The 56,489-nt window shown below is 67.8% G+C and carries 58 protein-coding genes and 1 tRNA gene (2 of these 59 running past the window's edge); 33 read left to right on the forward strand and 26 right to left on the reverse strand.

Annotated features, from left to right (window positions below; all coding sequences use genetic code 11):
• On the forward strand, positions 1–619 hold the 3' end of the coding sequence (locus GE115_RS02640; RefSeq protein WP_153683199.1) for an MBL fold metallo-hydrolase. It extends 1,334 nt beyond the left edge of the window; 619 of the gene's 1,953 nt are visible here — the last part of the coding sequence; its start codon lies off the left edge, out of view; its stop codon occupies positions 617–619.
• 187 nt (positions 620–806) lie between these two features.
• A complete protein-coding gene (locus GE115_RS02645) occupies positions 807–1,598 on the forward strand; it encodes a carbon-nitrogen hydrolase family protein (protein ID WP_216648731.1) in 792 nt (263 codons plus the stop codon).
• Positions 1,599–1,645: 47 nt separating this feature from the next.
• On the opposite strand, the gene GE115_RS19340 is transcribed toward GE115_RS02645, so the two are convergent.
• The gene (locus tag GE115_RS19340; protein WP_376765687.1) at positions 1,646–2,110 is read right to left on the reverse strand and encodes a GIY-YIG nuclease family protein; all 465 of its coding nucleotides are present in this window, start codon (positions 2,108–2,110) and stop codon (positions 1,646–1,648) included.
• Here GE115_RS19340 and GE115_RS02650 point away from each other — a divergent pair.
• Both GE115_RS02650 and GE115_RS02655 read left to right on the forward strand, forming a co-directional pair.
• Positions 2,099–2,236, forward strand: coding sequence for a hypothetical protein (locus GE115_RS02650; RefSeq protein WP_153683201.1), 138 nt, complete (start codon positions 2,099–2,101; stop codon positions 2,234–2,236). The two genes, GE115_RS19340 and GE115_RS02650, sit on opposite strands and share 12 nt — an antisense overlap.
• On the forward strand, positions 2,233–2,466 hold the full coding sequence (locus GE115_RS02655; RefSeq protein WP_153683202.1) for a hypothetical protein: 234 nt from the start codon (positions 2,233–2,235) through the stop codon (positions 2,464–2,466). The genes GE115_RS02650 and GE115_RS02655 overlap by 4 nt, the downstream gene beginning before the upstream one ends.
• A 91-nt stretch (positions 2,467–2,557) precedes the next feature.
• Here the strand turns inward: GE115_RS02655 and GE115_RS02660 are convergent, their stop codons facing one another.
• The 4 genes from GE115_RS02660 to mobF form a co-directional block, all read right to left on the reverse strand.
• Complete coding sequence (locus GE115_RS02660; protein WP_153683203.1) at positions 2,558–3,895, reverse strand: coiled-coil domain-containing protein; 1,338 nt, start codon at positions 3,893–3,895, stop codon at positions 2,558–2,560.
• 5 nt (positions 3,896–3,900) lie between these two features.
• The gene (locus GE115_RS02665) at positions 3,901–4,167 is read right to left on the reverse strand and encodes a hypothetical protein (RefSeq protein WP_153683204.1); all 267 of its coding nucleotides are present in this window, start codon (positions 4,165–4,167) and stop codon (positions 3,901–3,903) included.
• Positions 4,168–4,294: 127 nt separating this feature from the next.
• Positions 4,295–4,678 (reverse strand): sulfate permease, encoded by a 384-nt coding sequence (locus GE115_RS02670; protein ID WP_216648732.1) that lies wholly within the window; start codon positions 4,676–4,678, stop codon positions 4,295–4,297.
• Between the two features lie 117 nt (positions 4,679–4,795).
• Positions 4,796–8,230, reverse strand: a complete 3,435-nt coding sequence (gene mobF / locus GE115_RS02675) for a MobF family relaxase (protein WP_153683370.1) — start codon at positions 8,228–8,230, stop codon at positions 4,796–4,798.
• On the opposite strand from mobF, the gene GE115_RS18470 reads away from it, so the two are divergent.
• From GE115_RS18470 to GE115_RS02695, 5 genes are all read left to right on the forward strand, one after another.
• On the forward strand, positions 8,220–8,384 hold the full coding sequence (locus GE115_RS18470; protein WP_216648737.1) for a hypothetical protein: 165 nt from the start codon (positions 8,220–8,222) through the stop codon (positions 8,382–8,384). The two genes, mobF and GE115_RS18470, sit on opposite strands and share 11 nt — an antisense overlap.
• A gap of 43 nt (positions 8,385–8,427) precedes the next feature.
• Positions 8,428–8,706, forward strand: coding sequence for a hypothetical protein (locus GE115_RS02680; protein WP_153683205.1), 279 nt, complete (start codon positions 8,428–8,430; stop codon positions 8,704–8,706).
• Positions 8,707–8,711: 5 nt separating this feature from the next.
• Positions 8,712–9,029, forward strand: a complete 318-nt coding sequence (locus tag GE115_RS02685) for a hypothetical protein (protein ID WP_153683206.1) — start codon at positions 8,712–8,714, stop codon at positions 9,027–9,029.
• A gap of 406 nt (positions 9,030–9,435) precedes the next feature.
• Positions 9,436–10,746, forward strand: a complete 1,311-nt coding sequence (locus GE115_RS02690) for a hypothetical protein (RefSeq protein WP_153683207.1) — start codon at positions 9,436–9,438, stop codon at positions 10,744–10,746.
• A gap of 237 nt (positions 10,747–10,983) precedes the next feature.
• Complete coding sequence (locus GE115_RS02695; protein ID WP_153683208.1) at positions 10,984–11,790, forward strand: hypothetical protein; 807 nt, start codon at positions 10,984–10,986, stop codon at positions 11,788–11,790.
• 176 nt (positions 11,791–11,966) lie between these two features.
• On the opposite strand, the gene GE115_RS02700 is transcribed toward GE115_RS02695, so the two are convergent.
• Genes GE115_RS02700 through GE115_RS02715 form a run of 4 tightly spaced genes read right to left on the reverse strand, consistent with a single transcriptional unit; the run spans position 11,967 to position 15,048 of the window.
• Complete coding sequence (locus tag GE115_RS02700; protein WP_153683371.1) at positions 11,967–13,100, reverse strand: alpha/beta hydrolase family protein; 1,134 nt, start codon at positions 13,098–13,100, stop codon at positions 11,967–11,969.
• Positions 13,101–13,126: 26 nt separating this feature from the next.
• A complete protein-coding gene (locus GE115_RS02705) occupies positions 13,127–14,110 on the reverse strand; it encodes a DUF6545 domain-containing protein (RefSeq protein ID WP_312854835.1) in 984 nt (327 codons plus the stop codon).
• Positions 14,107–14,568, reverse strand: a complete 462-nt coding sequence (locus GE115_RS02710) for a hypothetical protein (RefSeq protein ID WP_312854836.1) — start codon at positions 14,566–14,568, stop codon at positions 14,107–14,109. The genes GE115_RS02705 and GE115_RS02710 overlap by 4 nt, the downstream gene beginning before the upstream one ends.
• 57 nt (positions 14,569–14,625) lie before the next feature.
• The gene (locus GE115_RS02715; RefSeq protein ID WP_153683209.1) at positions 14,626–15,048 is read right to left on the reverse strand and encodes a hypothetical protein; all 423 of its coding nucleotides are present in this window, start codon (positions 15,046–15,048) and stop codon (positions 14,626–14,628) included.
• Positions 15,049–15,362: 314 nt separating this feature from the next.
• On the opposite strand from GE115_RS02715, the gene GE115_RS02720 reads away from it, so the two are divergent.
• From GE115_RS02720 to GE115_RS02795, 16 genes are all read left to right on the forward strand, one after another.
• On the forward strand, positions 15,363–16,439 hold the full coding sequence (locus GE115_RS02720; protein ID WP_312854837.1) for an ArdC-like ssDNA-binding domain-containing protein: 1,077 nt from the start codon (positions 15,363–15,365) through the stop codon (positions 16,437–16,439).
• Positions 16,436–17,320 carry a bifunctional DNA primase/polymerase gene (locus tag GE115_RS02725; RefSeq protein WP_153683210.1) on the forward strand — a complete coding sequence of 295 codons (885 nt, stop codon included), beginning with the start codon at positions 16,436–16,438 and terminating at the stop codon, positions 17,318–17,320. The genes GE115_RS02720 and GE115_RS02725 overlap by 4 nt, the downstream gene beginning before the upstream one ends.
• Positions 17,308–17,991: a DUF2637 domain-containing protein gene (locus tag GE115_RS02730; protein ID WP_153683211.1), complete on the forward strand. Its 684-nt coding sequence runs from the start codon at positions 17,308–17,310 to the stop codon at positions 17,989–17,991. Before GE115_RS02725 ends, GE115_RS02730 begins: the two co-directional genes overlap by 13 nt.
• A complete protein-coding gene (locus GE115_RS02735) occupies positions 17,984–18,394 on the forward strand; it encodes a hypothetical protein (protein WP_153683212.1) in 411 nt (136 codons plus the stop codon). The genes GE115_RS02730 and GE115_RS02735 overlap by 8 nt, the downstream gene beginning before the upstream one ends.
• 57 nt (positions 18,395–18,451) lie before the next feature.
• Entirely contained in the window at positions 18,452–19,282 is an 831-nt protein-coding gene (locus GE115_RS02740; RefSeq protein ID WP_153683375.1) for a hypothetical protein, read from the forward strand.
• A complete protein-coding gene (locus GE115_RS02745; protein WP_153683213.1) occupies positions 19,279–20,232 on the forward strand; it encodes a ParB N-terminal domain-containing protein in 954 nt (317 codons plus the stop codon). Before GE115_RS02740 ends, GE115_RS02745 begins: the two co-directional genes overlap by 4 nt.
• A gap of 52 nt (positions 20,233–20,284) precedes the next feature.
• Complete coding sequence (locus tag GE115_RS02750) at positions 20,285–20,944, forward strand: hypothetical protein (protein WP_153683214.1); 660 nt, start codon at positions 20,285–20,287, stop codon at positions 20,942–20,944.
• A 7-nt stretch (positions 20,945–20,951) separates the two neighbouring features.
• Positions 20,952–22,118 (forward strand): M23 family metallopeptidase, encoded by a 1,167-nt coding sequence (locus GE115_RS02755; RefSeq protein ID WP_246190467.1) that lies wholly within the window; start codon positions 20,952–20,954, stop codon positions 22,116–22,118.
• Positions 22,118–22,384, forward strand: a complete 267-nt coding sequence (locus GE115_RS02760; RefSeq protein WP_153683215.1) for a DUF6112 family protein — start codon at positions 22,118–22,120, stop codon at positions 22,382–22,384. Before GE115_RS02755 ends, GE115_RS02760 begins: the two co-directional genes overlap by 1 nt.
• Before the next feature lie 189 nt (positions 22,385–22,573).
• Positions 22,574–23,815 (forward strand): type II toxin-antitoxin system death-on-curing family toxin, encoded by a 1,242-nt coding sequence (locus tag GE115_RS02765; protein ID WP_172979642.1) that lies wholly within the window; start codon positions 22,574–22,576, stop codon positions 23,813–23,815.
• Between the two features lie 128 nt (positions 23,816–23,943).
• Positions 23,944–24,213: a DUF6112 family protein gene (locus tag GE115_RS02770; RefSeq protein WP_312854838.1), complete on the forward strand. Its 270-nt coding sequence runs from the start codon at positions 23,944–23,946 to the stop codon at positions 24,211–24,213.
• A 29-nt stretch (positions 24,214–24,242) separates the two neighbouring features.
• Entirely contained in the window at positions 24,243–25,679 is a 1,437-nt protein-coding gene (locus tag GE115_RS02775; RefSeq protein WP_153683218.1) for a conjugal transfer protein TrbL, read from the forward strand.
• 3 nt (positions 25,680–25,682) lie between these two features.
• Entirely contained in the window at positions 25,683–27,146 is a 1,464-nt protein-coding gene (locus GE115_RS02780) for an SCO6880 family protein (protein ID WP_153683219.1), read from the forward strand.
• Between the two features lie 257 nt (positions 27,147–27,403).
• Entirely contained in the window at positions 27,404–27,835 is a 432-nt protein-coding gene (locus GE115_RS02785) for a hypothetical protein (RefSeq protein WP_153683220.1), read from the forward strand.
• Positions 27,832–29,397, forward strand: coding sequence for a putative type IV secretion/conjugal transfer ATPase (locus GE115_RS02790; RefSeq protein ID WP_312854839.1), 1,566 nt, complete (start codon positions 27,832–27,834; stop codon positions 29,395–29,397). The genes GE115_RS02785 and GE115_RS02790 overlap by 4 nt, the downstream gene beginning before the upstream one ends.
• Positions 29,398–29,733: 336 nt before the next feature.
• Positions 29,734–32,817 (forward strand): N-6 DNA methylase, encoded by a 3,084-nt coding sequence (locus tag GE115_RS02795; RefSeq protein ID WP_153683221.1) that lies wholly within the window; start codon positions 29,734–29,736, stop codon positions 32,815–32,817.
• A gap of 92 nt (positions 32,818–32,909) precedes the next feature.
• Here the strand turns inward: GE115_RS02795 and GE115_RS02800 are convergent, their stop codons facing one another.
• Positions 32,910–33,653: a hypothetical protein gene (locus GE115_RS02800; RefSeq protein WP_153683222.1), complete on the reverse strand. Its 744-nt coding sequence runs from the start codon at positions 33,651–33,653 to the stop codon at positions 32,910–32,912.
• 313 nt (positions 33,654–33,966) lie between these two features.
• Here GE115_RS02800 and GE115_RS02805 point away from each other — a divergent pair, with 313 nt between their 5' ends.
• The 5 genes from GE115_RS02805 (at position 33,967) to GE115_RS02825 (ending at position 39,544) form a co-directional block, all read left to right on the forward strand.
• Positions 33,967–34,956, forward strand: coding sequence for a DNA-processing protein DprA (locus tag GE115_RS02805; protein WP_172979644.1), 990 nt, complete (start codon positions 33,967–33,969; stop codon positions 34,954–34,956).
• A 5-nt stretch (positions 34,957–34,961) separates the two neighbouring features.
• Complete coding sequence (locus tag GE115_RS02810) at positions 34,962–36,866, forward strand: type IV secretory system conjugative DNA transfer family protein (RefSeq protein ID WP_153683224.1); 1,905 nt, start codon at positions 34,962–34,964, stop codon at positions 36,864–36,866.
• 68 nt (positions 36,867–36,934) lie between these two features.
• The gene (locus GE115_RS02815) at positions 36,935–37,396 is read left to right on the forward strand and encodes a single-stranded DNA-binding protein (protein ID WP_153683225.1); all 462 of its coding nucleotides are present in this window, start codon (positions 36,935–36,937) and stop codon (positions 37,394–37,396) included.
• A gap of 50 nt (positions 37,397–37,446) precedes the next feature.
• Positions 37,447–37,968: a hypothetical protein gene (locus tag GE115_RS02820; protein WP_153683226.1), complete on the forward strand. Its 522-nt coding sequence runs from the start codon at positions 37,447–37,449 to the stop codon at positions 37,966–37,968.
• Positions 37,969–38,062: 94 nt separating this feature from the next.
• Complete coding sequence (locus GE115_RS02825) at positions 38,063–39,544, forward strand: GmrSD restriction endonuclease domain-containing protein (protein ID WP_216648733.1); 1,482 nt, start codon at positions 38,063–38,065, stop codon at positions 39,542–39,544.
• A 204-nt stretch (positions 39,545–39,748) separates the two neighbouring features.
• Here GE115_RS02825 and GE115_RS02830 read toward each other — a convergent pair whose 3' ends face one another.
• From GE115_RS02830 to GE115_RS02850, 5 genes are all read right to left on the reverse strand, one after another.
• Positions 39,749–40,954 (reverse strand): tyrosine-type recombinase/integrase, encoded by a 1,206-nt coding sequence (locus GE115_RS02830; protein ID WP_153683228.1) that lies wholly within the window; start codon positions 40,952–40,954, stop codon positions 39,749–39,751.
• Complete coding sequence (locus GE115_RS02835; RefSeq protein WP_153683229.1) at positions 40,947–41,147, reverse strand: helix-turn-helix transcriptional regulator; 201 nt, start codon at positions 41,145–41,147, stop codon at positions 40,947–40,949. Before GE115_RS02835 ends, GE115_RS02830 begins: the two co-directional genes overlap by 8 nt.
• A 193-nt stretch (positions 41,148–41,340) precedes the next feature.
• A tRNA-Gln gene (locus GE115_RS02840) sits at positions 41,341–41,415 on the reverse strand.
• 93 nt (positions 41,416–41,508) lie between these two features.
• On the reverse strand, positions 41,509–43,041 hold the full coding sequence (gene gltX, locus GE115_RS02845; protein WP_153683230.1) for a glutamate--tRNA ligase: 1,533 nt from the start codon (positions 43,039–43,041) through the stop codon (positions 41,509–41,511).
• Positions 43,034–44,128 carry a LysR family transcriptional regulator gene (locus GE115_RS02850; protein WP_246190468.1) on the reverse strand — a complete coding sequence of 365 codons (1,095 nt, stop codon included), beginning with the start codon at positions 44,126–44,128 and terminating at the stop codon, positions 43,034–43,036. The genes gltX and GE115_RS02850 overlap by 8 nt, the downstream gene beginning before the upstream one ends.
• Before the next feature lie 57 nt (positions 44,129–44,185).
• On the opposite strand from GE115_RS02850, the gene GE115_RS02855 reads away from it, so the two are divergent.
• Positions 44,186–45,217 (forward strand): aminotransferase class V-fold PLP-dependent enzyme, encoded by a 1,032-nt coding sequence (locus GE115_RS02855; RefSeq protein WP_153683231.1) that lies wholly within the window; start codon positions 44,186–44,188, stop codon positions 45,215–45,217.
• Positions 45,218–45,273: 56 nt separating this feature from the next.
• On the opposite strand, the gene GE115_RS02860 is transcribed toward GE115_RS02855, so the two are convergent.
• The 7 genes from GE115_RS02860 to GE115_RS02890 form a co-directional block, all read right to left on the reverse strand.
• Positions 45,274–46,038, reverse strand: coding sequence for a fumarylacetoacetate hydrolase family protein (locus GE115_RS02860; RefSeq protein WP_153683232.1), 765 nt, complete (start codon positions 46,036–46,038; stop codon positions 45,274–45,276).
• Positions 46,035–47,453 carry a hypothetical protein gene (locus GE115_RS02865; protein WP_153683233.1) on the reverse strand — a complete coding sequence of 473 codons (1,419 nt, stop codon included), beginning with the start codon at positions 47,451–47,453 and terminating at the stop codon, positions 46,035–46,037. The genes GE115_RS02860 and GE115_RS02865 overlap by 4 nt, the downstream gene beginning before the upstream one ends.
• Positions 47,454–47,589: 136 nt before the next feature.
• A complete protein-coding gene (locus GE115_RS19345) occupies positions 47,590–47,706 on the reverse strand; it encodes an Rv2993c-like domain-containing protein (protein ID WP_153683378.1) in 117 nt (38 codons plus the stop codon).
• Between the two features lie 12 nt (positions 47,707–47,718).
• A complete protein-coding gene (locus GE115_RS02875) occupies positions 47,719–48,426 on the reverse strand; it encodes a DNA alkylation repair protein (protein ID WP_153683234.1) in 708 nt (235 codons plus the stop codon).
• Positions 48,423–48,953 carry a GNAT family acetyltransferase gene (locus GE115_RS02880; RefSeq protein ID WP_312854840.1) on the reverse strand — a complete coding sequence of 177 codons (531 nt, stop codon included), beginning with the start codon at positions 48,951–48,953 and terminating at the stop codon, positions 48,423–48,425. The genes GE115_RS02875 and GE115_RS02880 overlap by 4 nt, the downstream gene beginning before the upstream one ends.
• Entirely contained in the window at positions 48,950–50,065 is a 1,116-nt protein-coding gene (locus GE115_RS02885; protein WP_153683235.1) for a branched-chain amino acid aminotransferase, read from the reverse strand. Before GE115_RS02885 ends, GE115_RS02880 begins: the two co-directional genes overlap by 4 nt.
• Positions 50,066–50,110: 45 nt before the next feature.
• Positions 50,111–51,187, reverse strand: a complete 1,077-nt coding sequence (locus GE115_RS02890; RefSeq protein ID WP_153683236.1) for a 3-isopropylmalate dehydrogenase — start codon at positions 51,185–51,187, stop codon at positions 50,111–50,113.
• A 121-nt stretch (positions 51,188–51,308) separates the two neighbouring features.
• On the opposite strand from GE115_RS02890, the gene GE115_RS02895 reads away from it, so the two are divergent.
• Positions 51,309–51,563: a DUF6458 family protein gene (locus GE115_RS02895; RefSeq protein ID WP_153683237.1), complete on the forward strand. Its 255-nt coding sequence runs from the start codon at positions 51,309–51,311 to the stop codon at positions 51,561–51,563.
• A 130-nt stretch (positions 51,564–51,693) separates the two neighbouring features.
• On the opposite strand, the gene GE115_RS02900 is transcribed toward GE115_RS02895, so the two are convergent.
• A complete protein-coding gene (locus tag GE115_RS02900) occupies positions 51,694–53,322 on the reverse strand; it encodes an MFS transporter (RefSeq protein WP_153683238.1) in 1,629 nt (542 codons plus the stop codon).
• A 111-nt stretch (positions 53,323–53,433) separates the two neighbouring features.
• Here GE115_RS02900 and GE115_RS02905 point away from each other — a divergent pair, with 111 nt between their 5' ends.
• Positions 53,434–54,039, forward strand: coding sequence for a TetR/AcrR family transcriptional regulator (locus GE115_RS02905; RefSeq protein ID WP_153683239.1), 606 nt, complete (start codon positions 53,434–53,436; stop codon positions 54,037–54,039).
• A gap of 60 nt (positions 54,040–54,099) precedes the next feature.
• Here GE115_RS02905 and serA read toward each other — a convergent pair whose 3' ends face one another.
• From serA to GE115_RS02920, 3 genes are all read right to left on the reverse strand, one after another.
• Complete coding sequence (serA, locus tag GE115_RS02910) at positions 54,100–55,692, reverse strand: phosphoglycerate dehydrogenase (RefSeq protein WP_312854842.1); 1,593 nt, start codon at positions 55,690–55,692, stop codon at positions 54,100–54,102.
• A gap of 175 nt (positions 55,693–55,867) precedes the next feature.
• Positions 55,868–56,224: a hypothetical protein gene (locus tag GE115_RS02915; RefSeq protein WP_153683240.1), complete on the reverse strand. Its 357-nt coding sequence runs from the start codon at positions 56,222–56,224 to the stop codon at positions 55,868–55,870.
• Positions 56,221–56,489: the 3' portion of a DNA polymerase III subunit gamma/tau gene (locus GE115_RS02920; RefSeq protein WP_153683241.1), read on the reverse strand. The gene runs 235 nt beyond the window's last position; only the last 269 of its 504 coding nucleotides appear in the window; its start codon lies off the right edge, out of view; the stop codon is at positions 56,221–56,223. The genes GE115_RS02915 and GE115_RS02920 overlap by 4 nt, the downstream gene beginning before the upstream one ends.

A 56,489-nucleotide genomic window follows, 5' to 3' on the forward strand; every position in this document is an offset into this window, starting at 1 on the left:
CCTCTTCCGACTCGGCGATTACACCCGAAGCGCCGCACTCTTCCAGCGGATCGCGCCCGGCCTGATCGCCTCGGGGCATTGGGATCCGAGATGGACGGATGCCGCGTACTTCGACTCTCTCGTCCAACTGGGACAGGAAACGGACGCCGTACATCGTGGCCTGCTCCCTCTCGACGACATCTCGATCGGACCCGACGGGCAGACCGCACGAATCGTGCCATACCGGGCGCAGGCGCGGTGCGGGGAAACGCTCAACTTCGCAGTGAGGGTTCGAAATCCTCTGCCGGCCGAAGCAGCTGTTCGCCTGAGTGTTGTCGTGCCGCCGGACTGGCAGTCCTCTGAGCACGAATTCGTGACGCGATTGGCATCCGGCGACGACGTCACCATCGAATTCAGCGTTGTGGCCGCTACCCCTGGCCGTCGGCAGCGGATGGCCGTCGACGTCACGATCGGTGAACTGCTGCTCGGCCAGCATGCTGAGGCCCTTGTCGACGTCGTGGCAGTGGACGCGGATGCCGCCGCCCCAACCGCGGGAGCCGCTCGCACGGATCGCCCCGACGAGGATGGTCCGGCGACGCCGACTGCGCAACAACGCGCATCGCCGCGACGATCTCGATGATCCATGCGAGCCCGAGTAGCAGCGCGCCCCCCGCCCTCGCCGGAGGGTCGCGCGGTTGACGTGGTCCATCGCCACCACGGATGTGCAGGACTATCGGCAAGACGTGTGGATGCGTTCTTGATCTAAGTGACGGCAGTCGCGTTGCACGCCGTCGAGAACATGAGACGGGATTATGACCCTTACAAACGTGCGCGTCGGCATGGCGCAGATGCTCGTCCAACCCGGGCAACGGGACCACAACCTCTCCCGAGCGATCGAAATGATCCGCGGAGCAGCGGCGGCCGGGTGCGACATCGTCGTCCTGCCAGAATGCCTCGACCTGGGATGGACACATGACAGCGCCCGCAGCGAAGCCACTGCTGTGCCGGGAGCTATCACCGACGCTCTTAGCTTCGCCGCCGTCGAAAACGACATCCTGGTCGCTGCAGGGCTGACAGAACGATCAGGCGGACGGATCTACAATGCCGCGGTGCTCATCTCTGCTCAGGGAGAGATTCTGCTGCACCATCGCAAGATCAGTGAGTTGGACTTCGCGAAGAACCTGTACTCGGTGGGCTCATCGCTCGCTGTCGCCGATACATCCATCGGCAGAGTCGGCCTGAACATCTGCGCCGACAACTCCCTTTCTTCACGGGCCCTTGGCCAGACCCTCGGACACATGGGCGCACAGCTCATCGTGTCCCCATGCTCTTGGGCCGTACCGCCTGACCATGACAATGTGGCCGATCCCTACGGTGGCCCGTGGCACGAATCGTACAGTTCCCTGGCCGACGCCTTCGGTCTCGCGATCGTCGGCGTCAGCAATGTGGGGCCGGTCGTCGGCGGAGACTGGAACGGCTGGCGGTGCATCGGCAACTCGCTCGCTATTGGACCCGACGGCAACGTCCTGGTGAAAGGTCCGTACGGCGAACAAGCAGAGGAGCTGCTGATTGCCACCGTACCGCTGGACACGTCGGCGCAACCGAGCTCCCCGGCCTGAGGAGTATCGACTGACACGTCGCCCGCCGTTATTCGGATGCCGTCCGATCAGCAAACCTCGACCCATGCGCGCGCGTCAGTCGCCATGCGCTTCCGTGCGGCAGAGAGGCGAGGATCCTTTCTCGGGTTCTTCGCGACATTGATCGGAGGACACCACTCACGGATCACGAGGGTTTCCACCGAATCGAGGACAATTCGCTCGGAAGGACGCGGCCATGTGGAGAGGGTGAGGTTCCGATTCATCCACTCCGAGAGCCGAACTTCGCCATCCTCCGAGATGCCGAAGTTCGCGAAGTAGCCAGGCTTGGCTCTGTTCCGAGGCTGCGCCATCAGGCCAAGCTGCTCGCGGAGGAGCGCAGCGAATGACCGTCGCACCGTGGCCGAGCCAGTCTTCCCCTCACCGAAATGAGTTCGGACGTTCGCGCAGGTCGCGAAGCGCTTCGGGATTTCCGAGTCGTGTGTGCAGAGCTGGGTCCGCCGGGCGATATCGAGGATGGCGCCGTGCCTGGGCAGACGCGCGTCGAGCTGGACGAGGTCCGTGAGCTGAAGAAGCGGGTGCGGCTGCTCGAACAGAAGAACGAGGTCCTGCGCCGGGCTGCGGCATATCTCTCGCAAGGCGTGCTGCGTTCCTCAAAATGATCTACCCGCTCGTCCGAGCTTGCCGCGACCAGAGCGCCTGTCAGGGTGCCGGTCGCGGTGAGGTGCCGGGTCCTTCGTATCGCGCAGCAGCCGTTCCGTTCTACCGGTGGTTGAAGGACCCGGTGTCGGATCGGTACTGGGAGGAAGCGCAACTGATCAACGCGACCGTCGACACACACGCTGAAGCGCCCGCGTTCGCGTACCGGTTGATCGCCGACGAACTCGGGTGAACGCCGAGCTGCGCAAGGCGAACGAGGTGTTCAAGGCCTCGAGCATGCCTTTCGCGAAGGAGCTCGACGGCCCTTCACGAGATGACCCGGTTCATCGACGAGCACCGGGATCGGTTCGGGGTCGAGCTGTCTGCCGGGTACCGCGCCCACCATAGTATCCGAGCCGATCGCGCCCGCTCATCGCACGCGTCTTCGCCCCCTCTGGCTCAGCGAGCCGCGTGATGGCCTCGCCCAACGCACGGCGAGTTGCTGCCCCATCAAGCAGGTCTGTCGACACTCGCTCGCTCGCTTCCTGCATGGCGATCATCACCACGAGCCGTTCCAAGGCGATCGCCGGCTTGCCGCGCAGCCGCCGTGCTCGGTTCTCCAGCTCCGCATCGGCGAGCAACGCTGCACGATTGCCTTGCACGTTCGTCACTGTTGCGCCCACGATCCAATCGAGCTGTTCGCGCCGCTGGGCCTGGCGCAAGGTCTCCTTTGTGGTGCGCACGGCGGCCGCAACATCCCGACTCGTGAGCAGGTCCACACGGCGCCGTTCCTTGTCGAGCACGATGTCTACGGCTCTCGCCCACATGACATCGTCGACCTGCACGGACGGCAGGCCCATCCGTTGACGCGTGCTGATGTAGGACTCGGCGAACTCGCGCATTCCTGCGTGATAGTTGAGCATGTGCTTGACCAGCGCATTGCAGAATTCCTGTAGCTGTTGGAGGCGCCCGGTGAACGCGGGGTCGGCGAAGAAGGCGTCGGCAGCCCGATCGTTCGCACGTCGCTCGGCTGCGGTCGAAGGGTGCAGGCGCTTCGGCGGAAGACCCGCCCGAGCCAAGGCTCGCTTGAGCCGACGAGCCGCGGCGTTCGCCTCGAGTTCCGCAGCGTACACCGCGGGGTCGGCCCGTCTCTCTCGCTGCAGCTCGGCCCGACGCTCTTGATGTGACGCCGCCCACGCCTGCTGCCGCTGTTTCGTGCCCTCGGGATCGGCATCACGGCGCGCCGTCGCCCGAGCGTTGACCTCATCGCGATGTGCTCGGTAGTACCGGTTGTAGTACTCGCGGACCTTCTCGCTGTTCGCGGCGACCCACTCGCGCTGATAGTCACGGACGCGATCCGGGTGTGCTTCCCGCCACAACCGGGCCCGCTCACGCGCCTTCGCGCGTTGCGCCGCATCGCGACGCTTCCGCGCGGCGGCGCGACGCATCGACTCACGATTGATCTCCCGTGCGCGCTCGAGGTGTTCAGCCCTCCACCGAGCGTTCGACTCCCGAATGCGGTCGCGGTTGGCCTCGATCCATCGCCGCCGCTTCGCGGCGTGCTCCTCCGGATGTTCGAGCCGGTACCGTCGCGCCCACTCCCGCTTCCGTTCGCGAGCCGCTTCAGCCGACGCTACCTCGCGGGTGTCGCGCGCTGCGTCCCCGTCATTCGATCGGCCCATGATCGCTACTCGGTCGTCGGCGGCGAAAGTTCGATGACCAGCGCGAGCAGGTCACCGCGGTACCCGGTCGGGTCGGCGATCGCCTGTCGAATGGCGTCGCGCAACCGCAGCTTGTCGCCGTCGGGCACTCCTGTGACCGGCTCCAAGCAGTACTCGACGTCGTCTTCGATGCGGTAGTCGCCGCCGTCGACACCGACCTCGGGAAGGTAGAAGAGCGCCGCCAGAGCAGTACGGCCGAGGAGATCGTCGAATTGCGGCTGCGCGTTCGTCATGATGGTGGGCCTTCCGGTCGGCGTGGTCGTGCGCGACCAGCATGCCGTGCCCATCAGGTGCGCGCGAGTTGCCAAGCCGACGAGCGTTCAGTGACTCGGCGGCAGGGTTCAGCGGCACGAGGCCAGCTCAGGTCCGTAGCGCAGGCTCCGCGCGCTCGCCGGCGACGTGACCGCGCTCTGCCTCGAGCTCGAGCATCGCCTGGATCCGCCGAGCACGCCGCTCCCGGGCGCGCACCCGCAGCAGCTGCAGGAGCGTTGCGGGCCCGGCGACGAGAAACTTGAACGCATTCCACACGAACAACAGCGCGAGGACGCTGAACCAGCCGCTCTGCTCGCCCATAGCGGCACACACCATCGCGGCGAACGCGTACGGCACCGCGAGCAGCATCGCGGGCACGCCCCATTTGAGTCCGCGGCGGGTGTGCAGGCGGTCCATCAGAATGCTGGTCGGCAGGAACCGCCGAACGGACATCACGGTGCGTAGGCTCAACGCCCAGACGATTGCGAACACGCGGCTGCTCTCCGATCGATCGGCAAGCAGTAGCGGTGACGTGGTGTCCGAGTGCGAACGTCGTCCCGCCGCGACGAGCGGCGGCGTTGGAGAGGTTGCCTTGGCGACAGGTTAGACCTAACGACCGACGGCCGGGCGGCCGGTGCGGACGTTTGGCCTGCGACCGGGCATCCAGCTCGCGGGCTCGGCAGCGAGGCTGCGAGCGCTCGCCATCGCGATGCGAGCCCGGTTGGCGTCCGCATTCTGAGCGTCGGATGCCGGTGGTTCGACGCCGAGCGGACGTCCACCGCGGATGCCGTATCGCTCCCGATACGCCGCGACGGTGCTCGCGTACAGGCGCCATTGCGCGCCAGTCTCGCCGTGGGGCGGCGTCCCGAGCGCGGCGATCCACGGCTCCCGGTGATCGACGGCGCGGTCGACCAGCGCTCGAGCACGCTGCTCGATCAGGTGGGCACGCTCCCCCAGCGCCCGCCGGGACTCGAGATCCATAGCCCCGACCGCCACCGGCAGCATCCCCGCGACGAAGTTCGACGCTCGCCCCGGGCGCGGGCCGCGATCTCCAAACACTACCTGCGCGATGCGGGCGCGCAGCACGGCCGCCACGTCGGCGGCATCCTCGAACCCACGTTGCCCGATCGCCAGCGGAAGCATCCGCGTGATGTCGAGCCCGTTCGCCTCGGCGCGACGCAATTCAGCACCCAGTGGACCGAACGCATCCGATGCGGCTGCGACATCCGTCTGCTCGACCGTCAGCCCGCTCTCCCGCAGGAGCGCGACCCATCGATCGTGCTGGGCGGCCGCGGCGATGGTCTCGTACTCGGCGGCGAGCTGTGCGATCGAGCCCCAGGTCTCGTGCTCGGCGGCGATCGTCTCGTGTGCAGACAGCTCAGCACCGACGTGATGGAGTACACCGATCAGCACCGACCGCGCGCTCGCATCGGCGTCGTCACGAGGACGGATGCCGGTATGCGTGAGATCCGGCCGGTCGAGTGCGACGTACGCCGTGTTCGAGGCGCGGCCCCGGGTCATCGCGACGTAGAGATTCTCGCGGGTCATGCCGCGGCCGACGACGACGTGCGCACTGCCGGTCGTGAGGCCTTGCGCACGATGCGCGGTGACGGCGTAGCCAAGTTCGACGTGATCGGCGACGTATCCAGGCGGCAGCATCACGACCCCTCGCTTGCGTCCGTGGCGACACACTTCGAGACTGCCGTTTCGATGCACGGCGAGCACGGTCCATCGGTCACCGTTGCGCACCCACGAGCGCCCGGTGTGCAGAGTGCGGTCGTTGCGACGCGTGATGATCGTGTCGCCATCGGCGGCGCGGGTGCCGTCGTGCAGCGCGACCTCACGCGATCCGACGACGCGCCCGTCGAGGATGGAGTCATTGCGAGCACGTTCGTTCAGTGCTGCGACCGCCTCATTCGAATCGCTGATGAGTACGCTGGCCCGGCCCGCACGTGCATCCGCTCTCCAGGCGAGATACGCGGCATCCGCCATCGTCTCGGTATCCCCTTCACGCACGCGATCGTGCGCGAAGTAGCTATCGAGGGATGCTGGGTCGCCACGTCGCAATCCGAGGGATGCTGCGCTCTCCCAACCTGCGACGAACCGGTGTACGTCGAGCAACTCCGGTGCATCGGGCCGCGCGTGCACGAGCATCGCGAACGCACCACCCGCGTCGACCGATTGCAGCTGGGCGGCGTCGCCGACGAGCAGCACCTTCGCGCCAGCCGCCGCAGCGAGTACGCTGACCCGGTCGATCGCCAACGTGCCCGCAAGGGATGCCTCGTCGACGATGACGAGCTGGCCGGCGCGGAACGCATCGCCGCTCGCCAGATGCTGGTGCCACCACTTGGCGAGATTCTCGGTGCCGATGCCGAGGTCTTCTGCGAGCACATGCGCCGCTGCTGCCGACGGCGCCAGGCCGATGACGGAGCCGCGGCCGTACTCGTATTCCCACGCGCGACGCAGTGCGCCCATGACCGTGGACTTGCCCGCACCTGCGGGGCCGACGAGCACATCGACCGTTCGTCCGGATGTCGCAACGGCCGTGAGAGCGGCGAGCTGGTCGTCGCTGAGCATGACGCCGCCGGGAAGCCTCCGTCGAGCAACGTCCTGGACGGACGTGATCCTGATGGTCGGTGCCGAGGCATCCGTCGCTCGCCTGAGAAGCCGGTCTTCGGCCGCGAGGAGAGCCTCGGAGGTGAAGATCGCCGAGTGCCTCGGCCGGAACACCGACGTACCGTCGTCCCGACGAAACGCTGCCGGAGTCGATGCCAGTTCGGGCGGCGTAACGCGCAACGACGCACGCTCCGCGGCGTCGACGATGAGCCCGAGCACCGCTTCGCGATCAGCGGGCGTCGCGAATCGGAGATGGGTGGTCTGGCGTGCGGCCTCGGCGGCGAGGTTCCAGTAGCGCCAGGTCGCACGCTTCTCGCCGACCGCGTGCACGACCCGTGCACCGACTCCTGCAATGTGCTCCAACGGCACATCTTCGGCGTGCACGAGCGCAGGCACCGACTGCTGTGATGCACGACGTGCCCACACGGTTGCATCCTCGCGGAGTATCCGAGTGGCACGCTCACGCCAGTCGTGCGTGAGTTCGGCGAGCGAGCGCACGTGCTTCTCGGGGCGGGTAGCGAGAGCGGCCTGCGCACGCAGCTTCATGATCGTCGCCGCACTCGGACGGCGCCCATGTGCGTGCACGAACTCGTCGATGAGCTCATCGGTGGCGGCGTCGATGTGCCGCGCACGAGTGGAGAACTCGACGACGAGGTGCTCGGGCACCGAGGTGATCGCCCACGCCGCGTTGCGGTCACGACCGCGCTCGCGCTGCTCCCAGTTCACCCTGAGCGCACGCGTGAGGGCATCCATGAAGTGTGCCTCATGCAACTCGGATAGCGCGACGACTGCGCCGTGCAACGGGCGCCCGTCGAGGGATCGCCACTTGCCATCGAATGTGGTCTGCACCTTGTTGCTCACAACGACGTGGGTGTGCAGGTGCGGGTCGCCGGCACGCGAATCGAAGTGGTCGTATGCCGTCGCGATCAGCCCGGTGACATCGACTTGTGCGACTGCTCCATCGCCAGCCGCAACTCCGGTGCGCGTCGCAGCGACCTCGCGCTCCATGAACTCCACCACCTGCGCGACCGCGGCGTGATGCGCGCGCGCGATGACCTCCTGTGTGCGTGCGTCGGCCACCCCCCAGAGGACGCTCGCCGATTTCGGCACCGAGAACGTGAAGTCGAACCCCGCAACTGCGCGGCGGTCGGCTGCATACTCGGGGAACGCGCGGCCGAGTGGTTCGCCGGTGACCGGATCCCGGCCGAGCCCGATCAGCAGTTGAAGCTGTGCCTCGGTGACCTCATCACCCGCCGCGACGACCCCACCGCCAAGGGCACGCACTCCCCCGCCCAACCACCGGCCGGGCGGTGTGCCCTTCGCCTCGTAGTAGCGGGTGAGCGGCGAGGCCGTCGATCGGACGCCGTCGCCAGCGACGACGGTTCGCAGCAGATATCGGTAGCCGTCGCCGGAACTCATGACCCTCATCGACACCGTCACCCGCGCCACCTCTCGCTACGGGATCAAGGTGCGCGTCCTCGATCTGCAAGAGGCGTGGCAGATCGTCGAGGGCCGAAGTCGTTCTGTGAGGATCGCCCGTCTCAGATCTCTCTTGGACGGGTTGGGGTGTCAGGTGTTGTGATCTAGACTTCGAACATTCGTTCGAATACTCGGGAGGGGTCATGATGACGATGCACACGTCCGAGCCGGTTGCCGTTTGGCTCGACCAGGCCCATGCGCCGACAAGGCTCGTCTATCGGAACGTCGAATTTCGGATCATCGACAGCCCGACCCGCCTTCCGCGTCACGCGTGGCTCGCGAGTTCTGCCGAATCGGCCTCGCAACGCATGGATCAGGCCGAACCTGGATGGCGGGTGACGGGATGCGCCGACACTCAGGAGACACGCGTCTTCGATCTACGCCTGCTCCCAAGGGGCTGGATCGTCGAAAACGTGTTCGCGTAGCACCCGTGGGAACCAACCGACGCTACCCAGATCATCCCGATGAACGCCGCGACGCGATCGCGCTCGAGTCGGCCAAGCGCGGCTCACCGATGTCTCTCACGACGAGCGAGGTTCGCGCCACAGGACGCCGAACTGAGCCTCCGGCGCCCATCCCCGTGATCGCGACCGTCAAGTACCGGGTGATCTACGAAGAGCCGCGAACTGTCGAAGCCGAAGCAATCGCCTGGACTCGCGGTGCAGTCCTCATCCGTTACGCGGATCCCAAGGCACCGGGTCACCATTTCGTCTGGGTGTATGCCAACGCCGTGCGGCGACGCAACTAGAGTCAGCAGCTCAGCCGGTGTGCCCAGCGCCGGACTCGGAGACGAGCTTCTTGTCGTGGCGAGCCCTTGCTTCGCGACGGGGTGGGGACGGGACTGGGTATCGCGCTACACGGTGAGATCGATCTTGAGTGATTGTGGCGCACGAGCGCGGCCGACAGGTTCGATCCGACCTGCTGCGTTTGGCGTACCCCGAATCGGACTGTCTCGCGGGCGGGTCATACGGGAATCGCCGCTGTGCGGACACTCGCGATCGATAGGCGACGGCACAGCCCTCGGGTGGCAGCACCGGCTAGCGACCGGCTTGCGGGCGGCCAAGACCGGTGGGAGGCGCTAACGACACGAAACACCGACCGTGAGATCTTGCGCTTCGGCGCCATCAATCCTGCGAGATGCGAGGGTGGCTTTCATGAATAGGCGCGTCGATCGGTCGTATGCCGCTGGTCCAACTGTGCTGGACGTTGTTGAGACTGCACTCGGTGCCAAGCCCAAACGAGCCGAGCTCGAGCGCTTGACCATCTCGGAGCTTGAGGAGCTGCGCGACCTTCTTTCCCAGCTTTGGGAGGCTCAGTATGACCAGCCTGCTGGGGAGGATGCGTATTTAGTAGGTGGGTGGCTCGGCGCCTTTTGGAGCGCAGGCTCGCTCCGCGCTGAGCTGAGTGATTCGCTGCTGTACTACCCGAGGCTTCTCGTCCTTGATCCGCTGGCCGACTTCTTCGCTGAGGCTTCGCTGCTGCCCCCTTCGCGAGGAATCCGCTACCGGCGACGTGACGGCCAGTACAACACGGTGATGACGGGTGCGTCGGAGTGGAGCCAATGGTCAAGCTTCGCCAGATTGCGCGAGACTCCAGAGCTGGCCGCGTCTCAGTTCGCAGCCATCGTCTCGAACCTCTTTGAAGTCGAGCACTTGATTCGGTCCGGCGTGGTTGTTGTCCGGAGCCAATGGCCAACGCTACGGCAGCGCGCGCATCAGCTCGCTACTTCAGTCCGTCACGACATCCGGTCCTCCGAGATGCAGGCATTCGCTAGATCTGTCTCGGCATCCGGGGCGCCGTTGCAGGTCTGGGATAACCTTCGCGGCGGAGCGGTTGAGATGCAGTTGCCAGTCCATCGTGCCGATGAGCCGTGGCAATCGGAGCCCGCCTTCTACTACCTTTCGAAGACGCTTGCGATCGCGGACGAGTCGAGTGCACAGTACGTCCCTGCAACTGAGCAGGATCTCGACCTGCTGCGCCTAAAGGTCAGAACGGCACTTCCGAGCATGCACCCCGCCAAGTTCCTGCGCGAAGTGTCTCGGGTCATCGTTCCATCCGTCGACGTGCCGATCGAACGCGCCATTGAAATCCGCGAGTCGTCCGAAAACTTCGACGACTGGCGACGCTCGCTGAGGAAGCTTCGTCGCGCCGTCAGTGCTGATACAGAAGATGACCTCACGGAGCAAGTTCAGGATGAGCTTCGTCCGCGTGTACGTGCTGTTGAACGTGAATTGAAGGGCGGGAGCGCGTCCGTGCGTGAGGATGGCGCTGCGATCGTGATCGACGGCATGATCGGTTTGGGTGTGGGGCTGGCCGTCGGCGCGGCAGCGCAGGACACGTTCGCTGGAATAGCGGCAGGCTCGCTTTCAGGCGCCGTCCAATGGATTCGTCGGGCTTACACGCGGGAAAAGCCCGGAGGAGCGGATGCGGTCCTTGCCACGCTTATCAAACGCCCCTACCGCTGAAGTAGCGGGAGAGGACCGTCGCCGACTCAGCTGGGAACCCGAACAGCTGCCGGTCGCACTCCTGGCGCGTCGTGCGCAACCCAAAGGCCCATCCGCTTCCGACCGCCAGCGAACTCAAGCCGTGTCTGATGTTCATGGAATGCTCGAAGTATGAGGGCTACTCGGCAGAGCATCTCCGATCCAGACGAGGCGCGTTTAGCGAGTGAGCTCCTTCATCGGCTGTCGTACATCGATGTCGTGTTGGATCGCCAGGACATTGTTACCTCGCGCACGCCGGCGCCGTGGTCGCAGTTGGGGGCGGACGATGCAGCCACCCGCTGGCTTCAGGTGAGCCACCAACTCACGACCATCCTCGGCATGTCGGTCGACAACCTTCGCGTCGCGAGAGAAATGTTGGTCACCGACGGCGACATGGTCGTGCCTATGTACGGGCACTACCCCGTGCTTCGGTCAGTGATTGAAGCGTCGGCGCTTGCGAAGTGGATCGCGGAGCCAAACGAGCAGCTCGAGCGGATTCGACGCTCACTAAGCGCGAGGATCGCGGACCTCAACGAAGACAAGGCTCTGCACGAGGAAGCGATGAAGGGCGCCGCACTGTACGGCGAGATCGACGCGGGCGTTCTCCAGCGCGGCGACGAGAGCTTCCGGGCGGGAGACTTGAAGGCCCGGCGTGTGATCCGCGAAATCTGCGTTGAGCGAGACATCCAGTGGAGCCGCGTGAATCAAGGGCTGCCCGGTTACGCCCGCATCATCCGGGAGGTGGGTGATGCTGGAGATGTCCCGGGGAACTATGCGGCAAGCGTCTGGCGGATCATCAGCGGCCTGAGTCACCCATCGGCGAGCCGTGCCACCCGGTTTTCAGCTGTCGAGGTGCTGGGCGAGTCCAAGGATGGCATCTTGAACGCTCGGCTGTCTGCATCCATGCAATGGACCCAAGCGGCTACGCTCGTGGCAATCTCACTGACGATCGATGCCTTCTCCAGCGTGCAGCGTCGGCTCGACACCAAGCAGCCACGACGAGACTCGGCCTTCGGCAGAATCTGATTCATGAGTCACATCGAAAGCCGCGTCGAGAGGGCTCAGGGGACACGAGTCCGGAATTTCGCTTGACGGTCGCGCCGCGAACGCGGACCGACGTCTCGTAAGCGGATCCCCTTACGCGACGGCGGAATACCGTGTCACAACGGAAGCGCCGATATTCTCCGCGCGGCGCGGGATCATCATCCCATTGCTTCGGTCAGGCGGAGAGTTGTGATCCATCGCGTCACGTGGGCGCGCCAGCCACTCGCATCAACGTTCCAGGTCATGGTGTGATCGGCGTCGAACTCTTCGAGACGAACATGGGCAACCGCGTTGGCACGAAGCCGACGGCCAAGTTCGACTGGCGCAGATCTGTCGCGTGTGCCGTGCAGCACGAGCACCGGAATCTGGATGTGGGAACCGCGGTCCATCCAATCAAAGCGGCGCGTCCGAACTGCGCCGCCCAGGCCGACGACTCGCGCCAGTTGTGGCGAATCGAGCCAAGGTAACGCCAGCGCCCCGAACCAGCCTGGCAGGCCGGCGCGGGTGCAGTTCTCCTTGAGGGTTTCGACCCAGTCGAGCACCGGTGACTCGAGCACGAGTCCGGCAATCCGATCGCGCACGCCCGGCCGTGCGGCAAGGTGCAGGGCGATCGCCCCACCCATGGACCAGCCGAAGAGAACCATCTGGCGAGCGCCGTGTTCAATCGCGAAGCGAACGGCTGCCTCGACGTCGTCCGCTTCCGTGGCACCGAGTGTCGAGCGGCGAGAACCCACCGTTGGTCCTTCGCCATCGTTCCGGTAGCTCACCACCAGAGACACAAGTCCGGCTCGCGCGGCCACCTGCACTCCGCGGAGCGTCCCGGCGCGCGTGCCGCCGAGTCCGTGGATGTGAATCGCCCAGACGTCGGCGGCGGTGTCGCTCGTGGGCTCGATGCGCCAGGCCGGTGCGGGGCCCACCGGAGTCGGTACGGCCACCTCGGTCGCCTCAAGGCCAGCATGCGCAGGAGTTCGGAAGTACATCCCGCTCCACGAGGCTCGCACGCCCACCCGCAACGCCGCCGTGTCTCCGAGCGCCTCCCGCTCGACGGTTTCCTCGCCGACGGGCCGGACCTCCTCCCCGAGCCGAATCCATTCCCCGGTCTCGAGGATCAGGTTGAACCGCCCAGGTGTCGCCGTCTGCTCGGTGCGATCGAGCACGACGAGCGTCCTGCCATCGGAGACGTCCACGCCACGCACGATGAGATCGAATCGTCGCGGTCCCACCGGCGCCGTCACTTTGCGCGCGATCACGAACCCGATTCCGGTGAAGGCCGCCGCGACACCGGCCAGCATGCCCGCGGCGATCGCCCCCCACGCCCTCACGTTCGCACCCGCATCGGCGTGGAGTTCCCCGCACCACCGACGAGGTGACGTTCGGCCTCCTCGAGCAGCTCACGCTGCGCGACGCTGATGGTGAAGGTGACTCGACCATCGATGAGCGCGTCCCGGATCTCGACGACCTGCCGGTGCAAGAGCGCCTCTGGGTCGGCGTCGTCGAAGGCGGCATCCTGGCTGATGCCAGGTCGCACCTCAGAGGCCGCCTGCCAGACCGGCGCGAGCTGGGCAGTCAGGCTCAGCGTGGTTCGAGCCCGCTCGCGAGCACGAATCGTTCGCACAGCCGGCTGCCCCGCGAATCCGAGGCAGAGGAACACGAACGTCAGCAGGTACAGCGGTCCGTACGCGACGGCAGCACCAGTCATGACATCGAGGTTGCCGCTGATGTGTGCGATATCCATCACCGCCACGACCGCCGAGAGCGCCACGCCGCACGCGCAACCGATCACGAGCAACACCGGTGGCAGGGCGTCGATGCCGTGACTCACTCGCACCTGCCGGGTGGCGACTGCGCCCATCGCCACGAGCACGACGGCGTAGTAGGTGAAAAGGATCATCGAGTAGGCCGCGGTAGCCGGTTGACCGCCCAAGTCGAGCATGAACTCCGGTGTAGTGGCTCTGCGATCGATCAGCACGAACGCGACGGTCGCGCTCACCACGGCAATCGTGAACGCAAGGCGCCCCAAAGCGATGCGCACGGCTCGTGATGGCGCATCCGCTGCCTTCATGACGCCGCGTCCCAAGAAGAAGACTCCGGTCATCAGCGCGAGGTCGGCAGCAAGGGTGACGAGGTTCGTCCCGCCGAGCCAACCGTCGAGTGCGAGGTACACCGCATCAATGTTGAGCGTGATCGAGACCGCGATCGTGAACGACGCGTACGTGATGCTGCGTTCCACGCGTCCTCGACGAAGCACGAGCAGGCATGCGACGAGCAGCCACATGCAGGCCGAGACGATGACTGCGATCACCCGAATATCTCCACGAACCGGGAGTCGTGGCGGGCGGATGAGCGAATGGCAGCTGCGAACCGATCGGCGAGGGACTCGGCCTCCACCTCTTGGGGGTCGTACGAGTCTTGCCGTCTCAGGAGACGACGCCGAGTCTCGGGTGGGATGTCAGGCAGAAGGAAGTCGGGCAGGCTCGGCTCCTGGCCATCGATGTGGCCGAGCAGGAGGTGGGCGAACTCATGCAGCACGAACTGCTGCCGATGCAGCAGGGACTCGGTCGGCGCGTGAAAGATGAGGTCTTCGTCGTCGCATTCGATGAGCAAAGCGCACAGGCCGGCTTCGTGGCCGAGATCCTCGAGCTCGATGATTCGGATGCTGCGACCTCGCCGTTCCTCAACGGCGGCGACGAGCTCGGGAAATGTGAACTCGTCGCCGAGCGCGAGCTCCCGCATCGCCGTCGCAACGCCTTCGGTGTTCACAGTGCCGTCCCCCCCTCGGACGTGTATGGCGGCGGCCTCGGTGCGGGCGCGCCGCGGCTACCGGTTCGAGACCTCCTCGTCGAGGTACCTGCTGATGGCCGTGAGCGCCGCCGGCGAGATGTCGCCGAGCGTGCGGGCGGCGTACGCCTTGACGCGCGCGGCACGCATGGAGCGCACCAGGTCGAGCTGAGCGCTGACTCGCTCGGGTGTCGCGGCACCGTGTTGCCCCGTGAGGAATCCCGGCTCAACGTCGAAGAATGACGCGAGACCGTCGAAGAGCCGTTGGTCTTGCACGTACCGGTGCCCGTTGACCATATAGGTCCACCTCGAGCGCGAGAGCTTAATGCCACGCTCCCCCAGATAGGCGGCGATCTGCGTGTAGGTCGGCTCGCTGCCGGTCTCCGTGACGGCGACGTCGATGAGCAACCGAAGGCGTTTGGCAAGGTCTTCAGCTGCGGCGGCGTTCTCGTCTTCGATCATGCGAGTGAGTCCCTCCCCTTTCGGGCCAGGTAGGGCTGTTCGATGGCTCAACACAGATTGAGCATGCTTCACGTTACCGATTGGGCATGCCCAACGCAATGGTTGCGCATGCTCAATTCGGAGTGCTAGACCTGACCCCAAAGACCAATTGAGCATGCTCAACGGGACATCGGTCGCAGGGCCGGACCTGTTCCCGCCAATATCGCCGCAGCAACCGCACGCGCGCCGCGATCCCTGCGCGCTGCGCCGGAACGCGTGCGCGGCCAGCACACCTCTGCTGCAGCCGCGCACGCAGCGCTGGCCACGTAGGGAAGGTGATCGAATTGCCAACGAATCCCGGCTCCCGCGCCGACCGGGAGGCCAAGCTTTCCGAGCTCCACGATCAACTCACCGCGGCAGTCGAAGCACTGGTCACCAGTGAGCAGTGGGTGCGCGCCCTCGAATTCGCCGCACGCTTCCGAACCCGCTCGTTCAATAACGTGCTGCTCATCCACGCACAGCATGCCACCGCATTCGAGGCGGGTCTCGTTCCCCATCCGACGCCGACGTACGTCGCCGGATTCCGGCAATGGCAGGAACTCGGCCGAAGAGTCGCCGCCGGTCAGCACGGCTACAGCATCCTTGCACCGCTGACTGCGCGCGTCGCAACCTCCGAGCCCACTCGTCCGGATTCGTGGCGACCACTCGGCCGCGGCGAGCGTCCGCGCGCCGGCGAAGTCGTCCGGTCCAAGCTCATCGGGGTACGACGCGCATACGTGTGGGATATCTCCCAGACCGACGGTCGTCCACTCCCCGAACCTCCGACGCCGCAACTTCTGCGGGGCGATGCGCCTCAAGGCCTGTGGGACGGGCTTGCCGCTCTCATCGACAACGCGGGTTTCGCACTCACCACCTCGGACGACCCCACTCTCGGCAAAGCCAACGGCCGCACCGACTTCCTGGGTCGCACGGTGATGATCCGCGGCGACCTCGATGCGGCTGCGCAAGTCAAGACGCTCGCGCACGAACTCGCCCACGTGCGCATGCATGACACGATGACCGAGGCGGCGGCTCTCCATCGCGGCATCGGCGAAGTCGAGGCCGAGTCGGTCGCTCTCATGATCGGCGCCGCGCACAGCATGGACACGACCGGATACACCATCCCGTACGTGAGCGGCTGGGCTTCGACCGTTTCGGGCAAGACCCCCATCGAGGTCGTGCAGGCTGTCGGCGAGCGCGTTCGTCGCGCGGCCGCCGACATCCTCGCGAACCTTCCGGCCGGGCAGCTCGGCACGGCCGACCTTCCCGGGCTCTCTCGGGCGACCTCGCCGATGCCGCCGTCGATTCCCACGGCGACGACCGCTCCGCCGAACCGATCAGTCGAGCACGCTCGACCACGGAGGTTGGCATGAACATCGGGGAACTGTTCCTTCACGCGACCTCGGCGAGCGCGCGCGACGCTGCGTACGCGTTCGCCGACGCGGGCATCCCGGTGTTCCCCTGCCTCCCAGACGGAAAACGCCCGCTGACACCGGCCGGGTTCCACGACGCGACGACCGAGCTCACCATCGTGCGGTCGTGGTGGGCGACCTGGCCGAGGGCGAACCTCGGGATGCCGACCGGCGCGGCATCCGGTTTCGACGTCATCGACGTCGACACCGGCGATATGGGCACCGGGTTCACGGCGCTCGAGTCAGCCCGAAAAGCGGGCCTCCTTGACGGAGAGGCCGCCCGGGTGCGAACGCCATCGGGCGGGCTCCACATCTACTACCCGACTGATCCCGATGGTGATCAGCGGTGTTGGCAGTCCGCGTTCGCGCACATCGACTTCAGGGGCGAGGGCGGATACATCATCGTGCCGCCCTCGACTGTGCGGGGCATCGCGTACCGCCTGTCCGTGCTGCGCGCCGGCGCGCAGCATCCGGTCGATGCGACTGCGTTGCGGGAGCTGATCGATCCACGACCGCCGCAGACCCCCAATCCGCGAGACGCAATCCATCACGCAGATCCGGACCGCTTGGCCCGTTGGGTGCTGCATCTTCAGGAGGGCGAACGCAATCACGGACTCTTCTGGGCGTCCTGCCGACTTGTCGAGGCAGGCTACTCCCCCACGGCCATCGAGACGACGCTCGGATCTGCTGCGGCGAGCGTCGGACTCTCCGCTCGCGAGATCGCCTCGACGATCCGCTCGGCGAGCAGGCAAGGAGCACCTCAGACCGCTACCACCTCGCCGACCTGGAACGAGCCTCGCGCATCAACGCGACGCGAGAGTGATGCTCCATGGCTGGCATGATCGCGCGGCGCCCCGATGGTGTGCGCGTAGCGACCGTCACGGCCATCGTTGGAACGGTGTTCATTGCGGCCGGGGCGTTCTGGCTCTCGTTCATATCGCTGAGCGACCTCGCGCGGCGATCGGGGATCGATACGGCGCAGGCTTGGGTGTGGCCGCTGATCGTCGACGGAATCATCGTCGTCGCAACCGTGGCAGCCGTCGCGCTCGCGCGCTCGCGGGTGGCGTGGTATCCGTGGATGCTGCTCGCGGCCGGCGCCGCGATCTCGGTCGTGGCGAACGCGATCCACGCCGTGGTCGCCGAGACCACAGAGGTTCCCCTCGTGCTCGCGGCGGCCGTCGCTTCGGTGCCGCCACTCGTGCTTCTGGCGATCACCCATCTGACGTCCGTCCTGGTTCGCACGCCGCACCCGACTCGTGACGCGAGACAAGTCCAGGCGGCTGCGACGCCGGAAGCAAACACACAGGTCGTCGCCCTCCGGGCTCCCGAACCGGCGTCGAGCGCGCTTGCACCCCGCGACGATGCGTCATCACTCCGGGCGCTCGGCTGGTCGCACTCCGCTATAGCCCGAAAGCTCGGCGTCCACCCGTCGACGATCAGCCGGTGGCTGCGCGATCACGCCGGCGCACCTACGTCGCACAGCACGCTGACGGAAGGCGCGAACGATGGATGAATACGACCTCGAAGAGTACAGCCGCAGAAACGCGAGCGGCCTACGCCCGGGCTCTTCCGTCGATGCGAAGTCGAACGATGTCGCAGATCGCATCCGGATGGCGCTCGCACGCAGCGCGCATAGCCCGGATAGCTCCGCGCTGGACCCGACCCACGACGAGCAACACGGCCAGCGTCCCGGAATCACGTGGGTCCGGGCATCCGATCTCCTCAACGCAGGCAGCGGCCGCATCGCCGGCCGCAGTTTCGACCTCGAGACCGAACTCGCACGGCGCCTACGCCGAGCACCCGCGACGACCCGTCGAGCGATCCGCGAACGAGCGGCAAAGCTGCCTCCCCTCTCCGAGTTCGGCCGCAGCCCCGAGCACGCCCACTTCAGCCGACCCGGGATGGGACGGCGGTGAGTCATGGGCATCCTGCAGACCGCGGCAACACGCACCGATCCGACAGGAGGTGCCGCGATGGACTGGAGCTCGGAGAGGGAACCCGAACCTGGAGCCTTCCGCAGGTCCGAAGGCCTGAGGAAGTTGCTCAAGCGATTGCATGAATCCGGGCCCGGTGCCTGGCGCACCGACCCTGAGGCCAACGCGCTGCTCCAGTTCGCCGCAGAAAAGTACTCGGCTCTGGCGCGCAAGCATGGCCTCGACCCGTGGGAGGCGGCATCCGCGGCATTCGATGCGATGCGCGCGCCCGCGACGCTTCGTGCCGATGACCCTTGGGCGCTCGTCACCCGTGCCGTGCAGATCACCTGCATTGCCGAGGAACGCGCGCAGGGTTTGCTCTGCTCGGTGCATCAGGCACGCCGCGCGAAGGTGTCGGTGTTCCACGACGCCGAACGGTTCAGCGATCGCGAACACGAGCTGCCCGAGTACCACCCGGCGTTCCGTACCGCTCCAATCGATGCCCAACCAGACAGCGCGCCCCGCGAAGACGTGCAGGCCGCTGTCGCCGATGCCATCATGCTCTTCACCCTTCTTGGTTGGCCGAACGACCGCGCGCGCGTCGGCGTCGAGTACGTCTGCGGGCGACTCGCGGATGCCCCGTCACGACCTTCGGCGTACGAGTCGCTCCGCCGCGACTATGCGGCGCGCGCCCAGCTCGACCTGCCGCAGCAGGCCTGGCTCGCAATGCTCAAGGCACTCTTGGGATGCTGCGACCCGCTTCACCAGCACACCGTCGCGGGACGCGGGGTTCTGCTGCGCTTGATCGTCGGCGAACCGCTCCGTGCGCTCCTGCACGACGACGACCTCGTCACCGGCATCGTCGTCAACACCCCATGGACGAGCGCATGACCGGAGCCCACGGCCACATCGAGCTCGAGCGGGCGATCGACTCGATTCGCGTCGGCGCCCGCCATCGCACTGACCTCGGCGACGTCGACGAACTCGCCGCGTCCATCGAGCGACAGGGGTTGCTGCAGCCGATCACCGTCACACCTGACGGAGACCTCGTCTGCGGCGCACGACGACTCGCCGCACTGCGGAAGCTCGGTGTACGCACGCTCAGCGTGTGGGTGCGGTCGGGCATCTCAGACGGCCTTGCCCGGCTGCTCGCCGAACAGGACGACAACGCGCTGCACAAGCCGCTCGCCCCGACCGAAGCCGCAGGGCTCTACCGCGAGGTCAAGCAACTGCTCGCCGAAGACGCGAAGCGGAGGCAGGCGGGGAGCCGCTTCCACTCCGGCGTCGCTCAAGTACCCGGTGCCGCACCCGGTGCGGCACCGCAGCGACGGGGCGACGGCGACGCCCGCGCCCAGGCCGCCCAACTTGTGACCGGCAATCGGTCGTACAACACGCACGAGCGCATCGGCGAGCTCCAGCGGATCGCCGCGGACGAGGATGCCGCAGAGGAGCAGCGTGCCGAAGCGGCGCGAGCCCTTGCCGCCATCGATGCCGGAGCACCGGTAAAGCCGCTGCTCCGCGCCGTCACCGGTGCCCCTGAGCTCGAACGGCTCGCGCAGGATGCCCTCGCTCGCGTTCGCGCCGAGCGGCGGTCGAAGCGGCGCGGGCGTCAAGCCCAGCCCACCAATGACACTGCGGAGATCGTGAAGCTCCCGATCCGTGCGTTCGTGTTGCAGTGGAGCGATCTGCAGCAGTGGTGGTTTCGCTTCGACGCCGAAAAGATCGCCGCAGACCTCACCGACTCCCAGCTCGAGGAATTCGAAGCGACCGTGGCCGGCACCGTCGAGTTTCTTGCAAGGATCCGAGCGCTTCGACGCGGAACGCGCGCTGTCGCGCTTTGACTTGCGCACCTTCAAGGCGACCGCGCATTGGATCGCTGAAGGGAGGCCGCACATGACGTTCGCCAATCGTCGCCGACTGCTCATCGCCGTGCTCGCGGGCGCCGGCGTACTCATCGTGCTCGTCGGCATGGGGGTCTTCGGGTTGCTGCGTGGACCGGCCGGATCCGCCGATGACCACGAGGTTGCCAGCGCAGCCTTGACCACGACCCCAGTGGCCTCTCGTGCCGCACCGGCGACGCCAAGACCGCTCGCGGAGACATCCGACCCTGAACGCTTCGCCCGTGCCGTCGCGCGCGCGCTCTACGACTGGGACACTCGCACACCCGACAAACTGTCGGAGTGGGTGCAACCGATCATCGACGCAGCCGAACCCGATGAGCAGCCAGGTGTCGCCGCCGACGTCCGCGCGTACCTGCCGCCAACGCAGGCGTGGGAACAGTTGAGCGCCTACTCCACGCAGCAAACGCTTCGAATCGAGTCGCTGCGGGCCCCGGATGCCTGGGCCACCGCCTTGGCCCAGGCGTCTGCCGAGCAGATCCCACGCACGGCAACTGCGCTCACGGTCACCGGTACGGCGGAGCGCGCCGGCATCTGGAATCAGGAGTCAGTCACGAGCGCACGACGCGTTGCCTTCACGGTCTTCCTTGACTGCCCAGATGACTCATCGTGTCGACTGCTCCGACTGTCCCGGCCCGACGCGCCGCTGAGATGAGCCCCTATTGAGCAAGCTGCTCCTGATTCTCGTGGTGCTGCTGTTCGCCAGCCCGCCGATCGCCCTCGTCAGCGTCGCGGCGATGGCGAACCCGGCGCTCCAGAGCTGCGCAGCCGGCTCGCTCATCGTCGCCGATGTGCCGGAGTCGCTCACCGCGAAGACTCGATCGGGCCAGACCATTCAGCTCGATCGTCGACAACTCTCACACGCCGCGACCATCACAACCACCGGGTGGCAGGTCGCGGGCGTCGGCCGCGACGGCATCATCATCGCGCTGATGGCTGCCCTCACTGAGTCGAGCCTGCGGATGCTCGCGAATCCGACCGCCTATCCTGAGTCGGCCGACTTCCCGAACGACGGGAGCGGCTCTGACCACGATTCGCTCGGCCTGTTCCAGATGCGTCCGGCGGCCGGCTGGGGCACCGTCGCCGAGCTGATGGATCCGAAGTACCAGGCCCGTGCGTTCTTCGGCGGGCCCACAGGCCCAAACGCTGGGTCACCGCGCGGTCTGCTCGACATCGCCGGCTGGCAGCAGGTCGATCGCGGCGCGGCTGCCCAAGCTGTCGAGGTCAGCGCCTTCCCGGACCGATACGCCAACTACGAACCAGTTGCCGAGACGATCCTCGACGCGCTCACCAAGTCTCGGAAGGGCGGTCCGGATGCCGCGCCCCCGCGCATTCCCGAGAGCGCGCGAATCGTCTTCCCGCTGCCTGAGGGCGCCTATACGAGCACCGACAGCTTCGGGTGGCGCACCGATCCGTACTCCGGCGATCGCAGATTCCACGCAGGGAGTGACCTCGCGGCGCCGCTCGGCACGCCGATTCTGGCCGTCGCAGACGGACGGGTCGTGTTCGTCGGCGAACGCGGCACCTACGGCGGATTGATCATCCTCGAGCACACCGTGGGCGGGCAGAGTGTCGCCTCGTACTACGCGCACCTCTACGAATCGGGCATGCACGTCGCGGTCGGCGACACGGTCGCCGCCGGCCAGCGCATCGGCGACGTCGGCTCGGCCGGCAAGTCGACCGGCCCGCATCTCCACCTCGAGATCCACCCTGGTGGGCAAGACCAGCCCGCCGTCGACGCGCTTGAGTGGCTCGCCGCACACGGGGCTGCTGGTGTCGACGACGCCGAGATCTCGCTCACCGCCTGCACACGCGAAAGGATCCCGTGATGGACGTCTTCCCTGATTTCGGCGCCGTCGGTGCAGCAGCCGAGCTCCGCACGATCATCGGCGCACTCATGACCTACGTGCTGATCTTCGCTGTGCTCATGATGATCGTCAGCGGGGTGACTTGGGCGCTCGCGACCGCCCACGGCCACTACCAGACAGCGACGAAGGCGCGCATTGGACTATGGATCGCATGCGGGGCTGCGGCGCTCACGGGATGCGGGGTCGGTTGGGCGCAGTTCGTGCTCGAACTCGGGACGAGTCTTTAGCAGCAGTCTTGGCGAGTCGCCCATGGCCCTCGCGAAGAATACACAAGACAAGACGCCAGTGCTGATGTCGCCGAGTCAATACCGTCGCGGTGACCCTTGAGTTGGGGTGGGCGGAGATGCCGAGTTGCCCGGCCGGGTGCGTCAGGATGGTGGCGTGCGCCAGAGCGGCGCCCGATGTGTATGGTTTGGATGGCTTTGGCGAAAAAGAGCCTGACCCCTGCGAGTCTCGCGCGGGAGTTGAATCTCGAGATCGACGATGTTCTTCTACTTCTGTGGGATGGAGGGATCGAGTACCCCACTTCCGCCGATTCAGTCATTCGACCTGGAGATCACAGCCTCGCGTTCGCAGCTTGTGGAGCCGCTTCGGTGAAGAGTCGCCTGCTGGTCGAATACTGGTCGACAACGCTTGGCATGTCGCGTGAGGAGCTTCGATCCTGGGCCAAGTCGCTCGGCGTGACGATCGGTCCGAATGCGCGACGCTTGCCCAAGGGGGCTCTCGCTCGTTTCGAACGCGCCACTCGGAAAAGCGAAGCCCGTCAGCAACAACGCGCAGATCTCGTCCTAGCCGCGGCGGCCAGTGCCGGCGAACCCAAGTCGTCAATGTCTTGGCGCGAGATCGGGCACATGAGGGAAGGTCTGCGTTACCTGGGTGCAGATGAAATTGAGCAGATCCACTTCCAGATTGCGCAGGACTTCAAAGACACGCCTGACCCGATAGCGCCAGCCGGAGTGAGGAGTCAAGAGCTCCTCGCGAGCGCAGCCGGTCGACCGTCCGCCGGCCTCGGCTCGTTCCGCAAGTATCCCACGGTGGAAATGGCAGCAGCGGCGCTCGCTCACTCGGTCATTCACAACCATCCGTTCTACAACGGCAACAAGCGGACGGCGCTTGTCTCGATGATGGCGTTCATGGACGAGAACGGGTTGGTTCTGACCTCTTCGCAAGACGAACTCTTCAAGTGGACTATTCGCGTCGCGGGACACAAGCTAGGCGCGAGCAAGTTCATTGGAGACAGGAGCGATATCGAAGTTCAACTCATGGCTCAGTGGCTTCTCCAGCACAGTCGCGGCATCGAAGGCGGCGAACGAGTTGTGACCTTCGCGGAGCTTCGCCGACGGCTGATCGCGCTTGAATGCACAGTCCAGATCACAGGCAACCGCGGCGGACGAGCTGTCGTCGAACGCACAGTGACTATCAACCGTCCTTCGCTCGTGGGGACGCGTAGCAAACAGGCGCGACGGCGCTACAACGTCCCGTACGGTGGCGAGGGACGCCAGGTGGCGCGGAGTCGCATCAAGGAATTGAGGCGGGAGCTGCAGCTTTCCGACGAATTCGGTGTGGACTCAGCGACGTTCTACGGCACAGACAAGCTCCCGGTCGATGCGTTCATCGCGGAATATCGAAAGACATTGCGCCGTCTGGCAAGGGTCTAGCTGACCCTTCATCATCGGGACGGACGCGCATCCGAACGCCGTCGCAGGCCTCGCCGATCCAATCGCATCCGCCTGGCGTCATCCTGCGCACCTCCCAGTCGAACGCAGGATCGACCGAGGAGCGCACCGTGATCGACATCATTCCGAACGGCACCGGCCTTCCAGGCATCGAGCAACTGCGCGTCATAGTGGGCGCAGTGATGACGATCGGATTGATCCTCGCGGTGCTCGCGCTGATCGTGGCCGCGATCGTCTGGGGGTTCGGTGCGAACTCGTCCAACCCGCACCTCGCCTCCCGCGGCAAGTCCGGTGTTCTCATCGCGTGTGGGGCGGCGATCATCTGCGGCGCTGCGGTGACGTTGACGAACTTCTTCTGGGGCGTCGGCCAGTCCGTCTGAGTGGCCCCGGCATCCATTCGAGTGAGACGATGAGCGTCTGCGACGTCCCCGTCATCGCCGAAGTGTGCACCGCCGTCGGCGAGGGCACCGCGTCACTCGTGACCGCGCCGTTTGACTGGCTCGCGGCCGCGATGGGCTCGGCCGCGGCGTGGATGTTCGAGGCGGTCTGGACGGCCTTCGACACCACGACGCTCGTCGACGTTACCGACCCGAGCTACCTAAAGGTCTTCAACGTCCTCTTCGGCCTCGCTGTGTTCGTCACACTCATCTTCTTCTTTCTGCAGCTCATCGCCGGCATGATCCACCGTGACCCGACGGCACTCTCCCGCGCCGGTATCGGGCTGGCGAAGTCGACCCTCGGCTCGTTCGTCATCGTCACCCTGACAGCCCTGCTGCTCGAGATCATCGATCAGCTCACGATCGGCATCGTGCAGGCGACCGGCAACACCATGGAAGGGATGGGTGATCGCATCGCCCTACTCGCCGGCGGGCTGACCAGCATCCAGATCGCCGCACCCGGAGTCGGTCCGATCGTGACGATCTTTCTGGCTGCTCTCGCAATCAGCGCGGCCGCGATCGTCTGGTTCTCCCTCCTGATCCGAAAAGCCCTGCTGCTCGTCGCGGTCGTATTTGGACCGATCGCACTTGCCGGATTGACCTGGGATGCCACGAAGGGCTGGCTTCCGAAGTGGATCTCATTCGTCGTCGCGCTCGTGCTGTCGAAACTCGTGCTCGTCGTGATCTTCCTCGTCGCGATCGCCCAGGTAGCCGCCCCGATCGATGCGGACCTTGCGTCGATCAGCGACCCGATCGCGGGCATCGTGCTGATGTTCGTCGCTGCGTTCGCCCCGTACATCACGTACAAGTTCCTAAACTTCGTCGGCTTCGACATGTACCACGCGATGTCGAGCGAGCAGGAGGCGAAGTCCGCGCTGAACCGACCCGTGCCGGTACCCGGCGGGCCGGGGCTCGACAGCGCGAAGAAAATCCTCGACGGCGGCAAGTCCGCCGATCCAGGCGCGCAAGGCGGTCCCGCGCCCACTGGCGCGACCGCAGGTCATGCAGGCGCTCGATCGACCAGCGGTACGGGTAGCACCGGAAGCGCCGCAAGTGCCGCTCCGGCGAGCGCCTCCAGCGCGGGAGCCAGCGCTGCTGGAGGCGCTGGCGCTGGAAGCGCCGCAGGCGCAGGTGCTGGCGGCGCGGCATCCGCTGCCGGACCCGCCGGACTCGCCGTCGCGGCGGGCGCCCAGGTGGCGGGCGCTGTCGCGCGCGCTGCGCCGCGAGCGGGTGGTGCAGTTGCCGGAACCGCCGACACTCACCTCGGCAGTGCGGCCGAGACGGCGAGTCCCCCGCCGCCCAGTGCGCCGGTACCTACGGCCCGGTCGACGACTCGTCCATCTATGCCGTCGCCACGCCCATCGGGCGCGCCCGCCTCACCCCCGCCCCGCACAGGAAGCAAAGGATGACCCATGCGCATCACCGCTACCGAGGCCGACTACCGGCTCGCACCCGTGCAGTTCTCGCGGCTCACCCGCCGCGGCATCCTGCTGGGTCTCTCGACACCGCAGCTCATTGCGCTCACGACGGGCCTGCTCATCCTCGTCAGCTCCCTCTACACCGCTGGTGCATCCGGTGTCGCCTGGACGTCGCCGATCTGGGGCACCGCGGCGCTCAGCGCCGCAATCCCGATCGGCGGGCGCAAGGTGGTCGAGTGGGTGCCCATCACCACCAGATGGATGCTGCGCGTCGCGCGCCATCAGCTCACCTACCGACGCCGAATCATGCGGCCACGCCCCGTAGGCACACTCGCGCTGCCCGGCGACGCGGCCGCCCTCCGCGAATGGGAGGACCCGGAAAGCGGCGCCGTGATGATCCATGATCCGCACCACCAGACCCTCACCGCGATCGTCCTGATCTCACACCCTGCATTCGCACTCCTCGACCCCGGCGAACAGCACCGACGCGTCACCGGCTGGAGCCGCGTGCTCGCCGGGGCATGCCGCTCCGGCCGCATCGCCCGCATACAGGTCAACGAGCGGACTCTGCCAGACTCCGGAAGCGGGCTCGCGGAGTGGTGGGCGCACCACGGCTTCGACGACGACTCATGGGCCGCCAACACCTACCGCGAACTCATCGAACGCGCCGGCCCGGCCGGCGAACGCCACGCGACGACCATGAGCGTCGCCCTCGACCTGAACGGCGCGGCCCGCCAGATTCGCGCCTCCGGCGGCGGAATGCGCGGGGCGGCCGACGTGCTCCGCCAAGAACTGCTCGTACTCAACAGCGCGCTGCGCTCGGCCGACCTCATCGTCGGCGGCTGGCTCAACGCTTCCGAGCTCGCCGCAGTGCTTCGCACCGCCTACGACCCTACGGTCGGGATTCACCTCGAGCGGCATCCGGACATCGGTCGCGACCTCGCCACCGCCGGGCCCGTCGCCGTCACCGAAAGCTGGGACCACCTACACAGCGACTCCGCCTTCCACGCCGTGCTCTGGATCAGCGAATGGCCGAGGTCACAGGTCTACCCCGGCTTCCTCAGCCCCCTCGTGTTCACCAACGGCGTCCTACGCACCATCGCCCTGCACTACCTGCCCGTCCGCGCCGACGCAGCGGCCCGCGATCTCCGGAAGAAGAAGACTGAACTCATCTCCGATGCGCACCAACGCAACCGCATCGGACAGATCGAGGATGCCTCTGCCACCGCAGAGTACGAAGACGTGCTCCAACAGGAGGCCGACCTCACGGCGGGCCACGGAGTGCTGCGCGTCACCGGACTGATCACGATCACCGCCCCGACCAGCGACGAATTGGATGCCGCAGTCGCCGCCGTGGAACAGGCAGCGATTCAGGCCTCGTGCGAGGTGCGTCGGCTCGTCGGGCAGCAGGCCCAGGCCTTCACGGCAGCAGCGTTGCCACTCTGTCGATCGGTCTGAGGTCCGAACCGCGAGCATCGGCACCGAAGTCAGTTGCGTCGCCGAACTGGGGCGTGACGCCTGCCAGACGTTCTTCGACTGCCGCGCGCGGCAGTCGAACCAGCTCGACAGGGCTGCATCCCGCAATCGCGCATCCGGCGACGAACGGCCGCCAGGCATCCGGATTTCGTGCCACCCTCAGGTGACCGAGCCGAACAGCGCCTTGTACGAAGCCGCCGACGCACCTGTCTTGCGAAGCATCCTGATTGGAGCCGAGCATGCACCTCTTCGAGCGCGACGAGCCGTCCACGCGGTGGATCAGCGTGGTCTTCCTCCAAGGTGATGAAGCCGAGGAACTCCTCGACCTGATCGATCGGGAAGGGCCGATCTCTGCGATCTACCGTCTCAGCGACCACGACGACGGCGACGCCACTGTCGAAGCCGCACTGGAAGCCGGATACGTCTACGACAAAGTGCCGGCCGGCAGCACCGACCACACCATCGAGCCGTTCGGCTCCCCCTACGCGCTCACGTACTCGGACACCTTCGGATACGTCTCGCTGCTCCGCCGGTACGAACCCGCGCCGGAGCCCAGTCGCGCCGTGCACGCGCCATTCGAACCATTGGCCGACCCCGCGACCAATGCCCTGCGTGCGCCCACGGTGCCTTCCGGCGCGCGGTCACGCGCGAGCCATGCGGTCGCGCTGTGAGCATCGACGAGCGCCTGCACACTGCGGCGTTGGTCAGCCCGCGTGATGAACGTCGACGAGAGAGACGGGCACGGCAACGCGCTGCATCCGCGCTCGAAAAGGATGCCCGTCGGGCCCGCGAGGCCGACCGCCGCACGCGCGTTGCCGGCGAGCGTGCCGAGGCACGCCAGGCCGGCTACCTTCCGGCCGCTGGCGAGCCTGGGCCCGCATCGCTTCGCACGCCGGGTCGGCTGAGACTGCCGAAGCATCAGGACACGTCCGCCACGCTCGCCGGTCACTATCCGTTTCTCGCCGAAGCCGGACTCGGCTCGGCGGGCGTATTCGTCGGTCAAGACCTCTACTCAGGCGCCTCGTTCGTCTACGACCCATGGGTGCTCTACCAACGCGGCATGATCACCGCGCCGAACGTCGTGCTTGCCGGCATCGTCGGCTCGGGTAAGTCGTCGCTCGCGAAATCGCTCTACACCCGTTCGCTGCCCTTCGGGAGGCGCGTGTACGTGCCCGGCGACCCGAAAGGCGAGCACACCGCCGTCGCCGAAGCAGTCGGCGGCAAAGCCATCATCCTCGGGCATGGACTGCGGAACCGCCTGAACCCGCTCGACGAAGGGCACCGACCCGCCGCTGCCTCCGATGCTGAATGGGCCGCACAGCTCGCCTCGCGCCGACGCGACCTCATCGGCGCCCTCGCCGAGACCGTGCTCGACCGCCAACTCACGCCGCTCGAGCACACCGCCATCGACCTCGCCCTCGCCGACGCCGTACGAAGCGCGCCGGTGCCGATCCTGCCGATGGTCGTCGACCGCATCCTCAGCCCTGATCCGACGGACGACCCGGAGCACCGCCTCGCCGAAGACGGCCGCCTCGTCGGCCACGCACTCCGCCGCCTCGTCGCCGGCGACCTCGCCGGCCTTTTCGACGGCCCCTCCACCGTGCGCTTCGACCCGACCCTGCCGATGGTGTCCCTAGACCTCTCCCGCGTCACTGAGAACTCGACTCTCATCTCGGTGCTCATGACGTGCTCGTCGGCTTGGATGGAGGGCGCCCTCGCAGACCCTGACGGCGGTCAACGCTGGGTCGTCTACGACGAAGCTTGGCGCCTCATGGCCTACCCCGCCCTGCTCCGCCGAATGGACGCCCAATGGCGCCTCGCCCGCCACTACGGCATCGCCAACATGCTGATCTTCCACAAGCTCACCGACCTCGACAACGTCGGCGACTCCGGCAGCGCCATGCGCGCCCTCGCGTCGTCACTGCTCGCGAACGCAGAGACCCGTATCGTCTACCGCCAGGAGCCGGATCAGCTCGGCTCGACAGCCGCGGCCCTCGGGCTGTCGGGAACGGAGCAGAAGCTGCTCCCCACGCTCGGGATTGGCCAGGGACTCTGGCGCGTCAAGGACCGCAGCTTCGTCGTGCAGCACCAGCTGCACCCCGACGAGCTCGCGGCGTTCGATACGACGGCGCGGATGACGGGAGCTCTCGCACTCGCAGATTGGGATTCGTCCGCTGAGGGTTCAGCACCATGCAGAATTGGCGCTGGATCCGAGGCCTGTCACGGTGATTAGCTTCGCTCGGATCCGATGTTCGCGGGCGGTGCGCGATGAGCGGATTCAACCCAGACCGGATGTCACCTCGTCGCGCAGCACACCCCTCCGCGACGCAGGCGTCGGTGTGCCCGAGGTAGGTAGAACTCAGCTACCTGGGCTCAGTCGAGGAACAACGTGCGGGCAGTAACCGATATCGGCATCCCGGTCGAGGCCCTCGACCTCGTCGACCGCACTTCGACGTATTATCGCGCCCGGAGATTCCACGACGTCATCGTGGGCTTATCGGAGGCTCGGTAGCACCTCGATACGTGGCCGACGGGCGAGTGTACGCGCTCGACTGTGTAGGTTTGGCTCATGTCTAGCCTGGTTCCCCTCGCTCAGATTTTCGCTGTTCGTTCGGCAACCCGTACTGAGGCAGACGTCCAGCAGAATCTCGGCGCGTTCCTCACACTCGCTCCTCTTGGCTTAGCCGATAACCAGGTGTCGAAGGTGGAGGTTCCGACCGGCGATGGCACGCGGCGGCGAATCGACGTCGAGTACGGGCGACTCATCATCGAAGTGAAGAAGGACCTCACGGTCGCAAACGCCGTGACCAAGGCTGAACCGCAGCTTCAGGGGTATCTGAAGGTCAAGCGCGACGCGACCGGCGACGAGTACGCGGGCATCATTACCGATGGCGTCGAGTGGCTGCTCTATACGCTCGCCGGCGACGAGTTCAAGCAGGTTCAGACGTTCACGATGAAGCGCGCGGATTCTGACAGCATCGAGCGGCTGACTAACTGGCTCGACGGCATACTCCTCACGGGCCCGAAGCTGAAGCCGACGCCTGACCGCATCGAGGAGCGGCTCGGGGCGAGCTCGCCGCGGTTCCGTCTTGACCGTGCACGCCTCGAGGCGCTATACAACGACCAAAGCAACGATGCCGAGACGACGCTGAAGCGCGAACTCTGGGCCCGGTTGCTCCGCACGGCGCTCGGCACGAACTTCGAGGATGACGCGGCACTGTTCCTCGACCACACGCTCCTGGTCATCGAAGCCGAGATCATCGCGCACCTCGTTGTTGGCATCGACCCCTCAACGCTCGAATCTGATGCAGTGCTCGCCGGCGCGGCCTTTAAGTCCGCCGGCATCATCGGCGTTGTCGAGGCCGACTTCTTCGACTGGCCCGCAAAGGTCAATGGCGGGCCCGCAATCATCGCCGACCTGGTGCGTGAGCTCGGGCAGTTCACATGGGAGGACGTCGAGCACGACGTGCTCAAGCACCTGTACGAGGCCATCATCTCGCCGGAGACGCGCAAGGGGCTCGGCGAGTACTACACCGCCGACTGGCTCGCGAAGGCAATCGTCGATGAGCGGGTCACGGACCCGCTGAATCAACGGGTGATGGACCCGGCATGCGGTTCGGGGACATTCGTTTTTCACGCCGTGCGACGATTCCTGGATGCAACGGATGCGGCTGGGTTCGCGAACCGCGATGCGCTGACATTGTTGCAGGAGACCGTATTCGGCATGGACATCCACCCCGTATCGGTGGTTCTGGCCCGGGTGACGTATCTGCTCGCCATCGGGCCGGAGCGATTGCAGGACCGAGGCACGCTCAGCATTCCAGTCTTCCTTGGAGACTCGGTGCAGTGGGGCCGCGGGGCCGGCGCACTCAGCAGCGACGTCTTCACAATGGAAGTAGATGCAGAAGACCTCGCTGGAAGTGAGGCTGAGGACGAACAGCTCGCCGGGTTCGCCGAGACGTTGACCTTCCCGCTCGGCTCCGACCCCACCGAGCTCGACATGCTCATCGCCGACCTCGCTGACCTCGCCGCGCAGTACACAGATGCGACCAGGCCCATCCCTGTTATCTCGCACATATTGAAAGCGCGTGGGGTGAAAGACCCGCAGGCCGACGTGGTGAGGGCTTCATTCAAGACACTCTGTGAACTGAACGCCGCCGGTCGAGACCACATCTGGGGTTACGTCGTTCGCAATCAGATCCGGCCGCTGTGGCTCGCGCGGAACCCGGTGGACGTGCTTGTCGGAAACCCGCCGTGGGTGGCCTACCGCTACATGACGCGCACGATGCAGTCGCAGTTCAAGGCGATGCTCGAGTCGCGAGAGCTGTGGACCGGTGGCGCGGTGGCGACCAACCAAGACCTCGCGGCGCTGTTCATCGCCCGCACGGTCGAGGTCTTCCTCAAGCCCGGCGGTAGCTTCGGCTTCGTAACGCCCTACGCGGTGCTGTCGCGCTTGCAGTATGAGTTGTTCCGCACCGGCGACTGGCTCGATGCCGACCCGCTGCACATTAACGCAGCGTTCGAGACACCGTGGGATTTGGCCGACGTGCGTCCAGACCTCTTCCCGGTGCCGTCAGCGGTCATATTCGGCACTCGCGCAGACGAAGCTGTCGCGCTGCCGGAGGAGGTCATCGCATTTCGTGGTCGTGTTGGCCACATCCTGCGTGAAGACGACACGGTCATCCAACTGTCGGCCGACGACGCCTATCTGTCGCCTTACTCATCGCGGCCGATTCAGGGCGCAACGGTCGTGCCTCGCGTGCTGACCTTCGTCGACGAGGTGCCCGCCGGAATGCTTGGACGCCCTGCAGGAACAACCGCGGTGAAGTCGGCGCGCAGCACGCAGGAGAAGAAGCCGTGGAAGCTACTAGATTCGGTCGAGTCACCTGTAGAGGAGTCCTTCGTTCGAGAGGTGCTGCTCGGATCGAGCATGGTGCCCTATCGGGTCGTTTGGCCGCACAAGGCGGTGCTCCCCATCACTGACAGCGGCGTGCTGAAGCCCGCCCAGATGTTGCACTACCCGCTGCTTAGCGCCCGCTGGGCGATTGTCGATGGCCTCTACAACGCGAACAAGTCGGCGAAGACGAAGATGAATCTCACTGAGCGCCTCAACTTCCAGAGCGGGCTCACGCGACAATTGCCTGCACCAGCTCACCGGGTTCTCTACACCGCGTCCGGCAATCGCATTGCCGCGGCCTACACCGCGAACACCGACTACGTAATTGAACACAAGCTCTACTGGTTGAAGGTCGACTCGGAGGGCGAGGGACAATATCTCGCGGCCATCTTGAACTCGGATGCTGTCGCCGTCGCAGTTGCGAAACGGCAGTCTCGGGGTCTATTCGGTACGCGAGACATCGACACGCTCCCATGGCGACTCCCGATTCCGGCCTACGACCCTGACAACGAAACGCATGTGGCTCTTGCCGACCTGGGCATCGCCGCGACCGCGACCGCAATGACCATCGACTTCGCGGATGTGTTGGACTTCAAGGACGCTCGTCGGCTCGTGCGAGGCGCCCTGGCTGCGGATGGCACGACCGAAGCCATCGACCAAATCGTCACCCGTATGCTCGACCTCAACCCCTCAGGCTCGGCGATTCTGCTCGGCGACGCGGAGGACGCAGACTTTCCTGACGACGAGGAGTCATAGCCAGCGCCGCACGACGAAGTCCACCGATCCCCCGGGCGCTACTGCCCGCAATCCCGTGGTGTTTCCCGAATTGGCCTTCTAGTGAGTAGCAATCACTCAAGGTCATTGCCCTGGGTCGCCCTCACCTCGATTAGTAGCGGCTCGGCTTTCGACACCTCATCCACCTGTGGCATCGCCTCGAGCATCAGCGTCACCCGCCGAACAATCGCTTCGGGCTGGCTGCGCGCCATCTCCCGCTGCAACTCACGGATCGCGTTATTGTCCACTACCTGCACCGACGACAATATCTTCCACTGCTCATCGGCAAACTGTCTCGCCTCGAACATCGCCCGGAAGCGGGCACACCACTCCTCGGCGGTCATCTGCGGCTTCGCGACGGCGACGTCAGTCCCAGGCGCAGCATCGTCGTCGCACGCATCAGCCTGCGTCGGCATGGTGACGACGTCGGCGGCGTCCATCGGGGATGCGGTGGCCTCGCTCCCCAGTCCACGCACGTTGTTCCAAAACGATCGAACTGCTGGGAGCGCGCGCTCGTTGATGATTTGCTGTACGTGCGGGGTCGCTTTGCGGATGAGGGCGTACCCGCCGACCGCGGCGCCGATGACGGCCAAGATGAGCAGCGCCGCCGCCTGCGCGTCTGCGTCTGGATCCGATTCGGTGGTCGACGACGTCGATTCGTAACTGCTGTCGTCATCGTCTCGCTCCGACGGGTGGAACGATGCGTGATCAGACAACTTCCCCTCGCAGTCGAAGAGGAGCTGACTTAGGCCGCCATCCTCTGATTGCCCGGGTGTCAGCGAGTCGTCGTACTCGTAGTACCCATAGATCTTGGCCATCCAGCCCCCGCAGCTCGTTGAGGCCAGTCAATACCACTCGACCGACACGCGCTTACGCGAAAGTGGACTTGCACGTTGGCGATGAGCGGGGACCTTCAGTTCACTGAGGTGAATCCCGCGTGCGTCATCGATAACGGCTGCGACCTGTGCGCCATCGGCATACCGTGGGCGAGCGCGGAACCGGTCCGATTCGCGACGCGACGGCACGCGTTCACTACGCGAACGCCAACCGGTGAGCGGTGTCTCTCGAGCTCCGCGCTCGCGGGCGCCGAGGATGCGGGCGGCACACCTTCCTCCCACACCAGGAGGCGCAGTGACCGCAGGCGAAGAACGAGACGCGAGGATGGTCCTCGCCGCGGTCTCTGAACCAGCCGACGTCATCACCAGCACGTTGATCGCGCGCGTGGGTGCGGTTTCAACGGTCGAGCTGATCGCGAACCGCTTATCACTGCCGAGCGATATCGACACTGCCGAGGGCGAGCTGTGGCGTCGACGTCTCGCGCCGCGCATCCATCCCGATGAGCTTGACCAGCAACGTGCCGCGATGGATGCCGCCAACCTGCGTGTGCTCACTCCCGCGGATGCCGACTGGCCGACCGAACTCAATCAGCTCGGCTCCACCGCTCCGATCGCCCTCTGGCTTCACGGTGCACCGGAGTCCCTTCATGCGCCGCTACCCGGCCGGGTGACGATCACCGGTGCTCAGGCGGCGACCGCGTACGGCAGCCACCTCGCTCGCGAACTCGCGGCAGATCTCTCCCGCCGTGGCCGCGTCATCCTCGCCGGCAGCTCACACGGCATCGACGCGGACGCCCACTTCGGCGCCCTGGCGGCCGGGCCGACCGCGACGATTGCCGTCCTCGCGTCAGGGCTCGGTCGCCCCCAATCCGCCGGTCACGACGACTTCCACGAGCGCATCGCCTCGGGCGGCGGCCTGCTCATCTCCGAACTCCCACCGGGTGCATCGCCAACACGGTGGCGATTCCTGCAACGAGGTCGCTTGCTGGCCGCACTCGCGGGCTCGACCGTCGTGGTCGAGGCAGGACGACGGTCAGCCTCGCTGAACGTCGCGGCGATCGCTCACGCGCTCGGTCGCCCGGTCGCGGCCCTGCCGGGGCCTCTCACGTCGCCGACGAGCGCGGGTACACATGCGCTCATCCAGAGCGGTACCGCGACCCTGATCACCGGCGCCGACGATCTCATCCGCCTGACCGACCCCGCTGTCCGCTACGCCGTAGACCGACCTTTCGCGACGGCCAACCCCCATCGCGGCCTGCCCGACGGCCGGCGACGGCTGCGCTAACGCTCATGCGAACCCAGCAGGCCAGTGGCGACCTTGGCAACGAGCTCACGAACGTCGGCCTGGCGATCCTCATCGGCGTCGCAGGGCTCGCGCTGATGCTTCGCGTCGCGGGCAGCATCAGCGCTTGGGTGACCGGGCTCCCCGAACCGGCCGTGGGACCGGAGGGCGGGCTGGCCGTCATCTTGCACCCGTCCGACCCGGCCGGCGCACTCGGAGCGCCCGGCCTGCACCCGGTCGCGTTCTGGAGCGCCGCAGCACTGTTGATCGCTGCGGCGATCACCGGGTTCGTTCTGGTCCGACGGATGCTGCGTGCCTCCGAGCGGGCACGGCTGGCGGACCCGTTCCGGATGCCGGGCATCGCCACTCGTGCAGACGTCACGTACGCCGCATCCCGGAAGCGGCTCCTTCTTCGCGCCGCGCACCTGCGGCCATCCCTCGAGCACCCCGAACCGAGCGATGTCGGCTATCGACTCGGTTCTTCGCAGGGCGTCGAGGTGTGGGCGTCGGTCGAGGACTCGATCCTGGTGATGGGGCCGCCGCGCTCTGGCAAGGGCGTGAACATCGTCATCAACGCGATCCTCGACGCGCCAGGGCCCGTGGTGACCACGAGCACCCGGCCCGACAACCTCGCCGCCACACTGACCGCCCGACGACAACATGGCCCGGTCGCCGTCTTCGACCCCCAACGCTTGGTCCCAGGTATCCCGGCTGGGCTTCGGTGGTCGCCGATCCGTGGTTGCGAGGACCCGCTCACCGCGATCATCCGCGCCAAGGGACTCGCAGCAGGCACCGGACTATCCGCGGGCGGTGTCGACGGCGGCGGGTTCTGGGAGGCGAAGACGCGCGTCGCCCTCCAGTCACTCCTGCACGCAGCGGCCCTCGACCGCCGCTCCCCCGCCGAACTCTTCCGCTGGACGCTCGACCCCGCCGCGGCCGCAGACGCCGCCGCGATCCTGCACTCCAATACGGGGGCTGCGACCGGGTGGGGTGACGCGTTGCAGTCGATGCTCGACGCCGACCCGCGCACCCGGGACTCCATCTGGCAAGGCGTATCCCTCTCACTCGCATCCCTCGCCGACCCGCGCGTGCTCGACGCCGTCTCCCCGACCGACGGCGAACGCTTCGACCCGAAACTCTTCCTCCGCGCCGGCGGCACCGTCTACCTCCTCGCCACCAGTGCCGGGGCCGACAACACCGCCAACCTCGTCGCCGCGTTCATCGAAGACCTCGTCGAAACCGGACGCCGCATCGCCGCCGAATCACCGCGCGCACGCCTCGACCCACCGCTGCTGCTCGCCCTCGACGAGATCGGCAACCTCGCACCCCTGCCATCCCTGCCGGGTCTCATGGCCGAAGGCGGCGGCACCGGCTTCACGACCATGCCGGTCCTGCAGTCCCTCGCCCAAGCACGCTCGAACTGGTCCGACAACACCGCCGGCACGATCTGGGATGCCTCCAACGTCAAGGTCATGCTCGGCGGCGAGTCGAACGCGGGCGACCTGCAGAACATCGCGACCATAATCGGCGATCGTGACGACCTGACCGATGCCACCACCATTGGCGACCGCGGCAGCCGCTCCTCGCAACGCTCCGTCCGCCGCGTGCAGACCATGCCACCCGACACGATCCGCACCCTCCCCGACGGCGCCGGCCTCTTCCTGCTCCGATCTGCACCACCGATCATCGCGAAACTCCGGCCCTGGACCGAACGCGCCGACGCGGCCGCCCTGCAAGCGGGACGCCAGCAGGTCGAAGCCGTGCTGCAGGCGCCGAAGCCAAGGCCGCCGAGCCATGGCGCAGAGACCGACGGCGCTGGCGACTCGGACCGAACGGATGCCTCGGCCTCGGCCGACGACAATGACCTCGAAAGCGCCGCGCTCGACGCCGACAGCCGCGAGGTCGGTTCGTAGAACTCGCCATGCGCACCTCAGCGGTGAGCGCGGATCGTCGATCCGCCCGACACCGGAAGGCCAGTCCAATGACGCTTCGCACCCAGCACTCTCTGTCCGGCTTCATCGCCTCCGATCCGCAACGCACGGTCACCGAGCGCGGCGACTCCCGCTTCTACGTGCGCATCGGGCAGCCGCAGTTCCGCCGCGAGGACGACGGCTCGTTCACCGAACTGCCGCCCGAGTTCCACGACCTCGTCGCGTACCGCGCCACCGCCGACCGCGCCATGACCCGGTTCAGCAAGGGCGACCAGTTCGTCGCCGAGGGCTACGTGCACCGCTACCAGGTCGAGCGCGACGGCCAGGTCGTCGACCGCGAAGAGTTCGTGGCCAAGAAGATCGGCCACGACCTCGCCCGCACCGATTACGACGTCGACCGCACCCGCCGCCATGCCGCCACAGTCCGGCGAGACGCGGAAGCGAGCGCCGCGGAACCGATCACCTCGCCGGCAGCACCGGTCGGTAGCGCGACATCCGCGCTGCACCGGTGAGCACGATGGCGGATGCCGCGTCCCCCGGATCCCCGGCTGATGCTCCTTCGTTGTTGTTCGGCAGCGTACGGTTCGACGACGACGCGTTCGACGACCTCGCCGCGCCGCTGCTCGCCGAGCCGCCGCATCCGATCAATTGGAACCTGCTGACCGCTAAGGAAGCCGAGATCGAATGGGTTCGCCTCAACCGGTGGGTCGACTGGCTCCGACGCACATACGGGCTTCCGGCATCCGTCGTCCCACCGCTGTGGCACCGCCACCCCGAGCTCGTCTGGGAACTCTCCGCCCTGCACCTGCACTGGCTCAGTGCCTACGACCCTGACCAGCACGCCTCCGCACCATTCGGATGGCACCGCGACTTCGCGGACGCGCGCGGCCGCCTCCACGACTGGGTCGCGACCGCCGGCACACGCCTCGATCGCGACCGACCCACCCGCCAGACTGCCTGGCCCGGCGAACCACCCGCCGCCACCATCGACGACGTCGGGATCACGGATCGCAACGACGACTTCGTCGAATTCGTCGTCGCCGACGTCGAACGGCGCCGGGCCGCAGAACGGGATCTGGTGTGATCTCGTGCCCCGAAGTGGGGGCCGGATCTGGTCAGACCGGAGGCGGCGTGCTCATAGCCTGAACTGCGACCCCGTACCCGAACGAGGAGAGCACGTGAGCGCCCCCACATCGCCCGCCGGGTGGTACCCCGATCCCGATAACAGCACCACCGGCCAGCGTTACTGGGACGGCACCGCATGGACCGAACACCGCGCTCCCGGCTCCGCGGCACCGCAGCCGGCACCGGCTTCGACGGCCACGGCGCACCCCACACCCAGCGGAACAGCCACGGCAACGCAGGCCAACCCGTTCCGCCGCGCGATCGCCCTCCTGCTCACCGGGGTCAAGCGGCTCCTCGGACTCATCGGAGCGTGGTTCCGTCGCCTCAACGTGTGGGGCTGGCTCGCGTTCAGCGTCCTCGCATTCCTGACCCTGGTACTCCTGCCAACGGTCGGAGCCGGCGGCGGGCTGATCTGGGTCGGGATCATCGCACTGGTCACCGGCATTTACGCGTTCGCGACGAAGCGACCGTCCTGGGCCGCGATCGCCGGCCGCAAAGCCGCAGCCGGCGTCATCGCCGGCGGGCTCATCGTCACCGTCCTCGGCGGCACAGCCGCCGCCGGAGCATCCGAACCGACCACCGAAGCCCGGCCCTCCACCGCCGCGAGCGCGGAACCCTCCCCTGAACCCAGCCGCACACCCAAGCCGACGCCGACGCCGACCGGGGAACCGGATGCACCTGAAACCGTCGCTGGCTACGACGGCACCGCCGCGGTCGGTGTGGCCGACTCGACCGCAACCCAGGGCACCGCCCTCGCCCTCCTCGACACGTTGCCGATCAAGGGCCGCGCACCGAAGACCGGATACGACCGCGAAGCCGGGTACGGCACCGCATGGCTCGACGTCGACAGCAACGGCTGCGACACCCGCAACGACATCCTCGCCCGCGACCTCGAACCCGAAACGAAGTCCGGCCCCTGCAAAGTCCTCACCGGCACCCTCACCGACCCGTACACCGGCAAGACCATCGACTTCGTCCGCGGAAACACGACCTCCCTCGCCGTGCAGATCGACCACGTCGTCGCACTCATGAACTCCTGGGAGACCGGCGCACAACAGCTCACCCAGGCACAACGCATCAGCCTCGCGAACGACCCCATCAACCTGTTCGCCGTCGACGGCCCGACCAACAGCCAGAAGGGCGCCGGCGACGCCGCTACCTGGCTGCCCCCGAAGAAGGACTTCCGCTGCACCTACGTCGCACGCCAGGTCTCAGTGAAAGCCACCTACGGGCTCTGGGTCACCCAAGCCGAACACGACGCCATCGCGAACATCCTCACCGGATGCCCCGACGAACCCGCCGTCACCTCCGCATTCACCCCGGTCGCCGCACCCGTCGTCGAACCGGCACCCACGCCGGCTCCTGCGCCGGCACCAGCGCCCGCACCTGAGCCGGCCCCAGCGCCCGCTCCGGTCGACGTCTACTACGAGAACTGCGACGCCGTCCGCGCCGCAGGAGCGTCCCCCATACGCGCCGGCGACCCAGGCTACTCCCGCAAGCTCGACCGCGACGGCGACGGCGTCGGCTGCGAATAGACATCTCGCGCGTGCGCGGCAGCGAACTGAATCGCAGCTGCCGGCACCGCTGCGATCGGACCGAGCCGTGGCCACCGCAAACAGCGACCCACGAACGAAACGACCAGATCCCGTCGAGCGCTAATGCAGGCCGATTCGACGGTCTGCCCTGGTAACGAAGGGGATCATGACGAGCGGGGACGGGCGTGAGGCCCATATCGACGCCTATGCCCCGAGCACCTCATCCAGGATCTCGGCCGTCACCGGGTCCACCTGCTCGGCGCTGACCACGTAGCTTCCGCGCGTGATCTGCTCATTCGCATGCCCCAGCAGCCTTGACGCGAGCGTGATGCCCGCGGCGCGCTCCACGAGGGTTGCCGATGTCCGGCGATAGATGTGGGTCGTGTACTCGTCGACGTCGACACCGAGCTCCATCAACGACTCACGCTCGTCCGCGATAAACGAACGGAGCAGCCGCTCGTAGTTGCTGACACTCATCGCCTTCCCCGTCTTCGTTGGGAACAGGAACGCCTCGCCACCGGAATCGGCGAGCGCGAGCCGGTACCGCACCGCGGCCGCCGCCACGGAAGGAAGCGCGATGGTGCGGCGCTGGCGCGCACGCTTCGGCGAGTCCTTCCGGTAGATGCCTTCAGTCTTGTTGCTCACGACCGTCCCGCTGACCACGAGCGTCGGTGGACTGCTGGTGATGTCGACATCGCACCGCCGCAGCGCCAGGCACTCGCCGATGCGAAGCGAAGTGCCGAGCATGATGTCCATCCCGTCGACGAGGGCTCGGTAATTCGGCCTGGGCCCGTCTGGACGCCTCTCGCGCCACTTCTTCATCAGGTTCCGAACGCCCGAGATCTGCTCAGTGGTGAGCACGGAATCCTTCTTCGCCGACGTGGGCAGGCGCTGGACATCGCGCACCGGGTTTCGGGGCAGCGCATCGTCGCGGACCGCGTACCCGCACAGCAGGCTGAGCACCGTCCGCGCTCGACGTGCCTTCGAGATCGATTCGGTCTGCAGGATGTCCTGAATCATGCGGTCGCACCGGCCCACGGTGAGCTGCTCGAAGCGGACCGCACCGAAGCGGGGGACGATAATCATCCGGGCCGCGGTCTCATAGACCTCGTACGTCGAGAAGGAGAGGCTCCCAGCTTTGGCGCGTGCGCGCACCTGCTCCAGCCAGCGTTCGACGCCCTGGGCGATGGTGCTGTCAGGCGTCAGCCCGCTGCCTCCACCGGTGCTGAAACAGGCTGCTTTGCGCTCGAGCGCCGCGCGCGCCCCTTCCTCGGTGTCGCCGCTGGCACGGAGCCGCTGCAGGGCGCCGCTGTCATCCCTCGTGGCTCCTCGTGCCTGGTACTTGCCGCTCGCGAGCCGGCTGACGTTGATGACACCGAGCTCGCCCGGTCGAGTCTGTGGTCTAGCCATGCCGCTGATCGCCCGCCCATCTGAGGACGTCGGCCAGGTCGTAGCGGACGTGCCTGCCGAGCTTCAGGAACGGGGGCCCGGCGTGCGTGAGTCGCCAGTCCTCGAGTGTGCGTTCGGGCAGGCGGAGCAGCTCGGCGAGTTCGTGCTGGGTGAGGAAGCTGGGCGCGGCTGGCGTCGTCGCGGTCTCGTTCATGCCACGTAGGTGCACGAGTCGAGTCCGGGCCGATCGGCCGGCGTCGGTGACGCTCCGTAGCAACCGGTAGGACACGACGCGCATGACGCGTCGAGGAGGGTTTCTGGTCTCGTTTCTGGTCTTTCGCCTCGAAACGCGACGGTGATGGACGATGGGCAAAGGGTGACTTTGCCGCGGAATTCCGCCCCTGTTATGGCTGGGGTACCTGGACTCGAACCAAGAACAACTGAACCAGAATCAGCCGTGTTGCCAATTACACCATACCCCAATGGCCTGAAACCGAGGTCTCGGGCCGACATGTAACTCTAGCCCAGCTCTGCCGAACGGCCAAACTGAGCCGGTCTCGATACGCTGGGCGCGCCTACTCGACCGACGGCGCCGCCGCCAGCACCCCCACCAGCCGGTCGACCCGCGCGAGCGAGTCGGCCTTGCCGAGGATCTGCATCGACTCGAACAGCGGCGGCGAGACTCGCCGTCCCGAGATCGCGACGCGCACGGGGCCGAAGGCCACGCGCGGCTTCAGGCCGAGCCCGTCGATGAGTGCGGCGCGCAGCGCCTCCTCGATCTCGGCGGTGGCCCAGGCCTCCCCCGGGATCCGCTCGAGCGCGTCGCGCGCGGACGTCAGCACCTCGCGGGCGTTGGCGGGCAGCGAGGCGAGCGCGTCGTCGTCGTGGGTGAGGCCCGAGGCATCCGTGAACAGGAAGCCGAGCATGCCGGGCGCCTCGCCGAGCAGGCCGATGCGCTCCTGCACGAGCGGCGCGGCCTCGGCGAGGGTCGCCTCCTCGGCGGGCGCCAGCGGCGTCGAGACGGCGCCGGCGGCCTGCAGGTACGGCACGGTGCGGGCGGCGAAGTCGGCGGGCGCGAGCAGGCGGATGTGGTCGCCGTTGATCGACTCGGCCTTCTTCTGGTCGAATCGCGCGGGGTTCGGGTTGACGTTCGCGACGTCGAACGCCTCGACGAGCTCGTCGCGGCTGAACACGTCGCGGTCGGCCGAGAAGCCCCAGCCGAGCAGGGCCAGGTAGTTCAGCAGTCCCTCGGGGATGAACCCGCGATCGCGGTGGTGGAACAGGTTCGACTCGGGGTCGCGCTTGCTGAGCTTCTTGTTGCCCTCGCCCATGACGTACGGCAGGTGGCCGAAGCGCGGCACGAACGAGGTCGCGCCGATGTCGATGAGCGCGTGGTACAGCGCGATCTGCCGCGGCGTCGACGAGAGCAGGTCTTCGCCGCGCAGCACGTGGGTGATGCCCATGAGCGCGTCATCGACCGGGTTCACGAACGTGTACAGCGGCGCGCCGTTGGGGCGCACGACGACGAAGTCGATGGTCGACCCGACCGGGAAGTCGATGCGTCCGCGCACGAGGTCGTCGAAGCCGAGGTCGACCTCGGGCACGCGCAGGCGCAGCGCCGGCTCGCGGCCTTCGGCGCGGAACGCGGCTCGCTGCTCGTCGGTGAGGTCGCGGTCGAAGTTGTCATAGCCGAGCTGCTTGGGCCGGCCGTTCGCCGCGTTGCGCGCGTCGATCTCCTCGGCCGTCGAGAAGCTCTCGTAGAGGTGCCCGGCCGCCTTCAGTCGCTCGATGAGGTCGGTGTAGATCTCGCCGCGCTGCGACTGCCGGTACGGGCCGTGCGGGCCGCCGACGCCGACGCCCTCGTCCCAGTCGAGACCGAGCCACGTCAGCGCGTCGAGGATCTGCTCGTAGCTCTCTTCGCTGTCGCGCGCGGCGTCGGTGTCTTCGATGCGGAAGACGAAGGTGCCGCCCGTGTGCCGGGCGTACGCCCAGTTGAAGAGCGCGGTGCGCACCAGGCCGACGTGCGGCGTGCCGGTGGGCGAGGGGCAGAAGCGCACGCGGACGTCGCTGCCGGTGGCGGTGGTCGTGGGGTGGGCCGTGTCAGACATCGTCGTCAATGCTACCGACCGCGGCTGCGGCGCGTCCGCCGGGATCGAGCGCTTCGAGCGCCCGCAGCGCGGCGGCGACCGCGGGCACCCGCTCGGCGCCCTTCGCGGTCACGAGGTGCAGCGATCGCACGTCTTCGCGCGCGGTCGGGCGCACCACGACGCCCGGATGCCTCGGCGTCGCGCGGAGCGCGAGGGCCGGCAGCAGCGCGACCCCGAGCCCCTGCGCCACCATGCCCTCGACGGCGACGAAGTTGTCGGTCTCGAACGCGATGCGCGGCGCGAATCCCGCCGCGGCCGCGAGCTCGAGCAGGTGGCCGCGGCAGCGGGGGCACCCCGCGATCCACGGGTCGTCGGCGAGGCGTTCGAGCGGCACGTCGTCGAGACCGGCGAGCGGATGCCCCGCCGGCAGCACGAGGCGGATCGGTTCGTCGCCGAACGCCCGCACGGCGAGCCCCCGGGCGCTCGCGCGGTGCGGATCGTCGCGGTCGCCGGGGTAGCTGAATGTGATCGCGAGGTCGGCCCGGTTCTCGCGGACGGCCTCGACCGCCTCGGGCGGTTCGGCCTCGACGAACGTGATCGCGACGCCCGGATGCCTCGCGCCGAGGCTCGCGATCAACTCGGGTACGAGGGTGGGCGACGCCGATGGGAAGGCGACGAGGCGCAGGCGCCCGGCACGCAGGCCCTTGAGTTCCGCGAGCTCGCCGGCCGCCGCTTCGAGCGACGTCGTGACGGCGCGCGCGTGCCTGGCGATCACGCGGCCCGATTCGGTGAGCCGGATGCCACGGCCCGCGCGTTCGACGAGCGCCACGCCGGTGCGCTCCTGGAACCGGCGCACCTGCTGGCTGACCGCGGGCTGGCTGTACCCGAGCGCGGCCGCGGCGGCGGTGAGCGACCCGTGCGCGGCGATCGCGTGCACGACGCGCACGGTCTGCAGGTCGATCGCCGCGGCGAGCCGCTGCGTCGCCTCATCGGCCGGGGCATCCGTCGGGGCCAGCGCGGTGGAGGCGGCGCCAGCCGACGAGGCTTCCGCGGGCGAGGCATCCGTCATCGAGGCATCCGTCATCGAGGCATCATAACGAATCGGCATGTTTCCGATCACTCATCTGCCGTTGTCGAATGAATGCGCCGAGCGCACACTGGCAGCATGCCTGACCTGCGATCCCGATTCACCGCCGGCCGCGGTTACCTCGCGGCCTGCACACTCGGCCTGCCGACGCTCGAGACGCACGCCGCCGTCGCCCGCGACCTCGAGCGCTGGGCCGCGGGCTCGGCGAACGCCGGCGAATACTCGAAGGTCGTCGAGCGAGCCCGCGGCCACGCCGCGACCCTGCTCGGCGCTGAGGAGGAGCAGGTCGCCGTCGGCTCGCAGGTCTCGGTGTTCGCCGGCCTCGTGGCGGCCTCCGCCCCGGCCGGCGCGGAGGTGCTCTGCATCGACGGCGACTTCAGCTCGATCGTCGGGCCGTTCCTCGCGCGCGGCGACCTGCGCGTGCGACACGTCCCGGCCGACCGGCTCGCCGACGAGATCCGCCCGACCACCGCGATCGTCTCGGCGTCGCTCGTGCAGTCGGCGTCGGGCGAGGTGCTCGACGCGGCATCCGTCGCGAAGGCGGCGCGCGACGCCGGTGCACTGCTGCTCATCGACACGACCCAGGCGACCGGCTGGATGCCGACCGACGCGCTCGACGCCGACGTCATCGTCTGCCATGCGTACAAGTGGCTCTCCGCACCGCGCGGCGCGGCATTCGCGGCGTTCAGCGACCGGGCCGTCGCCGAACTGACACCGCACACCGCGGGCTGGTACTCGGGCGGCGACCCCTGGGCCTCGTGCTACGGACCCGACCTGCACCTCGCCGAGGGAGCCCACCGCTTCGACGTCTCCCCCGCGTGGCACGCCTGGGTCGGCGCCGAGTCCGCGCTCGCGTTCGCGGCATCCCTCGACCTCGACGACGTACGTGGGCACGACGTCGGGCTCGCGAACGCGTTCCGCGCGCGGCTCGGGCTCGAGGCATCCGACAGTGCGATCGTCGCGTGGCCGGACCCCGACCGCGCCGCGCTCAGCGCGCTCGAGGCTGCCGGCATCACCGCGTCGGGGCGCGCCGGCAACGCGCGGGTCGCGTTCCACCTGTGGAACGACGACGAGGACGTCGAGCTCGCGGCGGCAGCGCTCGGGCGCTGACGCCGCGATGGCCGCGTTGCGGCCCGCGCTCGGCGATCGGGCTTCAGCGCACGCGCTCAGCGCACCGGGTTCGACAGCGCGCCGAGTCCTTCGACGCGCACCTCGACCGTGTCGCCCGACACGATCGGGCCGACGCCCGCGGGCGTTCCCGTGAGGATCACGTCGCCAGGCAGCAGCGTGAACACCGCCGACGCGTAGGCGATGATCGCGGGGATCGAGTGCACCATGTCGGAGAGGCGACCCTGCTGGCGCACCTCGCCGTTCACGCTCGTCTCGATGGTGCCGTTCGCGAGGTCGACGTCGGTGTCGATGATCGGGCCGAGCGGGCAGAACGTGTCGAAGCCCTTCGCGCGCGTCCACTGCCCGTCGGAGCGCTGCAGGTCGCGCGCGGTCACGTCGTTCGCGATCGTGTAGCCGAAGATCACGTCGTCGGCATCCTCTTCACGCACGTGGCGCGCAATGCTGCCGATCACGACGGCGAGCTCGCCCTCGAACTCGACCCGCTCGGACTGCCGCGGCAGCACGATGGCGTCGCCGGGGCCGACCACCGAGGTGTTCGGCTTCAGGAACAGCAGCGGCTCGGCAGGCGCCTCGTTGCCGAACTCGGCCGCGTGCTCGCGATAGTTGCGCCCGACCGCGACCACCTTCGACCGCGGGATCACGGGCGCCAACAGCTTCGCCTCGCCCATCGGCACGCGTTCACCGGTCGTCTCGAACCCGGCGAACAGCGGGTCGGCCTTCAGCACGACGAGCTCGTTCTCCTCCTCGTCGACGATCCCGAACGAGATGGACTCACCATGGCTGAACCGCGCGACCTTCATACGCTCAACGGTACTGGGCTTCCGGGGCCACCGAGTTTCTCGAACCTCGTGTTGACGGCTTCGAGGAGATGAGCGCCGGCGGGCAACCGCGCTTTGACGAACGGCATGCCCTCGGCGAACGCGATCTCCATCAGGTGCGACACCACCTCCGTGGCGCGCCGGTACTCTTGACTCTCTCGCACCCTCGGCAGGTATTCGAGAATCCGCCGTGCGACCGCCCGCGCGCGCGAGGCCGCGTCGTCGGTCGCCGAACGGCCGAACTCCTCGAGCTCTGCGACTGCCTTGTCGACCGCATCTCGATCGGCCTTCCCTGCGACGGTCGAGGCCCCCCGCTCTCTCGGGGTTCGTTCGTCATCGTCCGCCGAATCTGCCGCCGGGTACGGAAGGGATGCATTGTTGAACGCGCGATGCAGTGCGAGATGCGTGAATTCGTGAAGGATTGTCGACGCGAGCTCCTGTGACGATTCCCGCATCGCGATGATGGCTTCCTCGAGATCACGGCGCGAACGCACTCCCGAGAGCAGCGGAGTGCTCGACCCGATGACGGACGGGAGGTCTACCGCGAGCCTTACTTCGGCGTAATTCGCAGAGCCTGTTGCCCGCTCGCCGGACGCGGCGGACATCGCTGTTCCGTTCAGTAGTACCAGCGTGAAGCCCGACCCATCCGCGAGCGCATCCCGCGAGCGATGCACCGTTTGAAGGATCCGCTGGATCAACGGCTCGGCCCGGTCGCGCACCTGAGCGAGCGCCAGCGCGAAGAGGGCGTTCACCCGGTCATCGTCCTGCGGTGTCTTTCCATCCTCCTTTCGCAGCGGCCCGACCAGGGACTCCGCGTCGACGACAAATCGCCCGAGCCGTTCAATCTCCCCTTGCTTGCTGGCCTCGAGTTCGGTCGCCGAGTCGCGCCTCTGTTGCTCGGCCGCTCGATCGCGTTCAGCCTCCTGCTCGCGTTCAGCCCGTTCCTGACGCCGCTTCGTGTGTTGGTCTTCGCGTATCTGCTTGCGCTGGAGTTCTTGGATCCGATCGTCGAAGATTCCGATCGTTCGGTCCCGTCCGGCCTCCGGGTGTGTCTGCTCCACCTCGGTGCGCAGGCGCCGCACTTCCGCGATGTCGTCCCACTGCTCGAGCGCCTCCCTCAGACGCATCCGTCCCTCGGCCCGCGTCGTGTCGATCTCCTCGCCCCTGAGTTTGATCCGCTGCACGGAGGCGACGAGATCGTCGGGTCCGCTCAGCAACTGGCTTACCGCAGCGTTTCCGGCCGTTCGCTGGATGGCTTGAATGACCGATGGCTGGGGGGCTCGGTTCCCCACCCGGAGACGCCACCGCTCCTCGCCCTGTCGGCTCTCCCGATGCACACTGCCGGTAGCCGAACGGGGCGACGACGGCGCGGCCGTGCGTCGTGGGTCGAGAGCCATGGCGAGATACTCCGAGTCGCTCCGGCGAAGGCATGCGGCGGGTTCGCTCGTCTCACGTTACCGGCACCCGATCTGCCCGCGTGGGAACCCGAGTGCCCTATCGGGCAGGGCTCGGGCCGCACGCCCGACGCGCGCGTCAGACATCGTGGATGAGCCGCTTGCCGAGGCTGACGGCCTCCTCGTCGACGATCCCGAACGAGATGGACTCACCATGGCTGAACCGCGCGACCTTGATGCCCTCGAGCCTAGTCAGCGGCCGTCGCCCTCAGCGGGACGAGCCCGCCTCCTGCCGGCGCACCATCTCGCCGATCCACGCCGGCGCGTACGGCGACGTGCAGCCGGGCGGCGTCGGATAGTCCTTCAGCACTTCGAGCCGCTCGCCGATCTCGAGCGACCGCGCCCGGTACGCCGGATGGTGGATGCCGATCATCGCGAGGCTCGTGTTCATCTCCCACTGCACGGGGGCGGCGGCGGCGCGCATCTCCGCCTCGATCGTGTCGAGCAAGGCCGGCAGGTCGAGCGTCTCGGGGGTCTTGCGGATGCGCTCGGCGTTCAGCGCCCACGCCGCACTCACGACCAGCGGGTCGTCGTCGTCGAGCCAGGCGAGCCGCAGATCCTCAGCATGGCGGCTCTGCTTCACGACGTAGTTCACGAGCCAGTCGTGGCCCTTCGGCGAGCGCTCCTCGCGCATCATGGCGTCGAGCTCGTCGGGGCCGAACGACTTCGGCCGGCAGATCAGGATCGCGAGCAGTCGCGAGGCGAGATCGCCGGTCGCCCACAGGTCGAGCGCGAGCTCGTGATTCGTCTTGACGCGCTTCGCGAGCGCGCGCAGTTGCGCGAGGTTCACGCCGTGCGGGTCGCCGCGACGCTCGTTGGCCTCGCGCGTCTTCGGGTCTTCGAGGGCGCGAAGCTCCGCCTGCACGTCGGCGAGGGTGGACTCGGCCCCACCCCGGCCGGGCACGGCGCCGGTCATGCGGAGCCCAGGCTCTCGGTGCGGGTCGCGAGCGGTTCTTCCGCCGCCGTATCGGCCGCCGGCGCGTCGGGGATGAGCCGCTTGCCGAGGCTGGTCACCTCGTCGACCTGGTAGCCGAGGCGTCGGTAGAACTCGATCACAGCCGAGTTCGTCGAACGCACCTGCAGGTTCAGCCGCGGACATCCTCGCTCGATGAGCGATCGTTCCGCCTCGGCCATGAGCTTCGCCCCGCATCCGCCACCGCGATGGCCCTCGGCGACGGCGAGGTAGTTCAGCCAGCCGCGATGGCCGTTGTATCCGACCATCGCGGTGCCGACGAGTGCGCCATCGAGCTCGGCGACCAGGAACAACTCCGGCTGCACCTCGAGCTTCCGCTCGATATCGCGGTAGGGGTCGTTCCACGGCATGACGAGGCCCGCCTCGATCCAGAGGGCGACCACCGCCTCGGTGTCGGCCCGGACGAACGACCGGATACGCATGACCCCGGTCTCGGCATCCGCGAGCATTGTTTCTTGGAGGTCCCTCACGCGTCGAGGCGGAGCATCCAGCCGTGGCGGTCTTCGACGCGACCGTACTGGATGCCGGTGAGCTCGTCGCGCAGCGAGAGCGCGAGCTCCTCGGCCTCGGGGCCGCTGTGCACGATCTCGAAGTCCTCGGCGAGCAGGCGCCCGATGGGCACGACGACGGCGGCGGTGCCGCACGCGAACGCGCCCACGATGTCGCCGGATGCCGCGCCCTCGCGCCACTCGCCGATCGTGATGCGCCGCTGCTCGACCCGGTGGCCGCGGTCGGCGGCCAGGCGCAGGATCGAGTCGCGGGTGATGCCCTCGAGGATCGAGTCGGACTCGGGCGTGAGCAGCGTGCCGTCTTTGCGGACGAGCACGACGTTCATGCCGCCGAGCTCCTCGAGGTACTCGCCCTCGTCGAGGAAGAGCACCTGCTGGCAGCCCTTCTCATACGCCTCGGCCTGCGGCAGCAGGCTCGATGCGTAGTTGCCGCCCGTCTTGGCGGCACCTGTGCCGCCCTTGCCGGCCCGAGCGTAGTCGGTCGACAGCCAGATGTTGACCGGCTGCACGCCGCCCGGGAAGTACGCGCCGGCGGGGCTCGCGATCAGGTAGTACGCGACCTTCTTCGCCGGCCGCACGCCGAGGAACGCTTCCTTCGCGAACATGAACGGGCGCAGGTAGAGGCTCGTCTCGTCGGCCGTCGGCACCCAGGCGCCGTCGACCGCGATGAGCTGGCGCAGCGAGTCGATGAACACCTCGGCCGGCAGCTCGGGCAGCGCCATGCGGTGCGCCGAACGCTGCAGGCGCGCCGCGTTCTCGTACGGGCGGAACGTGTGGATCGAGCCGTCGGCGTGGCGGTACGCCTTGAGGCCCTCGAAGATCTCCTGCGCGTAGTGCAGCACGGCGGCCGCGGGGTCGAGCTGGATCGGGCCGTACGGCGAGACGCGGGGGCGATGCCAGCCGCCCTTCTCGCTCCAGCAGACATCGACCATGTGGTCGGTGAAGTGGTTGCCGAATCCCGGGTCGGCGAGGATCGCCTCGCGCTCGGCGTCGCTCTTCGCCTCGGCGTTGCGGGTGACGTTCCAGACGAGCCCGGCAGCGGACGGGGCCTGGAGCGGAAGGTCGATGGTCATGTCGCCATCCCTTTCAGAGAGTGCGGTGGTCGGATGCGTCGGTGACTAGGTCGCCGGAACGGTGACGGATGCGGCGGCGATGCGGGCGGCGATCGCCTCGCCGATCTCGGCGGTGGACCGGCGAGCATCGCCGCGTTCGGCGAGGTCGTCGGCGATCGCGCGTTCGACGCGGGTCGCGGCATCCGTCTCGCCGAGGTGGCGGAGCAGGAGCGCGACCGAGCCGATCGCCGCGGTCGGATCGGCGATACCCTTCCCGGCGATATCGGGTGCTGAGCCGTGGACCGGCTCGAACATACTCGGGAAGCGGCCGTCGGGGTTGATGTTGCCCGAGGCTGCGAGTCCGATGCCGCCGCTGATCGCGCCGGCGAGGTCGGTGAGGATGTCGCCGAAGAGGTTGTCCGTGACGATGACATCGAATCTAGCAGGGTCGGTGACGAGGAAGATCGTGGCCGCGTCGACGTGCAGGTAGTCGACCGAGACATCCGGGTACTCGGCGGCCACCGCGTCGACCTGCCGCTTCCACAGCGAGCCGGCGAACACGAGCACGTTCGTCTTGTGCACCAGTGTGAGGCGCTGGCGCCTCACTCGCGCCTGCGCAAAGGCGTAGCGCACGACGCGCTCGACGCCGTAGGCGGTGTTGACCGAGACCTCGTTGGCGACCTCGGCCGGCGTGCCGACGCGGATCGCCCCGCCGTTGCCGACGTACGGGCCCTCGGTGCCCTCGCGAACGACGACGAAGTCGACGTCGCCCGGGTTCGCGAGCGGGCTCGCGACGCCCGGGTAGAGCACCGTCGGGCGGAGGTTCACGTAGTGGTCGAGTTCGAACCGCAGCTTCAGCAGGAGCCCGCGCTCGATGTTCGCGCCAGTGAGGCGCGGATCGCCGGGCGTACCACCGACGGCGCCGAGCAGGATGGCGTCGTGCGATTTGATCGCGTCGAGGTCGGCGTCGGTGAGCACGTCGCCGGTCTCGAGGTAGCGCGCCGCGCCGAGCGAGAACGGCGTCTGCTCGAACTCGACCTCGGTACCGGCCGTCGCCGCCTCGAGCGCCGCGAGCGCCTGCGCCACGACCTCGGGACCGATGCCGTCGCCCGGGATGACCGCGAGCCTGACCGTGCGTACCATGCTTCTCCTTCGTGCGCCAGCCCTCCCAGCGTAGCCCGTGGCGGGGCTAGCGTGACGTGCAGTGGCCCCGGTCACCGAATGGAACGCGGTGCCCGACCGCGTCCGGAAAGGAGCAGGATCCATGAGTCTCGGACTCGGCATCATCCTCTTCGCGATCGGCGCGGTCCTTGCGTTCGCGCTCAACATCACCGTCGACTGGATCAACCTGCAGATGGTGGGCTACATCCTCATGGCAGCCGGCGCGGTCGTCATCGTGCTCGGCATCATCCTCATCGCCCGTCGCCGCCGCACGGTCACGACGTCGCACTCGGCGGTCGACCCCGCCACCGGCGAGCGGGTCCGCAGGGACGAGACCTCGGCGCCCGACGTGTACTGAGGGACGGCGGCACCGAGCAGGGGGTCGGATCGGGGGATCCGACGGGGACGGTTCGAAGCCCGCGGCCGATCAGGCCGCGGGCTTCGTCGTGCCTGCGCTCAGGCCGCGGGATTGGGCGTAGCGCCTGCGCTCAGGCCGCGGGCTTGGGCGTACGCCCGAGCGTCACCGCGGCCACCACCGCAGCGACGACCATGAGCGCGACCCCGATCGCCGCGGTCACCACGACGCCGCCATCGAACGCGGCGGCAGCGGATGCCTCGAGCGCGGCGCCTGCGGCCGTCGGCAGCTGCTCGGCGACCGACATCGCGCCGGCGAGCGTCTCGCCGGCGACCTCGGCCTGCTCGGCCGACAGCCCCGACGGCAGCACGAGCGCCGCGGCGTAGTGCGCGGCGAGGATGCTGCCGAGCACGGCGGTGCCGAGCACCGCACCCAGTTCGTAGGCCGTCTCGGAGACCGCCGATGCCGCACCGGCCTTCTCGGCGGGCGCGCTGGAGAGGATGAGCTCGTTCGACACCGTCTCGGCGGCGCCGATGCCCGTGCCGAGCAGCACGAAGGCGAGGATGGTCGGCGCGATCGAGTCGGACCCGGCGGTCAGCGCGATCACGAGGTACGCGGCCGCCGAGAGCAGCAGCGCGACCGGAACCAGCACTCGGCTGCGCACCCGGCGCGCGATGGGTACGACCGCGAGGCCAGCGATGATCATCGCGACGAGTCCGGGCGTGAGCGCGAGCCCCGCCGTCACCGGCGAGAGGCCCGCGATCAGCTGCAGGTGCTGCGACACGAAGTAGAGGAACCCGACCAGCGAGACCACCGAGAGCAGGTTCACCAGCACGGCACCACCGAACGTGCCCTGCCGGAACAGGCGCACATCGAGCATTGGAGTCGGCCGACGCAACTGCCGGCGCACGAACAGGAAGCCGAAGAACGAGCCCAGCACGATCGCCTGGATGCCGATGCCCGCCACACCCTCGGTCGCGAGCGACTTGATGCCGAAGACGATCGGCACCATGGTCGCCAGCGAGAGCACGATGCTCCAAAGGTCGACCGGGCCGGGCGCGGGGTCGCGACTCTCGGGCACGAGGATGGGCAGCAGCACGACGAGCGGCACCAGCACCGGCACCGCGAGCAGGAACACCGAGCCCCATGCGAAGTGCTCGAGCAGCAGCCCGCCGACGATCGGCCCGAGCGCGCTGCCGGCCGCGAAGCCGGTCGCCCAGATGGCGATCGCGAGCCGGCGCTGCTCGCGGTCGGCGAAGATCGAGCGCAGCAGCGACAGGGTCGACGGCATGAGCATGGCGCCGAAGAAGCCGAGAGCCGCACGCGCCGCGATGAGGAGCGCGGCCGTGGGCGCGAACGCCGCGCCGATCGAGACCAGCGCGAACCCGATCGAGCCGATCAGCAGGAGTTTGCGCCTGCCCACCCGGTCGCCGATGGAGCCCATCGCGACCAGCAGCCCCGCGAGCACGAGCGGGTAGCCGTCGACGATCCACAGCTGCTCGGTCGCGCTCGGCGCGAGGTCACGCGAGATCTGCGGGAGCGCGAAGCTCAGCACGGTGTTGTCGACCGAGACGAGCAGCACCGGCAGCATGAGCACGGCGAGGGCGAACCAGGCGCGACGCGGCGCGCGGCGCGCGGGTGCTTCGGAGGCGGCGGCAGCGGAAGCGGATGCGCCTCGTGCGGCGGGCCGGGCCGCCGTCGCGGCGGCTTCGTTCGCGGTGCTCGCGGCGTCGTCTCGGGTCACGGTCGGTTCGTTCGTCATGCGGTGCTCGGGGGTTCTGTGCGTGGTCGGAAGACGGTTACTGTACCGTCCGGTTGGTATAGTAACAGAGATGAACCGACTTGCCATGGCCGCGTCCCCCACACTGGACTCATGAGCCGACCTCCCGCCGCCCGCGACGCCGTGCTCGACGCCTTCGAACGGCTGATCGGGTCCTCCGGCGAGCGCGCCGCGACCCTCGAGGCCACCGCGCGCGAGGCCGGCGTCTCGAAGGGCGGCCTGCTCTACCACTTCGGTTCGCGCCAGGCGCTCATCGCGGGACTCGTCGAACGCCTGCACCGGCTCGTCGAGGAGGACGTCGAGCGCATCCACGACGCCCCCGACGGCGCCATCTCGTACTTCGTGCGCTCGTCGGTCGACCTCGAGACCCCGCTCGACCGCACCTTCGTGGCGGCCGTGCGTCTCGCGCAGGGCGGCGACCGCGCTGCCGCCACCGCGATCGACGAGGTGCGCGAGCGCTGGCTGGCCGCGCTCGGCCGCGACATCGGCGATCCCAGCCTCGCGCTCGCCGTGACCCTGATCGGCGACGGGCTCTACTACCACGCCGCCCTGCGCGCGGAGGCCACCGAAGGCGCCGACGCCGATGTCGCCGCGATCGCCCCGGCGCAGATGGACGATCTCGTCAGCCTGCTCGAGCGCATCGCCCGCGGCGAGGCATCCCCCGGCCCGGCGGCAGGGGGCGAGGCATCCGGCGACTGACGCCGCACCAGCATGCCGAAGGGCCGCACACGAACGCGTGCGGCCCTTCGGAGACCGAGGTTAGTCCTCGGTGATGTCGATCTCGAGCATGGTGCTCGCCTCGATGGCGTCGCGCACGCGCTCGATCACCTCGGCGGGCACGGGCGAGTCCACCGTGAGCACGCTGAGCGCCTGACCGCCCGCCTCGCGGCGCGCGATCTGCATGCCCGCGATGTTGATGCCGGCCTCGCCGAACGCGCCGCCGTACACCGCGACGATGCCCGGGCGGTCGGTGTAGCGCATGACGATGTGGTGCTTCGCGATCGGCACCTCGATGTCGTAGTCGTCGATGCCGACGAGCTTCTCGACCTGCTTCGTGCCGGTCAGCGTGCCCGACACCGAGACCTGGCGACCCTCGGCAAGCGCGCCGCGCAACGTGATCACGTTGCGGTACTCGGGGCTCTCGCGCTCGGTGATGAGTCGCACCTGCACGCCGCGCTGCTCGGCGAGAAGCGGCGCGTTGACGTACGAGACGGTCTCGGACACCACGTTCGTGAAGACGCCCTTGAGCGCGGCGAGCTTGAGCACGCTGACGTCGTAGTCGGCCAGTTCGCCGCGCACCTCGATGTCGAGGCTCGTGAGCGCACCGTGACCGAGCGCCGAGAAGAACTGGCCGAGCTTCTCGACCAGCGGGATGCCGGGGCGCACGTACGGGTCGATGACGCCGCCGGCGACGTTGACCGCATCGGGGACGAGCTCGCCCGCGAGCGCGAGGCGCACCGACTTCGCGACCGAGATGCCCGCCTTCTCCTGCGCGTCTTCGGTCGAGGCGCCGAGGTGCGGCGTCACGATCACGTTGGGCAGTCCGAGCAGCGGCGACTCGCGCGGCGGTTCGGTGACGAAGACGTCGAGGCCGGCACCGGCGATGGTGCCGGCGACCAGCGCGTCGTGCAGCGCCTGCTCGTCGATGAGGCCGCCGCGCGCGACGTTCACGATGTAGGCGGTGCGCTTCATGCGGGCGAGCTGCTCGGTGCCGATCATGCCGAGCGTCTCGGGCGTGCGCGGCATGTGGATCGTGATGAAGTCGCTGCGCTCGAGCAGCTCGTCGAGCGTGACCGTCTGCACGCCCAACTGCTGCGCCCGCGCCTCGGTGATGTACGGGTCGTAGGCGATCACCTGCATGCCGAACGCCTGCAGGCGGGCGGTGATGAGTGCACCGATGCGGCCGAGCCCGATGATGCCGACCGTCTTCTCGAACAGCTCGGTGCCGGTGTAGGCCGAGCGCTTCCACTCCCCCGCGCTGAGCGACGCGTGGCCCGCCGGGATGTGGCGGGCGAGACTCAGGATGTGGCCGATCGTGAGCTCGGCCGCCGAGATGATGTTCGACGTGGGCGCGTTCACGACCATGACCCCGGCGGTGGTCGCGGCCTTCACGTCGACGTTGTCGAGGCCGACGCCCGCGCGGGCCACGACCTTCAGCTTCGGCGCGGCGGCGAGCGCCTCTTCGTCGACCTGCGTGGCCGAGCGGATGAGGATCGCGTCGGCATCGGCGATCGACGACAGCAGGGCCGAGCGGTCGGTGCCGTCGACGTTGCGGATCTCGAAGTCGGGCCCGAGGGCGTCGACGGTGGCGGGCGAGAGTTCTTCGGCGATCAGCACGACCGGCTTTGACACGAACGATTCCTTCGGGGCGATGCGCCGCGCGCGCGAAGCGGCGGCTTGCGGTGGGATGCGCCACACGCCGTCGGGGGCGCCTACCCGGCCATGCTACTTGAGGCCGGCGTGCGCGCTTCGCCGTGTGACGCCGGATGCCCCGCCCGGAAGCGCCGGGCGCAGTCTGCGCCCGGCTTCAGGGCGCGACGACGGCGGCGCTCACACCGAGCAGGACCGTCGTCGACGTGAACACGACCGCCGAGACGGCCAGGCCTCCGAGGTAGCACGCGATCGAGATCGGCAGCGAGCGCCGGCGCCCGAGCACGAAGGCAGCCGCGAACAGGCCGATCGGCGCGAGCAGCGCGACGACCATGAGCGCCCAGCCGAGCGGCGTGAACCCGAGACCGAACGACAGGATCTGCACGAGGCTCTCGACGACCTCCCACAGGTCGTAGGCGAAGAACAGCCCGAAGAAGACGGCCAGCGTCACCTGCAGCCAGAACGGCGTGCCCCCGCTGCGCTCCACGGGTGCGGATGCCTCGGCCCCGCTCATGCGGCCACCCCCAGCACGAACGGCAGCGGCACGAGCACGATCGCGCCGACGGCGAGCCAGACGAGGCGCAGCGCCCGCCGGGAGACGAGCGCGAACACCAACCCGAACCAGAGCGCGGGGGCGAGCACCGCGAGCCAGAGCCCCGTGAGGTACATCGCGTCGCCGACGATGCTCGTGCCCGGGGCATCCGTTCGGATGACGGTCAGCAGCCACCCGACCGTGTAGAGCAGGTACACGCCGCCGAGCACGCCGAGCACGATCAGCT

It is taken from the genome of Agromyces agglutinans (assembly GCF_009647605.1).
GTDB lineage: Bacteria > Actinomycetota > Actinomycetes > Actinomycetales > Microbacteriaceae > Agromyces > Agromyces agglutinans.

Excerpts from the sequence above, each read along its gene's own strand:
- GE115_RS02655 (WP_153683202.1), top strand. The coding sequence starts at position 2,233 with ATGATCTACCCGCTCGTCCGAGCTTGCCGCGACCAGAGCGCCTGTCAG.
- GE115_RS02660 (WP_153683203.1), bottom strand. The coding sequence starts at position 3,895 with ATGGGCCGATCGAATGACGGGGACGCAGCGCGCGACACCCGCGAGGTA.
- GE115_RS02665 (WP_153683204.1), bottom strand. The coding sequence starts at position 4,167 with ATGACGAACGCGCAGCCGCAATTCGACGATCTCCTCGGCCGTACTGCT.
- GE115_RS18470 (WP_216648737.1), top strand. The coding sequence starts at position 8,220 with ATGACCCTCATCGACACCGTCACCCGCGCCACCTCTCGCTACGGGATC.
- mobF (WP_153683370.1), bottom strand. The coding sequence starts at position 8,230 with ATGAGGGTCATGAGTTCCGGCGACGGCTACCGATATCTGCTGCGAACC.
- GE115_RS02680 (WP_153683205.1), top strand. The coding sequence starts at position 8,428 with ATGACGATGCACACGTCCGAGCCGGTTGCCGTTTGGCTCGACCAGGCC.
- GE115_RS02690 (WP_153683207.1), top strand. The coding sequence starts at position 9,436 with ATGAATAGGCGCGTCGATCGGTCGTATGCCGCTGGTCCAACTGTGCTG.
- GE115_RS02700 (WP_153683371.1), bottom strand. The coding sequence starts at position 13,100 with ATGCTGGCCGGTGTCGCGGCGGCCTTCACCGGAATCGGGTTCGTGATC.
- GE115_RS02715 (WP_153683209.1), bottom strand. The coding sequence starts at position 15,048 with ATGATCGAAGACGAGAACGCCGCCGCAGCTGAAGACCTTGCCAAACGC.
- GE115_RS02725 (WP_153683210.1), top strand. The coding sequence starts at position 16,436 with ATGAACATCGGGGAACTGTTCCTTCACGCGACCTCGGCGAGCGCGCGC.
- GE115_RS02730 (WP_153683211.1), top strand. The coding sequence starts at position 17,308 with ATGGCTGGCATGATCGCGCGGCGCCCCGATGGTGTGCGCGTAGCGACC.
- GE115_RS02735 (WP_153683212.1), top strand. The coding sequence starts at position 17,984 with ATGGATGAATACGACCTCGAAGAGTACAGCCGCAGAAACGCGAGCGGC.
- GE115_RS02740 (WP_153683375.1), top strand. The coding sequence starts at position 18,452 with ATGGACTGGAGCTCGGAGAGGGAACCCGAACCTGGAGCCTTCCGCAGG.
- GE115_RS02745 (WP_153683213.1), top strand. The coding sequence starts at position 19,279 with ATGACCGGAGCCCACGGCCACATCGAGCTCGAGCGGGCGATCGACTCG.
- GE115_RS02750 (WP_153683214.1), top strand. The coding sequence starts at position 20,285 with ATGACGTTCGCCAATCGTCGCCGACTGCTCATCGCCGTGCTCGCGGGC.
- GE115_RS02760 (WP_153683215.1), top strand. The coding sequence starts at position 22,118 with ATGGACGTCTTCCCTGATTTCGGCGCCGTCGGTGCAGCAGCCGAGCTC.
- GE115_RS02765 (WP_172979642.1), top strand. The coding sequence starts at position 22,574 with ATGGCTTTGGCGAAAAAGAGCCTGACCCCTGCGAGTCTCGCGCGGGAG.
- GE115_RS02775 (WP_153683218.1), top strand. The coding sequence starts at position 24,243 with ATGAGCGTCTGCGACGTCCCCGTCATCGCCGAAGTGTGCACCGCCGTC.
- GE115_RS02780 (WP_153683219.1), top strand. The coding sequence starts at position 25,683 with ATGCGCATCACCGCTACCGAGGCCGACTACCGGCTCGCACCCGTGCAG.
- GE115_RS02785 (WP_153683220.1), top strand. The coding sequence starts at position 27,404 with ATGCACCTCTTCGAGCGCGACGAGCCGTCCACGCGGTGGATCAGCGTG.
- GE115_RS02795 (WP_153683221.1), top strand. The coding sequence starts at position 29,734 with ATGTCTAGCCTGGTTCCCCTCGCTCAGATTTTCGCTGTTCGTTCGGCA.
- GE115_RS02800 (WP_153683222.1), bottom strand. The coding sequence starts at position 33,653 with ATGGCCAAGATCTATGGGTACTACGAGTACGACGACTCGCTGACACCC.
- GE115_RS02810 (WP_153683224.1), top strand. The coding sequence starts at position 34,962 with ATGCGAACCCAGCAGGCCAGTGGCGACCTTGGCAACGAGCTCACGAAC.
- GE115_RS02815 (WP_153683225.1), top strand. The coding sequence starts at position 36,935 with ATGACGCTTCGCACCCAGCACTCTCTGTCCGGCTTCATCGCCTCCGAT.
- GE115_RS02830 (WP_153683228.1), bottom strand. The coding sequence starts at position 40,954 with ATGGCTAGACCACAGACTCGACCGGGCGAGCTCGGTGTCATCAACGTC.
- GE115_RS02835 (WP_153683229.1), bottom strand. The coding sequence starts at position 41,147 with ATGAACGAGACCGCGACGACGCCAGCCGCGCCCAGCTTCCTCACCCAG.
- gltX (WP_153683230.1), bottom strand. The coding sequence starts at position 43,041 with ATGTCTGACACGGCCCACCCCACGACCACCGCCACCGGCAGCGACGTC.
- GE115_RS02850 (WP_246190468.1), bottom strand. The coding sequence starts at position 44,128 with ATGCCGATTCGTTATGATGCCTCGATGACGGATGCCTCGATGACGGAT.
- GE115_RS02855 (WP_153683231.1), top strand. The coding sequence starts at position 44,186 with ATGCCTGACCTGCGATCCCGATTCACCGCCGGCCGCGGTTACCTCGCG.
- GE115_RS02860 (WP_153683232.1), bottom strand. The coding sequence starts at position 46,038 with ATGAAGGTCGCGCGGTTCAGCCATGGTGAGTCCATCTCGTTCGGGATC.
- GE115_RS02865 (WP_153683233.1), bottom strand. The coding sequence starts at position 47,453 with ATGGCTCTCGACCCACGACGCACGGCCGCGCCGTCGTCGCCCCGTTCG.
- GE115_RS02875 (WP_153683234.1), bottom strand. The coding sequence starts at position 48,426 with ATGACCGGCGCCGTGCCCGGCCGGGGTGGGGCCGAGTCCACCCTCGCC.
- GE115_RS02885 (WP_153683235.1), bottom strand. The coding sequence starts at position 50,065 with ATGACCATCGACCTTCCGCTCCAGGCCCCGTCCGCTGCCGGGCTCGTC.
- GE115_RS02890 (WP_153683236.1), bottom strand. The coding sequence starts at position 51,187 with ATGGTACGCACGGTCAGGCTCGCGGTCATCCCGGGCGACGGCATCGGT.
- GE115_RS02895 (WP_153683237.1), top strand. The coding sequence starts at position 51,309 with ATGAGTCTCGGACTCGGCATCATCCTCTTCGCGATCGGCGCGGTCCTT.
- GE115_RS02900 (WP_153683238.1), bottom strand. The coding sequence starts at position 53,322 with ATGACGAACGAACCGACCGTGACCCGAGACGACGCCGCGAGCACCGCG.
- GE115_RS02905 (WP_153683239.1), top strand. The coding sequence starts at position 53,434 with ATGAGCCGACCTCCCGCCGCCCGCGACGCCGTGCTCGACGCCTTCGAA.
- GE115_RS02915 (WP_153683240.1), bottom strand. The coding sequence starts at position 56,224 with ATGAGCGGGGCCGAGGCATCCGCACCCGTGGAGCGCAGCGGGGGCACG.